This is a genomic window from Streptomyces sp. NPDC059785, from assembly GCF_042732375.1.
Classification (GTDB): domain Bacteria; phylum Actinomycetota; class Actinomycetes; order Streptomycetales; family Streptomycetaceae; genus Streptomyces.
In genome coordinates this window covers 1-57671 of record NZ_JBHWHV010000029.1, presented here as the reverse complement: position 1 = coordinate 57671, position 57671 = coordinate 1, and the positions used below count along the sequence as shown (strand labels likewise).

The 57671-nt window shown below is 70.3% G+C and carries 47 protein-coding genes and 3 pseudogenes (1 of these 50 running past the window's edge); 31 read left to right on the top strand and 19 right to left on the bottom strand.

Features of this window, described 5'->3' with window-relative positions; genetic code table 11:
* The 4 genes from ACFV6E_RS22390 to ACFV6E_RS22375 all read right to left on the bottom strand — a co-directional run.
* Nucleotides 1-93 carry the start of a hypothetical protein gene (locus ACFV6E_RS22390; RefSeq protein ID WP_385162239.1) on the bottom strand. It extends 663 nt beyond the left edge of the window, so only the first 93 of its 756 coding nucleotides appear in the window; its start codon is at nucleotides 91-93; its stop codon lies off the left edge, out of view.
* Between the two features lie 4 nt (nucleotides 94-97).
* A complete protein-coding gene (locus ACFV6E_RS22385) occupies nucleotides 98-1570 on the bottom strand; it encodes a coproporphyrinogen-III oxidase family protein (protein ID WP_385463938.1) in 1473 nt (490 codons plus the stop codon).
* 404 nt (nucleotides 1571-1974) lie between these two features.
* On the bottom strand, nucleotides 1975-2133 hold the full coding sequence (locus ACFV6E_RS22380) for a hypothetical protein (protein ID WP_385162235.1): 159 nt from the start codon (nucleotides 2131-2133) through the stop codon (nucleotides 1975-1977).
* Between the two features lie 58 nt (nucleotides 2134-2191).
* Nucleotides 2192-3625: a radical SAM/SPASM domain-containing protein gene (locus ACFV6E_RS22375; RefSeq protein ID WP_385463936.1), complete on the bottom strand. Its 1434-nt coding sequence runs from the start codon at nucleotides 3623-3625 to the stop codon at nucleotides 2192-2194.
* A gap of 273 nt (nucleotides 3626-3898) precedes the next feature.
* Here ACFV6E_RS22375 and ACFV6E_RS22370 point away from each other — a divergent pair, with 273 nt between their 5' ends.
* The 5 genes from ACFV6E_RS22370 (at nucleotide 3899) to ACFV6E_RS22350 (ending at nucleotide 7691) form a co-directional block, all read left to right on the top strand.
* The gene (locus tag ACFV6E_RS22370) at nucleotides 3899-4339 is read left to right on the top strand and encodes a DUF6278 family protein (protein ID WP_385463933.1); all 441 of its coding nucleotides are present in this window, start codon (nucleotides 3899-3901) and stop codon (nucleotides 4337-4339) included.
* A 156-nt stretch (nucleotides 4340-4495) separates the two neighbouring features.
* A complete protein-coding gene (locus ACFV6E_RS22365) occupies nucleotides 4496-5239 on the top strand; it encodes an amino acid ABC transporter ATP-binding protein (protein ID WP_385162313.1) in 744 nt (247 codons plus the stop codon).
* Nucleotides 5240-5257: 18 nt separating this feature from the next.
* Entirely contained in the window at nucleotides 5258-6169 is a 912-nt protein-coding gene (locus ACFV6E_RS22360; protein ID WP_385162229.1) for a glutamate ABC transporter substrate-binding protein, read from the top strand.
* A gap of 11 nt (nucleotides 6170-6180) precedes the next feature.
* Nucleotides 6181-6825, top strand: coding sequence for an amino acid ABC transporter permease (locus ACFV6E_RS22355; RefSeq protein WP_385162227.1), 645 nt, complete (start codon nucleotides 6181-6183; stop codon nucleotides 6823-6825).
* On the top strand, nucleotides 6822-7691 hold the full coding sequence (locus ACFV6E_RS22350; protein WP_385463931.1) for an amino acid ABC transporter permease: 870 nt from the start codon (nucleotides 6822-6824) through the stop codon (nucleotides 7689-7691). The genes ACFV6E_RS22355 and ACFV6E_RS22350 overlap by 4 nt, the downstream gene beginning before the upstream one ends.
* A 253-nt stretch (nucleotides 7692-7944) precedes the next feature.
* Here the strand turns inward: ACFV6E_RS22350 and ACFV6E_RS22345 are convergent, their stop codons facing one another.
* Entirely contained in the window at nucleotides 7945-8700 is a 756-nt protein-coding gene (locus ACFV6E_RS22345) for a hypothetical protein (protein ID WP_385463928.1), read from the bottom strand.
* A 106-nt stretch (nucleotides 8701-8806) separates the two neighbouring features.
* On the opposite strand from ACFV6E_RS22345, the gene ggt reads away from it, so the two are divergent.
* From ggt to ACFV6E_RS22310, 7 genes are all read left to right on the top strand, one after another.
* Nucleotides 8807-10600, top strand: a complete 1794-nt coding sequence (gene ggt, locus ACFV6E_RS22340) for a gamma-glutamyltransferase (protein ID WP_385162221.1) — start codon at nucleotides 8807-8809, stop codon at nucleotides 10598-10600.
* Nucleotides 10601-10932: 332 nt separating this feature from the next.
* Nucleotides 10933-12369, top strand: a complete 1437-nt coding sequence (locus ACFV6E_RS22335) for a hypothetical protein (RefSeq protein ID WP_385463926.1) — start codon at nucleotides 10933-10935, stop codon at nucleotides 12367-12369.
* A gap of 190 nt (nucleotides 12370-12559) precedes the next feature.
* Nucleotides 12560-13402 carry a nitrilase-related carbon-nitrogen hydrolase gene (locus ACFV6E_RS22330; protein WP_385463923.1) on the top strand — a complete coding sequence of 281 codons (843 nt, stop codon included), beginning with the start codon at nucleotides 12560-12562 and terminating at the stop codon, nucleotides 13400-13402.
* Nucleotides 13399-14676, top strand: coding sequence for an aspartate aminotransferase family protein (locus ACFV6E_RS22325; protein WP_385162215.1), 1278 nt, complete (start codon nucleotides 13399-13401; stop codon nucleotides 14674-14676). Before ACFV6E_RS22330 ends, ACFV6E_RS22325 begins: the two co-directional genes overlap by 4 nt.
* 30 nt (nucleotides 14677-14706) lie before the next feature.
* The gene (hydA, locus tag ACFV6E_RS22320; RefSeq protein WP_385162213.1) at nucleotides 14707-16107 is read left to right on the top strand and encodes a dihydropyrimidinase; all 1401 of its coding nucleotides are present in this window, start codon (nucleotides 14707-14709) and stop codon (nucleotides 16105-16107) included.
* A gap of 12 nt (nucleotides 16108-16119) precedes the next feature.
* Nucleotides 16120-17139, top strand: a complete 1020-nt coding sequence (locus tag ACFV6E_RS22315) for a TIGR03842 family LLM class F420-dependent oxidoreductase (RefSeq protein ID WP_385463920.1) — start codon at nucleotides 16120-16122, stop codon at nucleotides 17137-17139.
* 72 nt (nucleotides 17140-17211) lie between these two features.
* Nucleotides 17212-18750, top strand: coding sequence for an NCS1 family nucleobase:cation symporter-1 (locus ACFV6E_RS22310; RefSeq protein WP_385463917.1), 1539 nt, complete (start codon nucleotides 17212-17214; stop codon nucleotides 18748-18750).
* Between the two features lie 28 nt (nucleotides 18751-18778).
* Here the strand turns inward: ACFV6E_RS22310 and ACFV6E_RS22305 are convergent, their stop codons facing one another.
* Both ACFV6E_RS22305 and ACFV6E_RS22300 read right to left on the bottom strand, forming a co-directional pair.
* Complete coding sequence (locus ACFV6E_RS22305; protein ID WP_385176311.1) at nucleotides 18779-19450, bottom strand: hypothetical protein; 672 nt, start codon at nucleotides 19448-19450, stop codon at nucleotides 18779-18781.
* Nucleotides 19451-19571: 121 nt separating this feature from the next.
* Nucleotides 19572-20603, bottom strand: a complete 1032-nt coding sequence (locus tag ACFV6E_RS22300; protein ID WP_385463914.1) for a carboxymuconolactone decarboxylase family protein — start codon at nucleotides 20601-20603, stop codon at nucleotides 19572-19574.
* A 467-nt stretch (nucleotides 20604-21070) separates the two neighbouring features.
* Here ACFV6E_RS22300 and ACFV6E_RS22295 point away from each other — a divergent pair, with 467 nt between their 5' ends.
* From ACFV6E_RS22295 to ACFV6E_RS22285, 3 genes are read left to right on the top strand one after another with little or no spacing between them, the layout of a single operon-like run.
* A complete protein-coding gene (locus ACFV6E_RS22295) occupies nucleotides 21071-22180 on the top strand; it encodes a sensor histidine kinase (protein WP_385176317.1) in 1110 nt (369 codons plus the stop codon).
* Nucleotides 22177-22872: a response regulator gene (locus tag ACFV6E_RS22290; protein WP_385176320.1), complete on the top strand. Its 696-nt coding sequence runs from the start codon at nucleotides 22177-22179 to the stop codon at nucleotides 22870-22872. Before ACFV6E_RS22295 ends, ACFV6E_RS22290 begins: the two co-directional genes overlap by 4 nt.
* Nucleotides 22873-22908: 36 nt before the next feature.
* Nucleotides 22909-23565 (top strand): DUF4232 domain-containing protein, encoded by a 657-nt coding sequence (locus ACFV6E_RS22285; protein WP_385463911.1) that lies wholly within the window; start codon nucleotides 22909-22911, stop codon nucleotides 23563-23565.
* 70 nt (nucleotides 23566-23635) lie between these two features.
* Here ACFV6E_RS22285 and ACFV6E_RS22280 read toward each other — a convergent pair.
* The 4 genes and pseudogenes from ACFV6E_RS22280 to ACFV6E_RS22265 all read right to left on the bottom strand — a co-directional run.
* Nucleotides 23636-24166 (bottom strand): annotated as a pseudogene (locus ACFV6E_RS22280) (biotin/lipoate A/B protein ligase family protein); the annotation flags it as partial.
* Between the two features lie 95 nt (nucleotides 24167-24261).
* Entirely contained in the window at nucleotides 24262-25326 is a 1065-nt protein-coding gene (locus tag ACFV6E_RS22275) for a lipoate--protein ligase family protein (protein ID WP_385463908.1), read from the bottom strand.
* A gap of 101 nt (nucleotides 25327-25427) precedes the next feature.
* Nucleotides 25428-25844: a transposase gene (locus ACFV6E_RS22270; protein WP_385464005.1), complete on the bottom strand. Its 417-nt coding sequence runs from the start codon at nucleotides 25842-25844 to the stop codon at nucleotides 25428-25430.
* 315 nt (nucleotides 25845-26159) lie between these two features.
* Entirely contained in the window at nucleotides 26160-26555 is a 396-nt protein-coding gene (locus tag ACFV6E_RS22265; protein ID WP_385463905.1) for a helix-turn-helix domain-containing protein, read from the bottom strand.
* A 201-nt stretch (nucleotides 26556-26756) separates the two neighbouring features.
* Between ACFV6E_RS22265 and ACFV6E_RS22260 the strand changes: the two genes are divergently transcribed.
* The 7 genes from ACFV6E_RS22260 (at nucleotide 26757) to ACFV6E_RS22230 (ending at nucleotide 38301) form a co-directional block, all read left to right on the top strand.
* On the top strand, nucleotides 26757-27839 hold the full coding sequence (locus ACFV6E_RS22260; protein ID WP_385463902.1) for a PLAT/LH2 domain-containing protein: 1083 nt from the start codon (nucleotides 26757-26759) through the stop codon (nucleotides 27837-27839).
* Nucleotides 27840-28009: 170 nt separating this feature from the next.
* On the top strand, nucleotides 28010-30286 hold the full coding sequence (locus ACFV6E_RS22255; protein ID WP_385463900.1) for a hypothetical protein: 2277 nt from the start codon (nucleotides 28010-28012) through the stop codon (nucleotides 30284-30286).
* The gene (locus tag ACFV6E_RS22250; protein WP_385463897.1) at nucleotides 30283-31428 is read left to right on the top strand and encodes a hypothetical protein; all 1146 of its coding nucleotides are present in this window, start codon (nucleotides 30283-30285) and stop codon (nucleotides 31426-31428) included. Before ACFV6E_RS22255 ends, ACFV6E_RS22250 begins: the two co-directional genes overlap by 4 nt.
* Nucleotides 31429-31463: 35 nt before the next feature.
* Nucleotides 31464-32354: a hypothetical protein gene (locus ACFV6E_RS22245; protein ID WP_385463894.1), complete on the top strand. Its 891-nt coding sequence runs from the start codon at nucleotides 31464-31466 to the stop codon at nucleotides 32352-32354.
* Nucleotides 32355-32587: 233 nt separating this feature from the next.
* On the top strand, nucleotides 32588-32902 hold the full coding sequence (locus tag ACFV6E_RS22240; protein ID WP_385463891.1) for a hypothetical protein: 315 nt from the start codon (nucleotides 32588-32590) through the stop codon (nucleotides 32900-32902).
* Nucleotides 32903-32914: 12 nt separating this feature from the next.
* On the top strand, nucleotides 32915-36364 hold the full coding sequence (locus ACFV6E_RS22235; RefSeq protein WP_385463889.1) for a CHAT domain-containing protein: 3450 nt from the start codon (nucleotides 32915-32917) through the stop codon (nucleotides 36362-36364).
* A 32-nt stretch (nucleotides 36365-36396) separates the two neighbouring features.
* A complete protein-coding gene (locus ACFV6E_RS22230; protein ID WP_385463888.1) occupies nucleotides 36397-38301 on the top strand; it encodes a caspase family protein in 1905 nt (634 codons plus the stop codon).
* Between the two features lie 652 nt (nucleotides 38302-38953).
* Here ACFV6E_RS22230 and ACFV6E_RS22225 read toward each other — a convergent pair.
* A complete protein-coding gene (locus ACFV6E_RS22225) occupies nucleotides 38954-40105 on the bottom strand; it encodes an IS4 family transposase (RefSeq protein WP_385463885.1) in 1152 nt (383 codons plus the stop codon).
* Between the two features lie 108 nt (nucleotides 40106-40213).
* Here ACFV6E_RS22225 and ACFV6E_RS22220 point away from each other — a divergent pair, with 108 nt between their 5' ends.
* From ACFV6E_RS22220 to ACFV6E_RS22210, 3 genes are all read left to right on the top strand, one after another.
* The gene (locus ACFV6E_RS22220) at nucleotides 40214-40372 is read left to right on the top strand and encodes a hypothetical protein (RefSeq protein WP_385463882.1); all 159 of its coding nucleotides are present in this window, start codon (nucleotides 40214-40216) and stop codon (nucleotides 40370-40372) included.
* 503 nt (nucleotides 40373-40875) lie between these two features.
* Nucleotides 40876-42741, top strand: coding sequence for an ATP-dependent endonuclease (locus ACFV6E_RS22215; RefSeq protein ID WP_385463880.1), 1866 nt, complete (start codon nucleotides 40876-40878; stop codon nucleotides 42739-42741).
* Nucleotides 42742-42744: 3 nt separating this feature from the next.
* Nucleotides 42745-44652 (top strand): UvrD-helicase domain-containing protein, encoded by a 1908-nt coding sequence (locus tag ACFV6E_RS22210; protein WP_385463877.1) that lies wholly within the window; start codon nucleotides 42745-42747, stop codon nucleotides 44650-44652.
* A 136-nt stretch (nucleotides 44653-44788) separates the two neighbouring features.
* Here the strand turns inward: ACFV6E_RS22210 and ACFV6E_RS22205 are convergent, their stop codons facing one another.
* From ACFV6E_RS22205 to ACFV6E_RS22180, 6 genes are read right to left on the bottom strand one after another with little or no spacing between them, the layout of a single operon-like run.
* Nucleotides 44789-45748, bottom strand: coding sequence for a hypothetical protein (locus tag ACFV6E_RS22205; protein ID WP_385463875.1), 960 nt, complete (start codon nucleotides 45746-45748; stop codon nucleotides 44789-44791).
* A gap of 29 nt (nucleotides 45749-45777) precedes the next feature.
* On the bottom strand, nucleotides 45778-46800 hold the full coding sequence (locus tag ACFV6E_RS22200; protein WP_385463872.1) for a glycosyltransferase: 1023 nt from the start codon (nucleotides 46798-46800) through the stop codon (nucleotides 45778-45780).
* Complete coding sequence (serS, locus tag ACFV6E_RS22195; protein ID WP_385463870.1) at nucleotides 46800-48092, bottom strand: serine--tRNA ligase; 1293 nt, start codon at nucleotides 48090-48092, stop codon at nucleotides 46800-46802. Before serS ends, ACFV6E_RS22200 begins: the two co-directional genes overlap by 1 nt.
* On the bottom strand, nucleotides 48085-48801 hold the full coding sequence (locus tag ACFV6E_RS22190) for a histidine phosphatase family protein (RefSeq protein ID WP_385463867.1): 717 nt from the start codon (nucleotides 48799-48801) through the stop codon (nucleotides 48085-48087). The genes serS and ACFV6E_RS22190 overlap by 8 nt, the downstream gene beginning before the upstream one ends.
* Nucleotides 48798-49724, bottom strand: a complete 927-nt coding sequence (locus ACFV6E_RS22185; RefSeq protein WP_385463864.1) for an aminoglycoside phosphotransferase family protein — start codon at nucleotides 49722-49724, stop codon at nucleotides 48798-48800. The genes ACFV6E_RS22190 and ACFV6E_RS22185 overlap by 4 nt, the downstream gene beginning before the upstream one ends.
* A complete protein-coding gene (locus ACFV6E_RS22180) occupies nucleotides 49724-50974 on the bottom strand; it encodes a methionine adenosyltransferase (protein ID WP_385463861.1) in 1251 nt (416 codons plus the stop codon). Before ACFV6E_RS22180 ends, ACFV6E_RS22185 begins: the two co-directional genes overlap by 1 nt.
* A 291-nt stretch (nucleotides 50975-51265) precedes the next feature.
* Between ACFV6E_RS22180 and ACFV6E_RS22175 the strand changes: the two genes are divergently transcribed.
* The 5 genes and pseudogenes from ACFV6E_RS22175 to ACFV6E_RS22155 all read left to right on the top strand — a co-directional run bounded on the left by ACFV6E_RS22175 (nucleotide 51266) and on the right by ACFV6E_RS22155 (nucleotide 57175).
* Nucleotides 51266-52588, top strand: coding sequence for a transcriptional regulator (locus ACFV6E_RS22175; protein ID WP_385464002.1), 1323 nt, complete (start codon nucleotides 51266-51268; stop codon nucleotides 52586-52588).
* Between the two features lie 76 nt (nucleotides 52589-52664).
* The gene (locus ACFV6E_RS22170) at nucleotides 52665-53837 is read left to right on the top strand and encodes a serine hydrolase domain-containing protein (RefSeq protein ID WP_385463859.1); all 1173 of its coding nucleotides are present in this window, start codon (nucleotides 52665-52667) and stop codon (nucleotides 53835-53837) included.
* A gap of 52 nt (nucleotides 53838-53889) precedes the next feature.
* Nucleotides 53890-53991: pseudogene (gene cutA, locus ACFV6E_RS22165) on the top strand (divalent cation tolerance protein CutA); the annotation flags it as partial.
* Nucleotides 53992-54449: 458 nt separating this feature from the next.
* The gene (locus ACFV6E_RS22160; RefSeq protein WP_385463856.1) at nucleotides 54450-56612 is read left to right on the top strand and encodes a recombinase family protein; all 2163 of its coding nucleotides are present in this window, start codon (nucleotides 54450-54452) and stop codon (nucleotides 56610-56612) included.
* A 53-nt stretch (nucleotides 56613-56665) separates the two neighbouring features.
* Nucleotides 56666-57175, top strand: a complete 510-nt coding sequence (locus tag ACFV6E_RS22155; RefSeq protein WP_385463853.1) for a topology modulation protein — start codon at nucleotides 56666-56668, stop codon at nucleotides 57173-57175.
* A gap of 43 nt (nucleotides 57176-57218) precedes the next feature.
* On the opposite strand, the pseudogene ACFV6E_RS22150 reads toward ACFV6E_RS22155, so the two are convergent.
* Nucleotides 57219-57425: pseudogene (locus ACFV6E_RS22150) on the bottom strand (IS110 family transposase); the annotation flags it as partial.
* 72 nt (nucleotides 57426-57497) lie between these two features.
* Between ACFV6E_RS22150 and ACFV6E_RS22145 the strand changes: the two are divergent.
* A complete protein-coding gene (locus ACFV6E_RS22145) occupies nucleotides 57498-57620 on the top strand; it encodes a hypothetical protein (protein ID WP_385463850.1) in 123 nt (40 codons plus the stop codon).
* Nucleotides 57621-57671: the final 51 nt, after the last annotated feature.

The window sequence follows — 57671 nt, the reverse complement described above, 5'->3', positions numbered from 1 at the left end:
GCGGTAGCGCGCCCCCGACGGATCCGCGCGCCACTGGGTGCGCTGGTGGACACGCCGGCGGACGGGCCGGCGGACGCGCTGGTGGACGTTCACCGGGTCACCTGCGGCAGACGGCCTCGGCGAAACCGCCGACGCGCTGGTGGAAGTAGACACTGATGATCTCCTCGTGCAGCGCCTCGCCGTCCAGCGTGGGCACGACGCTCTCCGGGGTGCCGGGCACCGGCTCGACGAGGCCGCGCTCCATGAGGTCGGCGAAGGCCGAGGCGAACGGCTCGTCGCGGAAGAGCTCGACGCCGAACCGCCGCCGGAACCGGGCTGCGTCGATCGGCTGGTTGGCCTTGAAGGCGAAGCCGAGGACCAGCCCGGCCGCCTCGTAACCGGTGAGCCGGCGGCCGGAGGCGAGCGGCAGCCCGCGGCCGTCCCGCAGCACGCGCGCGTACCCGGAGATGTCGGCGGTGTTGTGGGTCTGCACCACGGTGTCGTCGTCCCCGGTGAGCCAGCCGTACGCGCCGGGGCCGTACGCGATCATCGTGTCGTGCCGCTGCCACTTGTTGCGGGAGACCCGGGGGATGTTGCCGTCCGGGTAGACGCCGGGGCGGTTCCACCAGCCGCACGGGCTCGGGTGGTAGCCGCCGTCGAGGAGCAGTTCCACGACGGCCTCGCGCATCGCGTAGGTCTCCCCGAGCGAGGGGAACAGGTGCTGTTCGCGCAGCCGGTCCCTGACGCTCTCCACGTTCCACAGGGCGCGGTTGCCGATGCCCATGCGGGCCCGGTCGGCGTTGCGCAGCCGGTAGATGGTGACGGTGGGGACGTCGAGGCCGATCAGCCGGCGGATGTCGTCGGCGACGGTCCCGGTGCTCTGGTGCGGCAGGCCGAACATCATGTCGACGTTGAACGGGCGGCTGGTGGCCCGGAGCTTTTCGACGGCCCGCAGCGACATGGCGGCGTCGTGGCCGCGCCCGGCGAAGGCGTTGACCTCGCTCTGGAGGGACTGGACGCCGACGCTGAAGCGGTTGAAGCCGATGGCGCGGGCCTCCGCGAGCTCGTCGTGCTGGAAGTTGTCGGGGTTGCCCTCGAGCGATATCTCGCAGTCGTCGGCGAGCGTGTAGCGCTCGCGTACGTGGTCCAGCAGACGGGCGAGCTGTTCGGTGCCGAGCAGGGAGGCGGTGCCGCCGCCCAGGTAGACGGACTCGATCCGGGCGTGCGCCAGCCAGGGGGAATGAGCCAGCCGCCGGGCGGACTCGTCGAGCAGCAGATCGGTCCAGACGCGGGGCGCCGCCGCCCCCTCGGGCCCGTCGCTGACCTTGCGCTTGACGTAGTTGCAGAAGTGACAGATGTACGCGCACAGCGGCACGTGGAAGTAGAGATGCGCGGGCCGGCCCGCGCCGGGGTGCTCCCGCAGCGCGTCGGCCACCCGCGAGACCGACAGCTCCTCGCCGTAGTTGGCCGTCACGTTGATGTTGTAGTCGTCCTGGCCGATCCGCAGCGCGGGGTTCTCCCGGAGCAGCCGCGCGAGACCCGTGCCCGGGCGCAGCGCGGTCGTGCCGGCCGAAGCAGCCGTCTTGCTCATCGCGACCTCGTCTCCTGAACGGGCTCCCTGCGGGAACCGGACCTCGCCTCTTGAACGGGCTCCCTCACGGGAACCGGACCTCGTGTCCCGGACGGGCTCCGCCTCCGGAGCCGGACGTCATGTCCCGGACGGGCTCCCTCACGGGAACCGGACCTCGTGTCCCGGACGGGCTCCGCCTCCGGAGCCGGACGTCATGTCCCGGACGGGCTTCCTCACGGGAACCGGACCTCGTGTCCCGGACGGGCTCCGCCTCCGGAGCCGGAAGTCATGTCCCGGACGGGCTTCCTCACGGGAGCCGCACCTCGTGTCCCGGACGGCCCCTCGCCGCCGGTGGGACCTTCCCGGCCCGCCCCTCAACGGGCCGGGAAGTGGTACACCGCTTCCGCGCCTGCCGGCCCCTCGGGTCAGATCTCGACCTCGATGACCGTGGCCTCGGTGATGTTGGTGCTCTCCACCAGCGTCTCGGCGGGAGCGGTGGCCGACGCGGCGCCGACGGCGCTCAGGGTCACGCCCTCCTGCCCCGGCTCCAGATGGATGCGGATGACCTTCTTCTCTTCGGGCATGGCTTCTTCCCTTCCATCGAGGCGGCTGCGGTCGCGCCGCCGTGGGACAGCAACCCGCTCACGTCGTCGGGAGCGGGAGTCGGACGGCCTCCGGCCCACCGGCCGGACCCGGCGGACCGGCCGGACCCGGCGCATCCGCCGGACCCGGAGGGCGCGGCGTCAGGGTCAGCCGTACGTTGCGCTCCTTGCGGGCCCGCCAGTAGCGGCCGGAGCGCAGGGTGAACTCCTGGAGGTACTCGGTGGCGCCGCAGCCGCGCGGATCGCCGGTGATGTTGCGGGCCAGCGGCGGGCACCGGAACTGGCACCAGATGTCCTCCCGGGCCACCGGGCACGAGCCGCACACCGAGTGATCGCTGAAGCGGATGTCACGGAACTCGTCGAAGCCGTGCTCCCAGATCTCGGCGAACGGCTTCGCGGTGATGTTCCCGGCCCGGTACAGCTGGCCCGACATGCAGTTGCTGCACGGGTAGACGTCCCCGCGGCTGTTGACGTAGACGACCGACCGGCCGCACTTCTCCTGGCCGACGGCGCGCTCGAGGCGCTGGCAGAACTGGATGGTGTCCACGCCGCGGATCTCGTCGGCGGCCCGCCGCGGGACCGGCCCCGCGACCGCCCCGGCGGACGCCCCGTCAGGCCCCACGGTCCCGGCCGCACCGGCGGACCCCTCGTCGGGCTCCGCGGAGTACCGCTCCATGCACCGCTGGTAGACCTCGAAGACCTCGTCCACGTCCTCGGGGCGCAGCAGCATGCCGGGGTGCAGCAGCGCCCTGCCGACCGGGTGCGTCTCCAGCCACTGGGGCCGCGGATAGCCCCGCTCGGCGCACCACTCGAAGATGGCCTCCGCGTCCTGGATGTTGTTGCGGTGCACGGAGATCGCGGTACGGAACACATGGCCGTGCCTGCGCATCGCCTCGAAGGCGCGCTGGAGCTTGGGGAAGTCCATCCGGCCGCGGACGGTGCGTTCGGGGTCGGCGGTGTCGAAGCTGATGAAGAAGGACTGGCCGGGCGGAATGGCCGCCAGCCGCTCCTCGGTGACCAGCAGCCCGTTGGTGAAGATCTGGGTGCTGAAGGGCTTGCTGCGGGCGTGGTTGATGATCTCGACCGCGTCCCGGTGGGAGAAGATCTCGCCGCCGGTGAGGAACACCTGGAGCACGCCCATGTCCGCGAAGTCGTCCAGGAGGGCCTTGATGCGGGGTGTGGAGATCTCGTCCGGCCGTTTGAGCGCGGAGTCCGCGTAGCAGTGCCGGCAGCGCAGGTTGCACAGGTTCGTGGTCTCCACGAAGGCGATGGCCGGGGCGGGCAGGTGGAACCGGTCCAGGGTCACCAGCGGGTCGGTGATCGCGTGCGTCATCAGTTCGGCGGAGGCCACCGCGCGGCCCGAGTTGTGCCGCTCGATCAGGGGCCGCGCGGAGGCGGCCAGGAACTCGACGTGGCCGTTCGGCAGCAGCGCGACGAGCCCGCCCTCGTTCACCTGGAAGGGGATCTTCTGCACGGGCCCTGCCTCTCCGGTCGTGGGACGTCGGATCGTGGGACGGCGGTACGCGGGGCAGCGGAACGCACAAGTCAACGTGTGTTGAACTCATGCTGCGATGAACTCTACGGAGGATGAATACCCTTGGCAAGGCATGTGCCGGCGGAGCGCGTGTTCGGCCGGACCCCGCCTCCGCGATTCACCCGATTCCGTGATCAAATGCCGCAAGATACATTCATGGCAATGCCGGAACGCGGAGCCGCCGGTGCGGCTCCCCCGTGGAGAGGCCGGTCGATGAACATCCCGTTCCTGGGCAAGTGGCGCAGGCGGCACTCGGGAGACGCGGACGACGGGCTCGCCGACGCCTTCGCGAGCGACCCGGAGGGTGTCTCCGAGTTACTCGGGGAGTGCGAGCTGCTGCGCTCGCACGCGGCGGCGGCCGGGCTCGAACTGGACGACTCCCCGGCGTCGTTGAACGCGCTCGACCAGCTCCCGCCGCGCTGGCGCGACGACCCCGAGGCGCTGCCCTGGATCGGCAACGACGCGGGCCTCTACCTCGGCACGGTCGTGGTCCGCACGGTCCCCGGCGCCGCCTGGCTCCTCAGGTCCGGCGGCAGCCCGGCCGTACGGCTCGCCTCGGGCCGCGAGATCCCGGTCGTCGAGGCCGGCCTCGACTGGGCCGCCCAGGGCGTCCCCGAACTCTCCCAGGTGTACGCGGAGGCGGCCGAATCCTGAGCCGCGCCCCGCGTCCGGCCCCGCCCGCGACCGTCGCCGAGTCCGTCCCCGGGCCGCAAATACGGTTAATGCCCACCCTGCGTGTCAGTCCGGTAAGTCCGGTTTTACGTGGATAGTTTGCGCTGACCGACACAGCTGAGAGTGGGCAGGTCCTCTATGGCCGTCGATCCGCTGATCGAACTGCGTGACGTGAACAAGTACTACGGCGAGCTGCATGTCCTGCGGGACATCGACCTCACCGTCGGAAAGGGGGAAGTGGTCGTGGTCGTGGGCCCGTCCGGGTCCGGCAAGTCCACGCTGTGCAGAGCGATCAACAGGCTGGAGACCATCCACTCGGGCTCGATCAGGCTCGACGGCCGGCCGCTTCCGGCGGAGGGCAAGGAGCTCGCCCGGCTCCGCGCCGAGGTCGGCATGGTCTTCCAGTCCTTCAACCTCTTCGCCCACAAGACGGTCCTCCAGAACGTCTCGCTCGCCCAGGTCAAGGTGCGCCGACGGGGGCGCGAGGAGGCCGACCGGCGCTCGCGCGAACTCCTCGACCGGGTCGGGCTCGCCGCGCACGCGGACAAGCTCCCGGCCCAGCTCTCCGGCGGCCAGCAGCAGCGCGTGGCCATCGCCCGTGCCCTCGCCATGGACCCCAAGGCGCTCCTCTTCGACGAGCCGACCTCCGCGCTCGACCCCGAGATGATCAACGAGGTGCTCGAAGTCATGCGGCAACTGGCCCGTGACGGCATGACCATGATCGTCGTCACCCATGAGATGGGCTTCGCACGGTCCGCCGCCAACCGTGTGGTGTTCATGGCCGACGGCCGCATCGTCGAGGACCGCGCCCCCGAGGAGTTCTTCACGAATCCGCGCAGCGAACGCGCCAAGGATTTCCTGTCCAAGATCCTCAAGCACTGAGCGGGGGGAGCACCGCAGATGATCCGCAGCACCCGTGCGTGCCTGGCCCTCGCGGTCCTGGCGGCTCTCGCCGCCACCGCCTGCGGCAAGGAGGGCAGTCCGCCGGTCAAGGGCCCCTCGGCCGACGAACTGCCGGACTACCGCGTGGCGCGGGACGTCCGGCTGCCCGGCTCGGGCACTTTCCAGCGCGCTCAGCGACGCGGCTACCTCACCGTCGGCGCGAAGGAGGACCAGCCCTACATGGGCGAGCGCGACCCGGCGACCGGCGTCTACTCCGGCTTCGACATCGAGATCGCCAAGATGCTCTCCGCGTCCCTCGGCCTCCCGCCGAAGACGATCCGCTTCCGGACGATCGCCTCAGCCAACCGCGAGACCGCCCTCCAGAACGGCCAGATCGACTACTACGTCGGCACCTACACCATCAACGACAACCGCAAGAAGCTCGTCGGCTTCGCCGGGCCCTACTACATGGCGGGACAGTCCCTGCTCGTGCGCACGGACGAGGACGACATCGAGGGCCCGCAGGACCTCGACGGCAAGCGTGTCTGCTCGGCGTCCGGCTCGACCCCGTACCAGCGGATCAGGGACGAGTATCCGAAGGCGACGCTCGTCGCGTACGACACCTACTCGGTGTGTGTCGACAACCTGCTGACCTACCAGGTCGACGCCGTCACCACCGACGACGCGATCCTGATCGGCTACGCGGCGAAGGCACCCGACGAGCTGAAGGTCGTCGGGGAGCCGTTCTCGAAGGAGCCGTACGGCATCGGCGTACCGCGCGGCGACAACACCCTGCGGTCCGCGCTCGATGACGCGCTCGAGGCCCGGCAGAGGAACGGCGACTGGAAGAAGGCGTACGACGCGACACTCGGCCTGTCCGGGGTGCCCGCGCCTGCCCCGCCCGCGATCGACCGCTATCCGGCGAGCTGAACGAGAACCACGTGAACGTACTGACAGACAACTTCTCCACGTTCGGTGAGGGCTTCCTCGGCACCGTCGAACTCAGCGTCTACGCCTCGCTCCTCGCGCTGGCGCTCGGCTTCGTCATGGCCTCCTTCCGGGTCGCCCCGGTCCGCGCCCTGCGGGCGGTCGGCACCGTCTGGGTGACGGTGCTCCGCAACACCCCGCTCACCCTGCTGTTCTTCGCGGTGCTGCTCGGGCTGCCGCGGTTCGGCGTCGTCCTGCCGTTCCAGCTCTTCGCGGTCCTGGCGCTCGGCTGCTACACCTCGGCCTTCATCTGCGAGGCGCTGCGCTCGGGCATCAACACCGTGCCCAAGGGCCAGGGCGAGGCGGCCCGCAGCCTCGGCATGACGTTCGGCCAGACGCTGAACCAGATCGTCCTGCCGCAGGCGTTCCGCTCCGTGATCCCGCCGGTCGGCTCCACGCTCATCGCGCTCGCCAAGAACTCCGCGATCGCCGGCGCCTTCAGCGTCACCGAACTGCTCGGCACGTACAAGACGCTCAACGAGCTCGGCTACGACGTCGTCTGGACCTTCTTCTGGATCGCCCTCGGCTACCTGATCATCACGCTCGCCATCAGCGCCGTCTTCCACGTCCTCGAGCAGCGCTGGGGGGTCGCCCGATGACCGCAGGGACCGCGGAGGCCAGTGCCCTCTACGACCTCCCGGGACCACGGGCGAGACGGCGGCACGCCGTGTACGGCGTCGCGTGCGCGCTCGTGATCCTGGCCCTGCTCGCCTGTCTCGTGTACCGGCTCTTCGCGACCGACCAGTTCACCCACACCAAGTGGCTCCCGTTCGCCTACAAGGGGATCCAGGAGCTGCTGTTGCGGGGCCTCGGCAACACCCTCAAGGCGTTCGCCGCCGCCGCCGTGCTGTCGCTGGCCCTGGGGGCGCTGCTCGCCGCCGGCCGGCTCTCCGACCACCGGGCCGTCCGGTGGCCGGCGACCGTGGTCGTCGAGTTCTTCCGCGCCATGCCCGTCCTGGTGATGATCTTCTTCATCTTCGTGGCGCTGAAGGTCCAGGCGCTGCCCGCGCTGGTCGCCGGTCTGACCCTCTACAACGGATCGGTGCTCGCCGAGGTCTTCCGCTCCGGTGTGCACTCCGTCGAACGCGGCCAGCGGGAGGCGGCGTTCGCGCTCGGCATGCGCAAGACCCAGGTCATGACGTACGTGCTCGCGCCGCAGGCGGTACGGGCCATGCTGCCCGCCATCATCAGCCAGCTGGTGGTGGCGCTGAAGGACACATCACTCGGGTTCCTGATCACCTATGAGGAGTTCCTCCATGCCGGGAAGCTGATCGCGTCCAACCTCGACTACGATTTGCCGTTCATCCCCGTGGTGATGGTGATCTCGCCGATCTACATCGGGATGTGCATGCTGCTCTCGTGGTTCGCCCGGTGGGTGTCCCGGCGGGAGCAGCGCAGTCCCAAGACCGAGGCCGTGGACGTGGCACCGGCGCAACCAGGGACGCTGCTGCGGGGAGCGCAGTAGCTGAGAGGGCGAGGCCCGGCCGGCAGCAGCCGGAGATCACTGCTCGCGCAGGGGTACCGACACGTACGTCGGTTCCCGGCGGACAGAAGGTCAGCTGCGCGCCGGACGGGTGATGCTCCGTACAGAGCGGGTCGAGGCCGGCCGGCTTGCCGAGGCCGAGCGGGCCCTCGTCGCCCAGGTACGCGACGGGGGCGCCGCTCTCCTTGGTACCGGGGACCCATGGCGGGCCGTGCCCCCGTGGCGTGCCGCCGCCTCACTGCGCGCGGTGCGAGGCGCGGGACGGTGCGGCGGGGGCCGGGCTCTGCGCGGCCCGTGTGACGTCCGAGACCAGCTCCACCACGTCGGGCCCGTACGCCTGGGAGTTGACCACCTTCAGCAGCAGGACGAAGGAGTTCGCCCCGTACTTGCGGGACAGCCGCTCGTGGTTGCGGGCGAGGTAGCGGGTCGCGGCCTGGTTGGTGATGGCGCGCTGCCCGCAGAAGAGGAAGACGGGTCTGGCGCCGCGGCCGAGGTCGGCGGTGAGCCGGGCGAGTACCACGTACTCGCCCCTGCCGGGCTCCAGGCGGTAGCGCTCGGTGCCTATCTGGAACGCGCCGCGGTCGGGTCCCGGTTCGGCGTCCGTGTTCACCCGGATCCCGGGCAGCAGCGAGTGCAGGTGGGCGGCCATCCGCCGGTTGGACGCGGGGCCGCCGACGCAGAACTCGGTGCGCTCGCCGAACCCCTGCTGCGCCGCGTCGTGCGCCACCACCTGGGCGTGCGCGCCGCAGTCCTTGATCAGCGCGGCGAGTTCGAGCAGCGCGAACACGTCGTGCCGCATCACCGTCAGCTCGGGGCCGCCCGCCTCGCGGTTGACCACGAGCAGCGACTCGGAGTTGTCGGGCAGCCCGAAGAACGCCTGTTTGCGGCGGAGCCTGCGCTTCCACAGATAGGTTCGGGCGAGCCAGCCCAGGGCGGCGCTGACGCCGGCCGCGACCACTCCCAGGACGATGTTGCGCACGTCGTCATTCATGGGCGCGCATGCTAGCGGTCCCGGCCGAACGCCGTCCGAGGCGGTCCTGACGTGACCGCGCCAGGGAAGTTACGCTGCGCGGACGGTCGTCGACTGGAGGTACGGGATGCGTCGCCCTGGCGTACGGAAGATGGCGGTCCTGGCGGCCGCCGCCGCACTGGTGTCGGTGGGCGCGACGGCGCCTCCCGCCTCCGCCGCCCCGGAGAAGACCCCGGTCGCCGTCGGCTACGGCGGCGCCGTGTCGAGCGTCGACGCCGACGCCTCGGCCGCCGGGATCGAGATCCTGAAGAAGGGCGGCAACGCGGTCGACGCGGCCGTGGCCACCGCCGCCGCGCTCGGCGTCACCGAGCCGTACTCCTCCGGGGTCGGAGGCGGCGGCTACTTCGTCTACTACGACGCCAAGTCCCGCACGGTGCACACCATCGACGGACGCGAGACCGCGCCGCTGACCGCCGACGAGAACCTCTTCGTGGAGAACGGGCAGGCGATCCCGTTCGCGGACGCCGTCACCAGCGGCCTGAGCGTGGGCACGCCGGGCACGCCCGCCACCTGGCAGACGGCCCTGGACGCCTGGGGCAGCAAGCGCCTCGGGCCGCTGCTGAAGCCGGCCGAGCGGCTGGCCCGGGACGGCTTCACGGTGGACGGCACCTTCCGCTCGCAGACCGAGGCCAACCAGGCCCGCTTCGCCGACTTCCCGGACACCGCGAAGCTGTTCCTGCCCGGCGGCGAACTCCCGGCCGTCGGCTCCACGTTCAAGAACCCCGACCTCGCCCGCACCTACGAGGAGCTGGCCCGCAAGGGCGTGGACGCGCTGTACCACGGCGACCTCGGACGGGAGGTCGTGGACACGGTGAACGACCCGCCCGTGGACCCCGCGTCGGGCCGCGACGCACGCCCGGGGAAGCTCTCCGCCAAGGACCTGGCGGCGTACGGGGCGAAGCGGCAGGCGCCGACCCGGACCTCGTACCGCGGGCTCGGCGTCTACTCGATCGCGCCCTCCTCCTCGGGCGGCACCACGGTCGGCGAGGCGCTGAACATCCTGGAGAACAGCGACCTGTCGAAGGCGAGCGAGACCCGGTACCTGCACCGCTACATCGAGGCGAGCCGGATCGCCTTCGCGGACCGCGGGCGCTGGGTCGGCGACCCCGCCTTCGAGGACGTGCCCACCAAGGACCTGCTCTCCCAGCGGTACGCGGACTCCCGCGCCTGCCTGATCAAGGACGACGCGGTGCTGACCAGCCCGCTCGCCCCGGGCGACCCCCGGCACCCGGCGGCCTGCTCCAGCACGGGTGAGACGGCCCCGACGACGTACGAGGGCGAGAACACCACGCACCTGACGGTCGCCGACAAGTGGGGCAACGTCGTCGCGTACACGCTCACCATCGAGCAGACCGGCGGCAGCGGGATCACCGTCCCCGGCCGCGGCTTCCTGCTCAACAACGAGCTGACGGACTTCTCCTTCACCCCGGCGAGCCCCGGCGTCCACGACCCGAACCTGCCCGGACCCGGCAAGCGCCCGCGCTCGTCCATCTCGCCGACCATCGTGCTCGACCAGCACCAGCGGCCGGTCGTCGCGCTCGGCTCGCCGGGCGGCGCGACCATCGTCACCACGGTGCTCCAGACCCTCACCAACTTCCTCGACCGGGGGATGCCGCTGGTCGACGCGATCGCCGCGCCGCGCGCCAGCCAGCGCAACCAGACCACGACGGAACTCGAACCCGGCCTGTACGACAGCCCGCTGCGGGCCCGGCTCGAAGCCCTCGGGCACGCCTTCAAGGAGAACCCGGAGATCGGCGCGGCGACGGGCGTCCAGCGGCTGCCGGACGGCCGGTGGCTCGCGGCGGCGGAGACGGTACGCAGGGGCGGCGGTTCGGCGCTGGTCGTCCGGCCGGCCCGCTGAGCGCCGCGCGGGGCGCCCGGCGCGCCGGGAGACGACCGTCGCACCGGCTGCGAGGTCGCGTCCGCGGGTTCGTCGTGGCCGGTCGCGCAGTTCCCCGCGCCCCCTTCGGCGCCCTTGCGCCGGCGCGCCGTGGACGCCGGGCTGCGCGGGCCGGCCCGGGTGTGCGGTTCGGCGCGGCAACGAAGGCGAGCCCGCGCGCGGGGGCGCGCGACCGCCCTGACGTGCTCTTGTCGGGCGCACCGCGTCCGGTCCGCAAACTTCCCGTAGCCGTCCCGTAACACAGCTGGTGTTCTCTACCGGATCGGAACACTCCAGTCAGGCGGGAGTCGAGGATGACCGTAGAACAACTCCCGGGGCGGGCAAGGGAGTTCGCCGCCTACCTCGACGCGCTGCTGGCCCGGCTCGACCGGCACGCCGGCTGGTGCGCGGTGTTCTGGCAGCGCGACCCCGAGAGCATGCGCGCCTGCCTGGACGGGCGGGAGGTGCCGCCCTGGGACGTCGTGGAGGCGCTGCTCCAGGACCTCGCCGAGGAGCACGGCGCCGCGGTCGCCGACCGGGAGACCGAGCGGGCCCGCGCCCTGCACGACGCCTCGCTCACCGCCTACGACGCCCGCCCCGGCGGCCGTGCCGTGCTCGGCGAACGGCTCGGCCTGATGCTCCGCGAGCAGCGCCACACCGCCGAGCGGCAGGCCGAACTGGGGCGGCGGCTGCGGTCCGCCGCCTCCGCAGAGGACGCCGAGGCGCTCCAGCTCGACCTGGACTGGGCCCGCGACGACCACGAACGCGCCACGGCCCGCTGCGCGGAGCTGCGCCGCCGGATGGCCCGCCTGGACCGCGACCGCCCGTCCGCCGCCGCCCCCGTACCGCGGATGCCCGCACAGGCCGGGGGCGAGCGGCGGCGGGGCACGCGTGACGGGGCCCCGCTCCCGGCCGCGCCCGGGGAAACCGCCGCCGCGCCTCAGGACACCGCCGACTCCGGACCGCGGGACGACCCGGCCCCCGGCGAAGGCACAGCCCCCGGCGAGGAGGCCGCCCCCGTCCCCAAGCGGCGGGCCAGACGCCGCTTCCGGGGCGGGGCGCGGTTCGCCGGGGCGGGCGAGGCCGGGGACGCCCCGGCGGCGCCCGCCGCGCCGGATCGAGACGCCACGGGCCGGGCGCCGCGCGGCGCCCGGTTCGCGGGCGCGGTGGGCGAGGCGTGGGAGGCGGACGGGGCGCCGCACGAGGCAGGGCCGGAGGAGGGCGCGGGGCGGTCGCAGACCCGGGAGACCGTCGAGACGCTGCTGCGGCTGCGCGCCGAGGGCCGCAGCGGCGAGGCCCACGTCGTCCTCGTCGAGGCCGCCTACTGGCCCGCCGACCGCCTGCCGGAGCTCGCCGCCGGACTGCACCGGGCGGGCCTGCACGCCGACTGGGCCACCCTGCTCTGGGAGGCGGCCTCCCTCCCCGTGGACCGGCTGGTCGCCGCCGCGGCCGCGCTCGGCGCCGCGGGCCGCACCGAGGACGGCCGCCAGATGCTGCGCCAGGGCGTCGTCCGGCCCGCCCCGGAGATCGGCGCCGCGGTCCTGGAACTCGCCGCCGGCGGCCGGCACCAGGAGGTGAGCGCGCTCCTCGACGCGTACGTACGCATGCGTACCCCCGAGGAGAGCGCCCGCAGCGTGGCGGCGGACCCGGCGCGGCTCGTGCCGCTGCTGCTGGAGGCCGCCCGGGGCGTCTCGCAGGAGCGCCACTGGGACGTGGTGCACGCGCTGCGGGTCGCCGGGTTCGCCACCTGAGCGCCCCCGGGAGCCACCGGAACGGGGGCGCGCGGGCGGGCGTTCACCCACCCGGGTGCGAAACATGATCGACTCCCGCTGTTGACGACGACGGTCTTGGCAAGCCCGGCCGGGAGGCTTACTTTCGAGCCTCTACAGCCTTTGTCTACGGGCGTAGAGGCTCTCTGACGTCACGTCGAAGGAGCAGCTCATGGCCACTGTCGTACGCGCCGCCCTGGTCCAGGCCACCTGGACCGGAGACACCGAATCCATGATCGCCAAGCATGAGGAGCACGCCCGCGAGGCGGCCCGGCAGGGCGCGCGGGTCATCGGGTTCCAGGAAGTCTTCAACGCGCCCTACTTCTGCCAGGTCCAGGAGCCGGAGCACTACCGCTGGGCCGAGCCCGTGCCGGACGGGCCGACCGTCCGGCGGATGCGGGACCTCGCCCGGGAGACCGGCATGGTGATCGTCGTCCCCGTCTTCGAGACCGAGCAGTCCGGCTTCTACTACAACACCGCGGCAGTGATCGACGCCGACGGCTCCTACCTCGGCAAGTACCGCAAGCACCACATCCCGCAGGTCAAGGGGTTCTGGGAGAAGTACTACTTCAAACCGGGCAACGCGGGCTGGCCCGTCTTCGACACCGCCGTCGGGAAGATCGGCGTATACATCTGCTACGACCGCCACTTCCCGGAGGGCTGGCGGCAACTGGGCCTGAACGGCGCCCAGCTCGTCTACAACCCGTCCGCCACCTCCCGCGGCCTCTCCGCCCACCTGTGGCAGCTCGAACAGCCGGCCGCCGCCGTCGCCAACGAGTACTTCGTCGCCGCGATCAACCGGGTGGGCCGGGAGGAGTACGGGGACAACGACTTCTACGGCACCTCGTACTTCGTGGACCCGCGCGGCCAGTTCGTGGGCGAGCCGGCGAACGACAAGACCGAGGAACTCGTCGTCCGCGACCTCGACTTCGGCCTCATCGAGGAGGTCCGGCAGCAGTGGGCGTTCTACCGCGACCGCCGCCCGGACGCGTACGAGGGGCTGGTGCGGCCGTGAGCGACCTGTACGCACGGCACCGGGCCGTCCTGCCGGACTGGCTGGCGCTCTACTACGCCGACCCGCTGGAGATCACCCACGGCGAGGGCCGTCACGTCTGGGACGCCGACGGCAACAAATACCTCGACTTCTTCGGCGGCATCCTCACCACCATGACCGCGCACGCGCTGCCCGAGGTCACCAAGGCCGTCGCCGAGCAGGCCGGACGCATCATCCACTCCTCCACGCTCTACCTCAACCGGCCCATGGTCGAACTCGCCGAGCGCATCGCCCAGTTGTCCGGCATCCCGGACGCCCGCGTCTTCTTCACCACCTCGGGCACCGAGGCCAACGACACCGCCCTGCTGCTCGCCACCGCCCACCGCCGCAGCAACCAGATCCTGGCGATGCGCAACAGCTACCACGGCCGCTCGTTCAGCGCCGTCGGCATCACCGGCAACCAGAGCTGGTCCCCGACCTCCCTGTCCCCCTTGCAGACGCTGTACGTGCACGGCGGCGTCCGCACCCGCGGCCCGTACGCCGGCCTCGACGACGCCGGCTTCATCGCGGCCTGCGTCGCCGACCTGAAGGACCTGCTCGGCCACGTCCGCGCGCCCGCCGCCCTGATCGCCGAACCGGTCCAGGGCGTCGGCGGCTTCACCGCACCCCCCGACGGCCTCTACGCCGCCTTCCGCGAGGTGCTCGCCGAGCGCGGCGTGCTGTGGATCGCCGACGAGGTGCAGACCGGCTGGGGCCGCACCGGCGACCACTTCTGGGGCTGGCAGGCGCACGCCGCCGCGGGCCCGCCCGACCTGCTCACCTTCGCCAAGGGCATCGGCAACGGCATGTCGATCGGCGGAGTCGTCGCCCGCGCCGAGATCATGAACTGCCTCGACGCCAACTCCATCTCCACCTTCGGCGGTTCGCCGGTCACCATGGCGGCCGGGCTCGCCAACCTCAACCACCTGATCGAACACGACCTCCAGGGCAACGCCCGCCGGGTCGGCGGCCTGCTCATCGAGCGGCTGCGGGCCATCGCCACCCAGGTGCCCGAGGTCCGCGAAGTGCGCGGCCGGGGGCTGATGATCGGCGTGGAGCTGGCCAAACCCGGCACCGGCGAGGCGCATCCGCAGGCCGCCGCGGCCGTCCTCGAACGGGCCCGCGCCGAGGGCCTGCTGCTCGGCAAGGGCGGCGGCCACGACACCAGCGTGCTGCGCATCGCCCCGCCGCTCTCGCTCACCGTCGCCGAGGCGGAGGAGGGCGCGGCGATCCTCGACCGCGCGCTCAGGGCCTGAACGGGTGAGCCGACCGGAAGGAACACCAGCATGAGCCGTACCGTCATCCGCGGGGGCCTCGTCCTGACCGCCTCCGACGAACTGCACGCCGACGTCCTGATCGAGGACGGCCGGATCGCCGCCCTCGCCGCGTCGGGCACCCCGGCCGCCGAGGCGTGGACGGCCGACCGCACCCTCGACGCCACCGGCAAGTACGTGATCCCGGGCGGCGTCGACGCGCACACCCACATGGAGCTGCCGTTCGGCGGCACCTTCGCCTCCGACACCTTCGAGACCGGCACCCGGGCCGCCGCCTGGGGCGGCACCACCACGATCGTCGACTTCGCGGTGCAGAGCGTCGGCGGCTCGCTGCGCGAGGGCCTGGACGCCTGGAACGCCAAGGCGGACGGCAAGTGCGCCGTCGACTACGGCTTCCACATGATCGTCTCCGATGTGAACGAGGACACCCTCAAGGAGATGGACCTGCTGGTGGAGGAGGGTGTCACCTCCTTCAAGCAGTTCATGGCGTACCCGGGCGTCTTCTACAGCGACGACGGGCAGATCCTGCGCGCCATGCAGCGCTCCGCCGGCAATGGCGGGCTGATCATGATGCACGCCGAGAACGGCATCGCCATCGACGTCCTGGTCGAACAGGCGCTGGCCCGCGGCGAGACCGACCCGCGTTTCCACGGCGAGGTCCGCAAGGCGCTCCTGGAGGCCGAGGCCACCCACCGCGCGATCCGGCTCGCGCAGGTGGCGGGGGCACCGCTGTACGTCGTGCACGTCTCCGCGACGGAGGCGGTCGCCGAGCTGGCGCGCGCCCGCGACGAGGGTCTGCCGGTCTTCGGCGAGACCTGTCCGCAGTACCTCTTCCTGTCCACCGACAACCTCGCCGAGCCGGACTTCGAGGGTGCCAAGTACGTGTGCAGCACGCCGCTCCGCCCGCGCGAGCACCAGGCGGCCCTGTGGCGGGGCCTGCGCACCAACGACCTCCAGGTGGTCTCCACCGACCACTGCCCCTTCTGCTTCACCGGCCAGAAGGAGCTGGGCCGCGGCGACTTCTCGAAGATCCCCAACGGTCTGCCGGGCGTGGAGAACCGGATGGACCTGCTGCACCAGGCCGTCGTCGACGGGCACATCTCGCGCCGCCGCTGGATCGAGATCGCCTGTGCCACCCCGGCCCGGATGTTCGGCCTGTACCCGAAGAAGGGCACGATCGCGCCCGGCGCCGACGCGGATGTGGTGATCTACGATCCGCACGCCGGGCAGACCCTGTCCGCGGACACGCACCACATGAACGTCGACTACTCCGCCTACGAGGGCAAGCGGGTCACCGGGCGGGTCGAGACCGTGCTCTCGCGCGGCGAATTCGTCATCACCGAGCGGGAGTTCACCGGCCGCGCCGGGCACGGTGTCTACACGCCCCGCTCCACCTGTCAGTACCTGGACTAGGAGGCGCGGCCCATGGACTTCGGACTCGTCCTGCAGACCGACCCGCCGGCCTCCCGGGTCGTCAGCCTGATGAAGCGCGCCGAACGCAACGGCTTCCGCTACGGCTGGACCTTCGACTCGGCGGTGCTCTGGCAGGAGCCCTTCGTCATCCACAGCCAGATCCTCGCCCAGACCCGGAGGCTCACCGTCGGCCCGATGGTGACCAACCCCTCCACCCGCACCTGGGAGGTCACCGCCTCCACCTTCGCCACCCTCAACGACATGTTCGGCAACCGCACGGTGTGCGGCATCGGCCGCGGCGACTCGGCGATGCGGGTCGCCGGGCGCAGGCCCGACACCCTGGCCCGGATCAGCGGGGCGATGAAGGTCATCCGGGCGCTCGCGCGCGGCGACGAGGCCGATCTCGGCGGCACCGTCGTCAGGTTCCCCTGGGTGCGCCCCGGCGCCGCACTCCCGGTCTGGATGGCCGCGTACGGGCCGAAGGCGCTGAAGCTGACCGGCGAGGAGGCCGACGGGTTCATCCTCCAGCTCGCCGACCTCTACCTCACCGAGTACATGGTCAAGGCGGTGAAGGACGCCGCCGTCGCCGTCGGGCGCGACCCGGCGGAGGTGACAATCTGCGTCGCGGCGCCCGCGTACGTCACCGAGGACGACTCGCCGGAAGCGCTCGCCCACGCGCGCGAGCAGTGCCGGTGGTTCGGCGGCATGGTCGGCAACCACGTCGCCGACCTCGTCGCGAGGTACGGCGACCACTCCGCAGTGGTGCCGCGGGAGCTGACCGACTACATCGAGGCCCGGCAGGGCTACGACTACGCGCACCACGGGCGCAGCGGCAACCCCGACACCGCGTTCGTGCCCGACGCGATCGTGGACCGGTTCTGTCTTATCGGCCCCGCCGAGCGGCACATCGAGAAACTGACCGCGCTGCGCGCCCTCGGCGTCGACCAGTTCGCCCTCTACGACATGCACGACGCGCAGGAGGCGGTCATCGAGGCGTACGGGACCACCGTCATCCCCGCCGTCAACGGCTGACCCCACCGCACCCGCCCCCCGACGGAACCACCCGCACGGCCTTTCCCGTCCCGTCCCCATGATTGGCCTGCCATGACAGACACCGTTCCCACGGGGCCGCCGGCCCCCGAGACCACCGACGCCGAAGGCCGGACGGAACTCACCCCCGGGGCCTATCCGGTGAGCAGCCGGTTCGCCAACGACGACCTGCGGCCCGTCCCGCTCGCCGACCGCCACTGGACGACGTACAACTTCGTCGCCCTGTGGATCGGCATGGCGCACTGCATCCCCTCCTGGACGCTCGCCTCCGGGCTCATCGCGCTCGGCATGGACTGGAAACAGGCCGTGTTCACCATCGCGCTCGCCAACCTGATCGTGCTCGTCCCGATGCTGCTCACCGGGCACGCCGGGCCCAAGTACGGCATACCGTTCCCGGTGTTCGCGCGGGCCTCGTTCGGGCTGCGCGGCGCCAATCTGCCCGCGCTGGTCCGGGCCGCCGTGGCCTGCTGCTGGTTCGGCATCCAGACCTGGATCGGCGGGCAGGGGATCTTCCTGCTGCTCGGCAACATCTTCGGCGGCTGGGCCGACGCCTCCCACGTGGCGGGCCGGCCGTGGACCCTGTGGGTGTGCTTCGGGCTCTTCTGGCTGCTCGAACTCGCCATCATCTACCGAGGGATGGAGACCCTGCGCCGCTTCGAGAACTGGGCGGCGCCCTTCGTACTCGTCGGCGCGGTCGTGCTGCTGATCTGGATCGCGGTCAAGGCGGGCGGCCTCGGCACCCTCCTGGACCAGCCCTCGGAGCTCGGCTGGGGCGCCGACTTCTGGTCCGTCTTCTTCCCCGGCCTGATGGGCATGATCGGCTTCTGGGCCACGCTGTCGCTGAACATCCCCGACTTCACCCGCTTCGGCAAGGGGCAGCGCGCCCAGGTCTGGGGCCAGACCCTCGGCCTGCCCACGACCATGACGGCCTTCGCCCTGCTCTCCGTCTTCGTCACCTCCGGCTCCGAGGCGGTCTACGGGACGCCGATCTGGGACCCGGTCGAGCTGACCGCCAAGGCCGACAGCGTCTTCGGGCTGCTCTTCGGCCTGGTCACGGTGCTGATCGCGACCATCTCCGTGAACCTCGCCGCCAACGTCGTCTCCCCGGCCTACGACCTGGCGAACCTCGCGCCCAAATTCATCAACTTCCGTACCGGCGCGCTGATCACGGGCGTCGTCGGCGTCCTGATCATGCCGTGGAAACTCACCTCGACACCCGAGCTGTACATCTTCACCTGGCTCGGCGTCGTCGGCGGTCTGCTCGGCACCGTCGCCGGCATCCTCATCGCCGACTACTGGATCGTCCGCCGCACCGTCCTGCACCTCGCCGACCTGTACACACCCGGCGGCCGGTACTGGTACTCGTCCGGCTGGAACTGGCGGGCGGTCCTCGCCTTCGCCGTCGGCGGCGTCCTCGCGGTCGGCGGCTCGTACTCCACCGTGGACGCGAAGGGCGCGAAACAGGGACCGTTCCCGGTCGACGGTCTGATCCCGCTCCTCAAACCGCTCGCGGACTACGGCTGGGCGGTCGGGCTCGGCTCCTCGCTCGTCCTGTACACCCTGCTGATGGCGTCCAGGCGGGAACGGGCCTGAAGGGCGGCGGGCCGCGCGGGAGCGGGCTCTAGCGAGCCTTCTCCAGCGCGGCCACCGCCTCCTTCGCGGCCTTGATCGCGCCCTTGTTGATCACATCCGTGGAGGGCGCCTTCTTCGTCTCGAAGTCGCTGCCGTTGTACGTGATCACGATCAGCGCGTTGGCCGCGCGGGCCAGCACCACGCCCTCGCGCGTCTGCTGCTTGTCCTCGGTGGTCAGATTCACCACCGAGTACGCAGCGTCGGCAAGGCCCGGCACAGAACCGCCGCCGCTCTTCTCCTCGGTGCGTTCCTTGTACGCCTTCTCCGCCGCGCTGTCCGACTCCTTGATCTCGTAGGAGACGTCGAGCCAGCGGTAGTCGTACTCCTTGAGGGCGTTCCAGGAGCAGGTGCGACGTACGGCCTCGTCCGTCGAGGCGATCTCCTGCCCGGCGGTCTTGGCGCCCGGCACCAGCGATTTGACCGTCGCCGAGCTCAGGCCCTCGCACGGCGCGGGGGAGGTGGTGTACGTCTTGGCCGCCGCCGAGCTCGCGGGCGCGGACGCCTCGCCGGTGGCGGTACCGGTCTTCTTCTCGGACGATTCGTGCTCGGCGGTCGCGGTCGTGGCGAACGGACCGGACGACAGCGCCCAGCCGGCCGCGGCGAGCACGGCGACGGGCAGCAGACGCGCGGTCAGAGCGAGCGGCAGAGGTAGGGAACGCACGGCGCACTTCTCGTGGGGGACGGTGCGGAAGGAGTCCGCACAGCGGACGGGACGCCAGTGTCACACGACTCCCTGTGGGGCGGAAGTGCGAACTCGCTCCGTACCTGTGCGGTCACTGTGCTCACTGTCGCCGGGCCGTGAACGGGCCCTCCGCGGCGGGCGCGACACCCGGCCCGAAAGCGGACGCGATGCGGTCGACCGCGGCGAACGCCCCGTATGCCACGAGACGCACCAGACAGCCGTCGGTGTACGCGGGCCGCCGCCAGGCCCACACGTCCTCGTCGGTGAGCCGGTAGGGGGCCAGCGCGGCCAGCACCGCGATCCGCGCGCCCGGCCGGGAACGGTCCGGCAGGCCGTCCCACGCCGGCGGCGGATGCGAACCGTCCCAGGCGGCCACCGCGTGCCCGACCAGCGCCCGGTCGGCCGCGTCCAGCAGCTCCGCGCCTCCGGCGGCGGCCCCGGCGAGCGCCGCGTAGGCCGGTCCGGCGGCCGTGCCCCGCGCCCACCCGGGCCCGGGTGCGGAGCCCGCCTCGCCGAGCAGCGCCAGGGACCGGCCGGGCACGGCCCGCCGCCGCACCGTCCTCGCCACCGAGCGGCCCAGGAGGCTCCGCACGGCCCGCAGCCGCTGGGCGTTGTACGGCAGCAGGGTCTCGGTCAGCAGCGCGGACACCACGCGGTTGATGAAGTGGAAGGCGAGCGCCGTGCCCAGGTACCCGGGAGCGTGCGCGTCGGGGAAGGGGAACGGCGTCAGCTCCGGGGACCCCGGAGTGCGGGTCGCCCTGCCCCACGCCAGCACGCGCGCGTGCCCCTCGTCGGCCGGGGTGCCGCCGCGCGCCAGGGTCTCCGCGAGGGCGTGATCGCCGGTGGCGTGCAGCAGCATCGTGTGCGCGTCCACGCAGAAGGGGCAGCGGTTGGCCTCGGACACGCCGTAGGCGGCGAGTTCCTTGCCCGTCCTGGTGCCGGGGCCCGCGATCAGCGACTCCCGCATCAGCGCCCAGGCGGGCGCCAGCACCTCGGGCGCCGAGGACAGCACGACGAAGGTGGTGGCCCGCTCGATGCCGAAGTCCTCGGCGAGCTGGGCGTAGACGTCGGCGACGACACCGGTGGCCCGCGTGGGCGGCGGCGGGGTGGTGTGACGGAAGGGACCGGGCACGGTGGACTCCTCATGACGGCGGTGCTGGCGGGTGCGGGCGGGGCGAGGCGGGCGGTACGGGCGGTACGGGCGGTACAGGCGGTACGGGCGGTACGGGCGGTACGGGCGGTACGGGCGGCACGGGCGGTACGGCGGTACGGGCGGTACGGCGGTAAGGGCGGTACGGCGGTACGGGCGGTACGGCGGCACGGGCGCTCCCCCGGGAGCGGGCGGGGAGCGTCCGGGAGCCGGACGGTGTCCTCCGCGCGACCGTGCCGCCGTACGGTGCCGGGCCGCCGTTTCCGTACCGGGGCGGCGGCCGGGGACCACTCTCGCCCGGGGCGGTGCCCGCCGTCGTCGTACCGGGGGAGACATCGCGGGCTGCGCCGCGCGGGCCGTGGGTGGCCGCGACTACTGCGCGGGGAGTAGTCCGGGAGCCGTCCACAGGGGTGACGCGGTTGTCGGTGCCGCCGTCTACCGTGCGGGACATGCAGGTGAAGCCAGAGGTCCGCCGGTGGTCGGCCGACGGTGCGCTCGCGCTCGTCGTCGGCGCCCTCGTCATGACGGCGGCCGCCTCCGAGGCCGCCGCCCCGGCCGACTACGCGCTGATCGCGGTGGGTTCGGCGGCCCTCGCCGGGTACCGGCGGGCGCCGCGCGCGGTGCTGGCCGTCGCCGCCGCGGCCACGACGGCGTACGTGCTGCACGCCCGGCCCGGCGCGCTCGCGGCGCTGCCGCTGATCGGCGCCGTCCACACGGCGTCCCGCGCGGGCCACCGCGCCCCGGCCGCCGTCGCGAGCGCGCTCTTCCTCGCCGCGTACGCCACGACGGGGGCGACGGCCGGGGACGGGCTCGCGGACACGCTGCTCCTCGCGGGCTGGTTCCTGTGCGCGCTGGTGACGGGCCTCGCGGACCGCAACTGGCAGGCGTACCTGCGCCAGACGGAGCAGCGCGCCCTGGAGGCGGAGCGCACCCGCGAGGAGGCGGCCCTGCGCCGGGCGGGCGAGGAACGGCTGCGCATAGCCCGGGAGCTGCACGACTCGCTCACCCACAGCATCTCGATCGTGAAGCTCCAGGCGGGCGTCGCCGTCCACCTGGCCCGCAAGAACGGCGAGGAGGTGCCGCCCGCGCTGCTCGCCATCCAGGAGGCGGGCGGCGAGGCGATGCGCGAACTGCGCGCCACCCTGGAGGTGCTGCGCACCGACGAGCCCACCGGGACGCCCGCCCTGCTGGTGGAGCGCGCCCGCACGGCGGGCCTCGCCGTCGGTCTGGCGGTCACCGGCGACGAACGCCCGCTCCCGGCGGCCGTGGACCGCGCGGCGTACCGCATCGTCCAGGAGGGTCTGACGAACGCCGCCCGGCACGCGGGCCCGGCCAAGGTGACGGTCCAACTTGACTACGGAAGCGACCTGTTGACGGTGCGGGTGGACGACGACGGCAGCGCGGTCCCGTCCCGCCCGCCGGTGCCCGGCATCGGCCTCACCGGTATGCGCGAACGCGTCACCGCCCTGGGCGGCACCCTGCACGCCGCCGCGCGCCCGGAGGGCGGCTTCGCCCTCCGCGCGGAACTGCCGCTCGGCGGGACAGGGGCGGGCACGTGAACGGCACGGGCGGTACGGGCGGGCCGGTCCGGGTGGTGCTCGTCGACGACCAGGCGCTGATGCGCGCCGGGTTCCGGGCCCTGCTGGACGCCGAGGACGGCATCGAGGTGGTCGGCGAGGCCGCCGACGGCCGGGCGGGGCTCGCCCTGGTGCGGGAGCTGGTGCCGGACGTCGCGCTCATCGACGTACAGATGCCGGTGATGACGGGCATCGAGACGACGCGGCACATCGCCGCCGACCCCAGGCTGTCCGGCGTCCGCGTCGTGATCCTCACCAACTACGGCTTCGACGCGTACGTCTTCGAGGCGCTGCGGGCCGGGGCCGGCGGGTTCCTGCTCAAGGACACCGAGCCCGCCGACCTGTTGCAGGCGATCGACGTCGTCGCGCGCGGCGAGGCGCTGCTCTCGCCGTCCGTCACCCGCACCCTGATCGGCGAGTTCGTCTCCCGGCCCCCGGACCGCACCGCCGCGCCCGGACTCGAGGCCCTCACCCGCCGTGAGCGCGAGGTCACCGCGCTCGCCGCGCGCGGACTGTCGAACGAGGAGATCGCCGCCCACATGGTCATCAGCCCCTACACGGCCAAGACGCACATCAGCCGCGCCATGACCAAGCTCGGCGCCCGCGACCGGGCCCAGCTGGTCGTGTTCGCCTACGAGTCGGGGCTGGTCACCGCCCGGCGGGACGCCCGGTGAGGCACCGGCCCGCAAGGAGCGTGCGATGATCGGCGCGTGATCGCGATACCCCGGGGGCCCGTGCGCGGCACCGCCCTCGTCTGTCTGCTGGCGCTCGGCGCGGCCGGCTGTGGGCTCTCCGCCGAACTGGACCGTGAGCGCAATCCGGAGCGCAGGCCCACTCCGTCGCCGACGCGCACCACTCCGTCGCCCGTGCCGACGTTCACGGCGGTCCCGTCGCCCTCCCCGTCGGCGTCCGTGCCGGTGCAGCGGGCGGAGGGCTGCCCGGCGTCCGGGGTGCGGTACTCGACCGGCGCGGTGGACGGCGCCATGGGACTGCGCGCGATGACGCTCACCCTGACCAACTGCGGTGAACGGTCCTACCGGCTGCGCGGCTACCCCTACCTGGAGGTCCTCGACGACACGGGCGAACCGATCCCGGCGGTGCGCAGCGTCCAGGGCACGGACCAGGTGCCGATGGCCCCGGAGGACCCCGGCCCGAAGACGGTGACGCTGGCCCCGGGCGAGAGCGCGCGGGCCGGGCTCTACTGGCGGATGGCGGCCGAGGACGGCGTCTATCTGCGGGTGGGCCCGGGCGACGGCAGCACCCCCACGAACGTACGCCTGCCGGAACCGCTGGACATCGGCCCGGAGAACGTCCTCGGGACGACGGCCTGGACGAGCGCGGAGGGGGCTCCCGGACAGTACCGCTGAGGTTCCCCCCGGTGAGACCCCCCTCCCGAGCGGCACGTCCGACCGTTACGGAACCCGTGCCGTCCGACCGTTACGGAACCCGTGCCGTCCACTCCGCCGAGCGGAACTTCGTCCGGGCCAGTTCCTCCGCGCGGGCCAGCTCCTCCGGCGTCACCTTGCCGTCCGTCAGCCCGTACCGCCCGCGGAACGACTCGACCATCCGCCCGATGACGGCCTCCCGCGCCAGCCCGGTCTGGCGGCGCAGCGGGTCCACCTGCTTCTTCGCGCTCTTCGTGCCCTTGTCGGCGAGCTTCTCCCGGCCGATGCGCAGCACCTCGACCATTTTGTCCGCGTCGATGTCGTACGACATGGTCACGTGGTGCAGGACGGCGCCGGGCCCGCCGCCCGGTCCGACCATGCGCTTCTGGGCGGCACCGGCGATCTTCCCCTGGTCCGTGGCGATGTCGTTCAGCGGCTGGTACCACGCCTTGATGCCCATGTCGCCGAGCGCGCCGAGCACCCAGTCGTCGAGGTAGGCGTAGCTGTCCTGGAAGGAGAGGCCCTGCACCAGCGCCTCCGGCACGGAGAGCGAGTACGTGATCGTGTTGCCCGGCTCCACGAAGGTCGGACGGGGAAGACACTACGAGCTGGCGTGACCATGGGCAAGGGCCTACTCGCCCTGCCAGGTGAGAGGCGGCACCCGGCAGGGCGCGGCGTTCACGGCACGCGCGCGGTCCACACCTCGGTTGCGAACTTCGTCCGCACCAGTTCCTCAGCGCGGGCCATCTCTTCCGCCGTGACTTCGCCAGCGGTCAGCCCGTAGCGATTGCGGAAGGAGGCGACCATGTTCTCGATGACCTGCTCCCGCGCGAGGCCCGTCTGCCGGCGCAGCGGGTCGACACGCTTCTTGGCGCTCTTGGTGCCCTTGTCGGACATCTTCTCCTTGCCGATGCGGAGCACCTCGAGCATCTTGTCGGCGTCGATGTCGTAGGACATCGTCACGTGATGGAGGACGGCTCCAGGGCCGCCATCAGGACCGACCACGCGCTTCTGGGCCGCACCGGCAATCTTGCCTGCCTCGGTGGCGATGTCGTTCAGCGGCTGGTACCAGGCCTTGATGCCCATGTCACCGAGTGCGCCGAGCACCCAGTCGTCGAGGTAGGCGTAGCTGTCCGCGAAGGAGAGGCCCGAGACCAGGGACTCCGGCACGGACAGGGAGTACGTGATCGTACTCATGGGCTCTACGAACATGGCCCCACCACCGGAAATACGGCGCACCACGGTCATCCCGTGCTTCGCGGCCCCTTCGGGGTCCACCTCGTTCCGCAGGGACTGGAAGCTGCCGATCACCACGGAAGGCGAGGCCCACTCCCATACCCGTAGGGTCGGGGCTCGCCGCCCGGCGGCCACCTCGGCGGTGATCACCTCGTCCAGCGCCATGTGCAGGGCCGGTGCCTGCGGCTCCGTGTGCACCAGCTGCCAGTCGTAGTCGCCCCACTCGGTCGCGTGGGCCAGAGCGCGCCGGACGGCGATGCCGACGCCCTCTGCTGTCAGCCCGAGCATCACGGTCGACTCCGGCAGCGCTGCCGTGATTCGGCCGGCCAGCCCTGCCGCGTCCGTCGATGAGGGTGAACCCTCAAGGGCTGCGTTGATCGAGAGGATCGCTTCGTCCGGCTCCAGGAAGAAGTCCCCGGCGACTCGCACGTTGCGCAGGACACCGTCCTCGACATCCAGATCTACGACGACCAGCTTGCCGCCGGGCACCTTGTACTCGCCATGCACGGCTTCGTTTCCTTCCAGCGCGACTGTACGTGTCCTGGGCCTGCTGCTTTGGCATTCGGACAGGTGGACATCGTATGGATTGCACCTTACTGCTGCGTTCCTCAAAGGCGGTACTCGAAGCGGCGTCTCATGGTGCGGGTCGGTGGCTTGGGCCGGCCCCATATCCGGGGGCGGGCAGAGGTGTTGAGTTGGGTGGTGGCGACGCGGGTGGCCTGGTCGATCTCGTCTGTGTCGGCGAAGGATTGGCCCGCGAGAGCGGCCTTGCGGAACAGGCGCCACCAGCCTTCCTGCAGGTTGAGCCAGCAGGCGCCGACCGGGATGAAGGTGTGCTGAATGCGTGGGTGGCCCGCCAGCCATTCGCGGGTTGACTTGCTGTTGTGGCTGGACGCGTTGTCCGTCACCACCACGAGGGTGCCGACCGGGTTGGCCCCTTCAAGCTGCTGCAGGAAGGCCTGGTAGTGGACGCTGCTACGGTACGGTGCCGTCATGGTGAGAGCCTGCCCGTCCGCGGGCCGCAGGGCCCCGTAGACCCAGGTCTTTCCGGCCCGCGGGCATAGTCGAGCACGGCCTTGATGCGGTGCCCGTCCGGCGACCAGCCCGGCGCGGCTGGGAACGTGCGCGGGATGACCGGACCCAGTTCATCGGCGCAGATCACCGTCGTGTCGGGTGGCGGATCGGTGTAGAGACCGATGACGTTCGTCCTTCTGGGACGAAGTCCGGACCGCGGCTGCTGGCCCAGGACCGGGTACAACGCCACCGCACCCCCTCGGCCAGCAGGATGCGCCGCACCTGAGAGCGGTGGACATCGATGCCTTGGCGTCGGGCAGCGGCGGTCAGCGTGTCCAGGGTCCATTCACCCGGTACCGTTTCTCGGCAGCCAGATCACCCCACGGCTCACGCACCAGCCGTCCGGGTGGGTCGCAGCCGACCAACTCGATGATGCGGGAACGCTCCGCTTCGGTGATGCGGCGCTTGCGTCCGCACCCGGGCCGGTCACCGAGCCCGTCGACGCCTTGTCCATTGAACCGGTGCAGCCACTTGCGGACCGTCTTCTCCCGACAGCCCAGCCGGTCCGCGATCGCTGGAACGCGCAGCCCGTCCCAACTCAACGCGACGATGGTGGCTCGCAGCATCCAGTCCGCCGGCACATGCCGCGCACCGGCCAGCTTCCGGATCTGCTTCTCCTCGGCCGCGTCCCTGGCCGGGCAGGCCGACAGCACCTTCGGCATGACACCTCCACACCGATCCAGGCCCTTCCCCTGACCTCAAAGTACTCCGCCAACGAGGAACGCAGCAGTAAGCATCCTGCATCCCTTTGCGCTGCACCGGTACATCGAGCGCGGTGAAGTGCGCTATCGCACGCCTCTGGGGGACGAAGTGGCGACAACCAGATCCTTGGCTTCAATTGTCGAGCGAGCAGGAGGGATGCCATGACCGTGACATACCGAGTAACTGTTGTGACCGGCACGGAAGACGGCTCTGGTACCGACGCCAACGTGTACATCACCTTGCTGGGTGAGAAGCCCGACGGAACCGCAACCTCGAGCGGGGAACGTGAACTCGCGAACTCCGCCGACAACTTCGAATGGGGCCAAGTCGATGTCTTCAACCTCGAAACTGACGACCTGGGCCCGCTGACCAGCCTGGTCATCCGGCACAACAATGCCAATGGGCGGCCTGGATGGTATCTCGACCGAATCATCGCGGAAGACGAGACACACCACAGCAGGTATGTCTTCCCCTGCAACCGGTGGCTCGCGAGGGACGAGGATGACGGCCAGATCGTGCGCACTCTGTACGAGCAAGGAGGAGAGCGGCGGCAGGTCCGTCAAGCGGCCTCGATACCGCCGAGCGGGCTCGGGCTGAGCAAAAGCTCGAATGCCTCACCAGGCAGGGAAGTGATCACCTCGGACGTGGACGGTGCTGCCTACCTGATCAAGGATGGGCAGCGGCACAGGATTGCCAGCCCTGTCAGTCTCATGGCAGCCGGACTCGACCCACGCGAGCCGGACAGCATCACGCACCGGACTCTCTCCGCCGCACAACTGGAACAGATACCCATGGCTGGTGTGTTGCCGGTCAGCGGCAGCCGGCAGTTCGACTCCGGGTTGGTGCACCTGGGCGCCAACCACTGGATGCGCACCTGGGGAAGCCTGGACCTCGGCAGTGGCCAGATAGCGGCCCAGACCCGCACGGCCACATTCACGTGGTTCGGGGGGTACCACGGTGCCACGTACGTCATCTTCAGCGACCGCAACGACGCCCCGGTGCACAAGACGGGCTTCTACCGCTACGGAGTCGACGGAACCTGGATCGGCCTTTCGGACCGCACTGACGCATGGTGGGAAACCGTGTCTGCGGCCGATGCCCGGCGTATCACCAACCACACCATCTTTTTGGTGTGGGCTCCGGACAGCTTCCAGACGATGCTCGACAGGTGGGTCGATTCAGGCCAGAAGGTCGCGGCCCTGGTTGCCCAGGCCGCTGCCATCGCCGCAGTGGTTTCCGGCTGACTCTGCTGCATCCAGGCATGATCGCCCCCCGTTGCATGGCGCGCGCGCCCGGCGCACAGCAAGTTGTCACGCAACAGATGGTTCGTCCCCCTGTTGTCCGTCGACTGCCGGGCCAGCACGCCGAGCCCTAGGCTGGCCACCCACTTCGTCACGCTTCGGGGGGAGCTTTCGTGGGAGACACCGCTATACGTCTGACCGCGCTGATTGCCGCTCGCAGGGAACGGCTGACACACATCGAATCTGCCACTCACCGATGGAGCGCGGTCAGTGCGGGGCTGACCGAACTGCAGAGCTCTCTGAAGAGGCTGGCGGCCCATCCCGACCTCTCCGACGAGGTGAGGGTCCAGCTGTCCGCGCCCTCCCTCCCACCGGCCCAGGCCGCCGTCGCCGAACTGCACGAGCTGTTGCGCGCCGCAGCGTCCCGCTTCGCCCGGGATACCGTGAACATCGGGGTCAGCGGTCGCGCCCGAGTAGGCAAGAGCACCCTGCTGCAGTCCATATCCGGGCTGTCGGACACCCAGATCCCGACCGGTTCGGGGTTGCCGGTCACCGCGGTCCGCAGCCGGATCTTCCACTCAAGCGGACCTGAGCGGGCCGTGCTCCGTTTCCACGACTCGGAATCCTTCTTGTCCGAGGTGGTACACCCGTACCACGCCCAGATCGGCCTGCCTGCCGCGCCGATGTCCTTGGAGGAGTTCCGCTGCTGGCGCTACCCGGAGCCGGAGGGCTCGGCAGACTCGGAACCCGTGGCTCTGCTGGTACGACTGCGGCAGATGCAGCAGGCACTGTGGTCGTACGAGACCGACCTCACCGGCGGCGAGCGCGTCCTGGACCTGGACGAACTCCGTCCTTATGTCGCCTACCCCACCGACGAACAAGTGGAATCGGGTGACGCCTGCCCCCGCCCGTATCTCGCTGTGCGCGACGCACGGATCGACTGCTCGTTCCCGCACGCCGATGTGGCGAGCCTGGGCATCGTGGACCTGCCGGGCCTCGGGGAGAACGACGTCCAGTCGGAGACGCATCACGTCGTCGGCCTGCGTCATGAAGTGGACCTGGTCGTGATGGTGAAACGGCCGGTGGAAGGCATGGGGTACTGGGGCAAGGAGGATGCCAAGGCGCTCAGCCTGCTGGACGAGGTACGCGGCTTCATCCAACAGCGTGGCAATTTCGTCGAACTGCTGCTGAACGTCGGCACCTCCGAGGACCACACCCGCGCTCCCGCCCTGCGGAACCACATCAAACGAGAGGTGAACGGTGGCCAGGACGGCCGCTGGTACACGGTCCGCGAGACGAACGCGAAGGACGCCGAGGCGGTGGGCACGCAACTGCTGGGTCCCCTGCTTGACCGGCTCGCCCGCACGCTGCCGGTCATGGACGACGACATCCTCAACGGGACGCGCCGAGCCGAGAAGGTGGCCGCGCTGCGGGTCGTCGCGGTGCTGGCCGAGGTGCGGCAGGCGCTGACCGGGGCCCGGTCGCGCAGCGCGGCACCGGCCGAGGACCTCGAGGTCCGGGTACAGGAGCTCCGTCGGTCCCTGGCCGTCGATCTGTCGGTGCTGCTGGAGGAGCTGCGCACGTACGCGTACGCGAAGGACCCGGACCCCGACTACGAGACCGCCGTGGAGGCCGCCCACCGGCAGCTGCGCTGCTGGCTGGCAGCCGGCCTAGGCACGGGGCCGCAGGACGACGACCCGGACACGGCACGGAGCACCTGGTGCGAGGAGGCACTGCGCGTCATGCGGGTGGCGCTCTCCAGCGGCGGGCTCGTGGCGGACGAGCTGCACCGGATCAGGGTGGGTACCGGCCGCCACTTCTCCAGGGTGGACACCTACTTCGACCGCCGGGTCGCCTGGCTCTGGACCGAGGTGACCACCCTGCTGGCCGGTCACACGGGGACACTGCTCACGGAGCGGCCGGGTCAGCAGGGGCTGCGCGCTCTGGCCGGGTTCGCCCGTGCCGCCGCGGAGCCCTGTCCCACCCTGGAGGAGGCCGTGGAGGGACTGTTGGAGCTGCGGCTGGACTACCGCAGTCAGCTCCACCCCAGGGTCCACCGCGAGCTGGAGCGGCTCCGTCCGCAGCAGCGTGATCCCCTGACCGGCATGCCGCAGCCGCAGATCGTGGTCGAGATCAGTCCGGCCGGCGCCGGGGAGTTGTACGAGTACCTCTCCGAGCGGGCCGAACAGACCGCCCACCGGACGCGGCAGGCCCTGCTGCGGGAGTCCATGACGCCGGCCACGGTGCTGCTGTCGGCGCTGGAGCACTTCGACGACCTGCTGATCCGGTCGGCCGACGCCGAGCGTGACCTGCGCCGCTTCGCCCGGAGTTACCGCAATGAGCTCTGGCCGGGAGTGTACGAGGGGTTGGACTCGGGCCACGCCCGGTTCGCCGCGGTGGAGTCGGCGTGCAGAACGGTCCAGGAGACGCTGGAAGGTGCGGCGGTATGAGCCCGACCGGCCTGTCGGCCCCGGAGTTCAAGATCGGTGTACTGGGCCCGAGCCGGGTCGGCAAGACCTCGCTCATCGCGTCCATCCTGGCCGACAGCTCGCGCATCCTCAGTGGGACAGGGGTGACGCTCAGGCCTCGGGGCAAGCCCACGGAGATCCGCATCATGAACCGGCGCACCGAACTGGACGGCGCCGTGCTGTCCGGGAGGTTCAACGCCGGCGCACTGGCCGGGAACAAGGACGCGGTCCGCTTCGACCTTGCGCTGGAGATCGGGGCGTCGAGTGCCGGCATCCGGCTGAGCCTGCTGGACTTCCCCGGTGGCTGGCTGAAGGCGACCACCCGCCCCGACGAGCAGGAGGAGGAGTGGCTGCGGTGCCGCACGTTCATGGCGGAGAGCAGTGTGCTGCTCATCCCGATCGACGCGACCGTGCTGATGGAAGCGTCTTCCTCCCGGCACCGGCGGGCCGTTCCCGCCATCCTCACCACCCCCGAGGTACAGGCTGTGGCCGAGGAGTGGGCGAAGGAACGGACGATGCGGCCGGAGGAGCCGGCGCTGGTGATCCTGACGCCGGTCAAGTGCGAGAGCTACTTCGCCGACAACGGCGGGACCGTGGCGGCCGGCCAGATACTCCTCGACACGGTGCAGCAGGTGTACGCGAACGTCCTGGACGACGTACGGGCCAACGCTCCCGAGGCACAGATCCTGTACTGCCCGGTGGACACCCTGGGCTGTGTGGAGCTGCTCAACGCGGAGTGGGAGGCATCCCCCGGGACGCCCGGTGGGTTCGACTTCAAGGCCAAGTTCGGCACCCGGAAGCCGACCAGGATCTCGGTGCACGGCGCGGAGGACGTGCTCATCGCGGTGTGCCGGCTGCTCACCTCCGCCCGCCGGGAGGCGGAGCGGGAGGAGCTGATCGACCTGCAGGGCAGGGCGCTGCGGGCGGAGGCGCTCGCCCGGCAGAAGGAGGGCTTCGTCCGCAGCGTCTGGCTGTGGGCCAACGGCACCGTGGCCGCCCGGCGGCTCGACGCGTCGGAGAAGTCGCGGGCGGCCGAGATCAGTCGGCAGCGGACCCTCCTCCTGGCCGAGGCCGTAGACACGCTGGCGAACCGCGGGTTCAGCGACCGGGTCAGGACGTTCTAGCCAGTGCGACGAGGCTCACCCGGAGAAGGGGATCGATGGACGGATACGTGATGTTCCGCGCGCGGCGCCGGGACAGGGACTACGACTACCTCGGCGCAGCGCCACCCGCCCAATGGTGGCGGTCCTACGCGGAGGTCGCCGACTTCGAGTATCCGACGCTCCTGGTCGAGTCGGACGCCTCGGGCTGGCGGGCCTACCTCAGCGGGATCCGCTCGGCACGGACCGACGCGGTGGGTACTCCCCTGCGCTTCACTCTGGTGCTGTCCGGCACCCCTGCGGACGAAGCGGCTCCGCGGGTCGCCCGGTTCGCCGTCCAATGGCTGGAGGACGTCGCCGCCTCGCAGCCGGCGGGAGCGGTGGCCGCGTGCCTCGACCGACACTTCCCGGCCAAGGCCGCGGACCGGCTGCTGGGGTCGCGGGGTCCCGCCGCGGTGGAAGAGGCACGGCTGCGTCTGGACGAGGCCCTGGCGGACCCGGACGGACCGGCGGCGCGCGATAAGCACGGCGACGGCGGGCAGGACGGCTCCGGACCGCCGTCCTGGATCAACGCGGTGCACGATCCCCCGTCCCGGGAGTGTTTCGCCGTGCGCGTCGCCGGACTGCTCGCCGGCGCACCGGGCCGCGCACTTCTGCTCAACCTGGCCACGGAGGCACAGGACGTAGCGATCACAGGCCCTGAGGACCGTGTGGCCGTGCTGGTCGTCCGTCCAGCGAAGGACTTCGGTGCGGGACCGGTGGCGATTCTGGGAAAAGTCCCGGGCCTGGTGGAGGCCGGGCCGGTACGCAGGACGCCTCTCGGTCTCTGGCGGAGCAGGAGCACCGGGCAGAAGGCACTCATCGCGCTGGGGATCATCGTGCTGGCGGCGGCGGCCGTGGGAGCCGCGGGCCACGCCGCGGGGGCCTGGAACGCGGGGAACCTGTTCTGACCGAGGGTCCGGGAGACGGCCCGGCCGGGTCGCGGCGCCTGGTGCTGTGGAGCCCCGAAGAGGGCGTCGCCCGTGTGTTCACCGTGGACTGGCACCGTCCGCCGCCGGAGGAAGGCTCCGGGCGGGCGGAGTTCACGGCGCATCCGGACTGTCCGGCCGCGGCCGGACAGTCCGGGACTCTGGAGGTCGAAGTCCATTCATGTCTGTCCGGCGCAGGCCGGATCATCGGCGGAGTGGGCAGCAAGTTGCTCTCAGCGGCCTGCAACCTCCCCGATCGCCCTGACAGGGCGATCGGGGAGGCGGTGCACGGCCTCGCCGAACTCGCGGAGCTCGCGGACCCGCGCAACAGAGTCGATCTGACGCTGCGCTTCCACGAGGCGAACGACCAACCGGCCGCCTCGTTCCGGCTGACGGGCCGGACGGTGACGGCGCCCTTGGCCGACACCGGCCGGTTGGTGGAGTGGGACGACTGCCACGTCCGATGGGGCGGGTCTCCCGGGAGCATGCGGTGTGTCGCGCCCCTCTCCCTGCCCCCGATACCCGGATGAGAGGGCTCCCGCGTGGTGGTGACCCGTGACCTGCTGCTGTCCCTTCTCCTCTGCGGGCACGGCACTCCCCCGCCAGGGGGCGTTCCGCCGGCGGAACGCCCCCTGGCCGAAGCGGCGGCCGCGCTCGCCGCGGGCGAACCGAAACGCGCGCTACGGGAACTGGCCCCCGGTACGACACCGGCCACCGCCGCCTCGCGCACGGCCGTCCACGACGTGGCGGACGCGCTCCGCATCGCCGCGCTTACCCAGGATCTCAACTGGTACCCGGGCGACGGCGGCGCGGTGATGTCCGAGGAGGACATCGTCCGCGCCGTCCGCCCGGTACCCCGCCCGGTGGCCGACTCCGACGCCACGCTCCTCATCCTGGTCGCCGCCCGCTTGATACCCGACGTCCAGAGCGCCCGGGCCGTCGCCGACAGCTCCCGGACCGCCCAGGACCCCCCGTCGGCCCACCGCGCGCTGGAGCAGCTCACCGCGCGGGACGCCCAGCTGGCCGCGCTCGCCCCGCCGTCGACACGTGCCCATCTGTGGACCGCGGCGGCGGACGTGGCCCACCGTGCCGGGCTCGTGGACGAGACAACGGCGGCCCTGACGACCGCCCGGTCCCTCGCGGGCACCGATCCGGCGGCCCTCGCCCGGCTGGACACCCTCGAAGGGGACATGGCGCTGGAGCCCCAGTCCTCGCCCGAACTCCTCGGCCTGCGCCTGGACATGGCCGTCCCGGACACCGTCCGTCCCGATGCGGAGTCGGCGCGCGCCCGCTACGCACGTGCCGATGCCCTGTTCACCCGGCTGGGCTTCGGCGGCGGGCGCGCCGCCATCGCACTACGGCGGGCCCATCTGGCCCGTCGTGACCACGACGTGACGGCGTGTGCAGCGTTTCTGGACGCGGCCGGGCGCACGGCACGGGAGTCAGGTGCCGGAGCGCTCGCGCGGCTCGTGGAGGCGCACCGGGCCGTCGATCGGATCGACGGCGGCGAGGACGTCCCGGCCGACGCGCTCGACGAGCTCTCCCGCTGGTCCTGGATCGATGGGAGCGACAGCTTCGCCCGCGGCCTGGTACGGCTGCTCGTCATGCGCTCCCGCACGTGGCGGGAGCGGGGCGCGACCCTGCCCGCGCTGCGCTGTCTGCGTCTGGCGCGTCGTCTGGCCGTGTCGCTGGACGCGTCGGTGGAGCGCGAACTCGTCAAACGGGCCCATGTCGAGCTCGCGGACCGGCTGAACGTCCGCCGGGCCTCGGCCGTGCTGCTGGCCGCCGACACCGCGGACGCGATCGCCCGGCTCGGCGGTGGACCCGTCGACGAACTGGCCTTCGGGCGCGCCGCGAGCCTGGCGATCTCCTTCAACAACACCGTCCAAGCTCTGGGAGACCCGGATCTGGCCGTCGTCGACGCGGCCCGTATCGATGAGTTGTGCCGACTGTCGACGCAGATCTCCGACGTCTCACCGATGACCGCGCAGATCATCCGAATGGTGCGTGCCGCCGCCCGTGAAGCGGCCCTGATGCTTCCCTACCACAAGGGACAGCGGGCGCTGTCCGCCGGCTACCGCGACGAGGCCCGTCGGCACTTCGCCCTGGCGCTCGCAGCGGCGGAGCGGGAGGGGAACGACTTGCTGCGGTGCCTCCTGCGCTACCTGCTCGACTGCCGGAAGGAGGCGCACGAGGTCGCCCTCGCCCTGTTCCTCCGTGGTGATCTGCATCCCGACCACGCGGTTTCGCTGTTCCTCCGGCTGGCCGACCCGGCCACCGCGGACCGGGCGCTGACCCTGCTCGACCAGGCGGGCTGGACCGGACCGCGGGATCGGCCCTGGGCGGACCCGGCCCGCCGGGCGGAACTGGCGATGGCACTGGGCCGGCACCGCGAAGCGGCCCGGCTCTCCGGCACAGCCCTCGGCCTGTTCGATCGGCACGTCTCCCAGCTCGTCCGGGACCCGTTGCGCAGCGCGGCCACCGACCATGTCGATGTGGCCGGCATGTTCCACACGGCCGTCCGCGCCCGTCTCGCACTCGTGTCGGAGGACCGTGCCGCGCTCGCCGCTTCCTTCGAACTGTCCGACCGCTGCCGCGGTGTCGCAGTCGACACCCTGCGCTCCCTGCATGAGCTGCCGTCCGGGCCTGCCCGGAACGCCGCGCGTGGCTGGCTGCGGGCGGGGTCCCGTTGGGCGGCGGCATACGAGGAGCTGACACGTGCGGTACTCACCACGGAGGCCGTGGCCGGCCGCTCCGGATCCGTCCTGCGCCCGGAGGTGCTCGGCGCGGAGGACGCGCTGGACGCGGCGGAGTCGGAGGTGGCGCGCCATGCGCCCGCGCTGCTCAAGGATCACCGGGAATGGGAGCGGGGCGCACTGATGGAGGAGGTGCGGGCGGCGCTCCCCGCCGACGCGGCGCTGCTCATGTACGAGTCGTTCGACCAGGAGCTGATCGTGTGGTCCGTCGAGCGGGACCGGGTGAATTACCGTCAGCTTCCCTGCCGCGCGCGGGACCTCGCTTGTGACGTACGCCGGTTCCACACCGCGTGCGCCACTGGCGGCGTGGACGGTGCGGGAGCGGCGGCTCTCGCGGAGGGGCTCCTCGGGCCCGTCGCCGCCGCGGTCGACGCCGGCCGGCGGCTGTACGTCATCCCCCATGGAGCCCTGTCCCTGCTGCCGTTCCACGTGTTGCCCCACCACGGCAGGCCACTCGGTCTGTCGCGGACGCTCTCGTACCTGCCGTCGGCCGCGCTGCTGACCCTGCCCGGGTCCGGAAAGCGGCCCCGGGCCGGCGCCCCGGCTCTGCTCGTCGGCGACCCCGCGTACGCTCCGGAACGGGGGCTGGCCCGGCTTCCGGGCACAGCGACGGAGGTGACCGCCGTCGCGCGCGTGCTCGGTGCGGGTCCTCCGTTGACGGGGGCGGCGGCGACGGCACGGAACGTGGGTGCCGGGGCGGCGGGTGCCTCGGTGCTCCACTTCGCGACACACGGTCTGGTCGACGAGCGCGGCCCCAACCTCGGCCGAGTGGCCCTGGCGGGTCACGACCGGCTGACCGTCGCAGACTTGATGGGGCTCGACCTGACCGAGGCCCTGGTGGTGCTGTCGGCGTGCCACACCGGTCGCGGCACCGCCACGGTCGGCGGTGATGTCGTGGGCCTGACCCGGGCCGCTGTGACGGCGGGCGCCCGGCACGTCGTCGTCTCGCTGTGGCCGGTGGACGACGAGGCGGGCTGCCTGACCATGGTCGCGCTGTACGAGCGACTGGCCGGAGGGGGCCGGGGAGTGGCCGAGGCCCTGGCCGCCGCCCAACGATGGGTGCGCGGTCTCGGCACGGCGGGCCGGCACGCCGCCTACGAGGCCCTGCGAGCACGGGAGGGCACCGCGGCGGCGGCGCCCTGGGCGAGGGACGGCCGAATGCCGCCCTTCGCGCGGAAGCAAGACATGGACGACCTGCCCTACCACTGGGCACCGTTCGTCCACGTCGGCGGCTGACGGGCGGAACGACCGCCCAGAAGGAGACAGATATGCGCAAAAGGGCGGTGTTGATCGGTTGTCAGACCGGGGGCCTCACGGGCGTGCACGCCGACGTGAAGCTCATGGACGAGGTGCTCGTTCCCTTCGGGTTCGAGACCACGCTGCTCACCGGTGAACGGGCGACGCGCCACGGCATCGAGGACGCGTACCGGAGGCTGATCGCCGACAGTCGACCGGGGGACGCCGCGCTGATCTACTACTCCGGGCACGGCGGGCGCGCCCGCAACCCGGCGCCGACCGACGACCCTTCCGTACCGGCCTGGCTCCCCTACCTGTGCCCCCATGACCTCGGCGGCGCGGGTTTCCATGGCGTGCTCGCCGCCTCGCTGAGCCGGTTCCAGGAGCGGCTGACCCGGCGGACGGCGAACGTCACGACCGTCCTCGACTGCTGCTTCGCGGGGCGCATGGCCCGCGGGCGGTCCCTGCCCAAGGCGCATCCCCGGCCGGGCGAGACGCCCTGGGAACAGGTGCGCGGTGCCTGGGAGGCTGAACGTGCCGTGTCCGGTGGGAACGGCGTCCCCGCCGTGGACGCCAATCCCCTGGCCGTCCGGCTCGTGGCCTGCGCCCCGGATCAGAGCGCGTACGAGACCGACGTGCCCGGCCTCGGACGCCACGGGGTGCTCACGGCCTCGCTGGCCCGGCTGCTCCGTCGCCCCGACAGCTCACGCCTGACCTGGCGTCAGCTGATCGAGCAGCTACGGCCGGCAGTCGCCCACCTGGAACCGTTCCAGCGCCCGGACGTGGAGGGCCCTGCGGACCGCTACCTGTTCGATGTGCGCGAGACGTCGAGCAGCGGCGTCCTGCCCGTACTGGCCACGGCGGGCGGAGTGTTCATCGACGCCGCGGAGCTCTTCACGGTCGAGGAGGGCGATGTCTACACCGTGGTGGGCCCCGCTGGTGAGGTTGGCGCGCCACTCGCGACAGCGGTGGTGGACGATGTCGCCGCCGGCCTGGCCCGGCTGCGGCCGGTGACCGGCACCCCTGCGTTCCCCCCGCTGCCCGACGGGACCGAAGCCCATCCCCTGCGGGTGTCCCTCGGGCGCAGGACGGTCGCCGTCGTACCGGCGGGGCACCCGGACCGCGAACGCACGGCCCGGGTCCTCACCAGTTCGGCGCCCGTACGGGTCGTGGGTGCGCAGGAGCCCGTGATGGCCACCGTGGTCCTCTCCGACGACGGCATCGGACTGCTGGACGAGTTGGGCGAGCCCCTGGTGGACTGTCCCCGGCCCTGTACCGCGGAGGCACTCGAACTGACCGGCGCCGACCTGCGGCGTCTCGCGAGGGCCGCGCAGGTGCGGGAGCTGGCCTCCGGCACGGGGCCGGCCTGCCTCGACGGCGGACTCGACTTCGGCTACACACGGCTCTTCCCCGACAGGTCCGAACGGCCGCTGGAACGCTCCGGCGAGCATCTCTTCTGCGGCGACCAGGTGGTCGTCCGGATGCGTAACCGGGGATCGGCCCGGAGGTTCGTCTCGGTCTTCGACATCGGTCTGCGCGGCACCATCTCGCCGCTGACCACCAGCGAACGGTCCGGCGTCGGCATCGGTCCCGGCGAGTGCTACGAGCTCTACCGGCATCCGCAGACGCACGAACTGGCCGGTGTCACCCTTTTCTGGCCGGACGGTCTCCCCGAAGGGTCTCCACGACCGAACACCTTCCTGGCTGTCGTCACCGACCGTCCCCAGGACCTCTCCCGGCTGGCGCAGGAAGGCGTCAAGCACACGTCCGAGGACCGGCAGTCGTCCCTGCAGCGCCTCGTGGACAACCTGCTGAACGGTGTGCGCGACGGTCACGGTCCCGTGTGGGCCGACGGGCGGGAGCATGTGGTCCGGTACCGAGTGGAGCGGTTCGAGGCGTACCTCCACCCGGAGCAGCGTGCGGATCCCCGTCTGTGACCCCCTGAGGGCAGGTACCCCCACCCGGGACGAAGCGCCGGACGTACGCCGGCCAGGGTGTGTCGACGGACTCGAAGCCGTGGTGTCGGCGCACGTATCGCACCGCTCCGCCAGCCGGGACGTCGCCGTCCTGGCCTGCGACTTCATCGAGATCATCACCCTGACCGGCCAGCGCCAGTACATCCTCGCGGTGGTCGAACACACCACCCGCCGCGTCCGAGTACTCGGCACCACCGCCCACCCCGCCGCGGCCTGGGTCACATCCGGGACCGGGACGCGAAGTACTCCGCCCTCTTCGACCAGATCCCAGGGAGCCGGTGGTGCTGGTATGGGACGGACTGTCGGCCCACTGGAGCCGGGCCATGCGGGCCTGGACGGCCGAGCAGGACTGGCTGACACTGGAGCGGCTGCCGGCCTACGCGCAATGCTGCTGACTTACGTGTCTTGTGGGAGTTTGCGTTTGGCCTTCGAGGTGGTCCGTGAGGCCGGTGTGATGGTGATCGTCTCGGGCATCGGGGACGACCGGTGCTGCCGGTGACGGTGCTCGGGCCGTTTCAGGCGCCAGTGGGACATCTTCCGCTTGACCACGCGGGGACAGGAATGCGGCCGACGCTGCGGCAGGAGCCTGCGGGTGATCTCGGCCAGTGTCCGGTCAAGGGCCCTGGTCAGTCGTCCGGGGGGAAAAGCCCGCCTGAGCGGGGACCTCGCGGCGGGCGGCGTGCAGGGTGCGGGTGAAGGAGATCCGGTCCGGATCGACGTCGCGTGACCGGGCGGCCAGGTGGGCGAGTTGTCGTAGTACGTGGTGTACCAGCAGCATCCCGTGGACCTCCTGGGCGACACCGTCAGGGCTCTTGGAGCGCAGGGCCGAGCTCGCGCCCTGGTGGACCTTCAGCTCGTCCAGCAGCGACTCGATCTCCCACCGCTGGTGGTATAGGACAGCCAGTTCCCGGGCGGGAGCCTGCTCCGGGTCGAGGATGGTGGTGATCAGCCGGTAGACCTCGCTCCCGCCGTCCAGGGTGTACTTGACGACCCGGACGTGTTCGGGATCGGAGCACTGGTAGTAGTCCTTCGCCGCGAAGATCTGCGACAGGTAGGAGCCGTCTTCCAGCTGGCGGCACAACGGCAGAACCGCGTTGCTCTTCACCCGCCACAGCAGATCGGCGCCGCGGGCCTTGGCGGCCCGCCAGCGCGGGAACGCGGGAAAGTTCCGGTCGGCCAGCACCAGCATCCCCGGCTCCAGCCGGCCCCACAGTCGCTCTGCCAGCGCGACCTCACTGACCGTGAAGGGGCCCAGGGCGGCGCCGAAGACGGCATGGGTGCCGCACTCCGCCAGAAGCACCGCCCGCACCTGAGGAAACGCCCCGGCACCACGGTCGGAGCGCGCCCGCCCGAAGTACTCGGCATTCGCCTCAGTGTCCGGCACCTCCAGCGCGGTGCCGTCCAGGGCCACCAGCCGCCACCGCCGGTACCACGCGCCGGCCGTCTCGGCGGTGGCAACCGGGTGGCACATCCGGTCGAACAGCTCGCGCAGCGGCTCCGGTCCCAGCCGCACCCGAGCCCGGCTGATGGCCGCCGTGCACGGCACGTCCCACTCCCCTCGGCGCAGTCCCGCGGAGAGCACCCGCAGCACCTCCTCGTAACCGGCCGACCGGAACAGGCACATGGCCAGCACGAAGTAGACCACCACTCGTGCCGGCAGCCGTCGCCGCCGGACCTCGCGCCGTCCCGTCGCCTCGACCGCCTCGTCGATCAACTCCGGTGGAAACACCTTGGTCAACACGCCCAGCGCGATCTGGTCCACCAACAGCCCACGCGATCCTGACTGCTTCCCGCCCACACCAGTTCAACGAGCCGACCACCGCAAAGTCAGCAGCATTGCGCCTACGCGCCCGACCTCAACCCGGCCGAAGGCATGTGGGCGAACCTGAAGAACTACCTGGGCAACCTCGCCGCCTGCACCGTCGACACCCTTGCCGAACTCACCCGCACCCGGCTGAAGAAGATGCAGTACCGCCCCGACCTCCTTGACGGCTTCATCACCGAGACCGGCCTCACCTGGACACCGCCATGACGTCACCCCGAAACGAAAACCTCAGTTGTGGGCAACAGAGCCCGACGTACAACCCGACTCGTCTGCCGCCGCCTGCGGCTTTGCCTTGGAAAGTGCCTCTCACCTGCGTCGGAGGTCCTTTTCGATCTTTCAGGGACTTGCCGCGTTAGGCGGCGGAAAGCGCCTCGGAAGTCCCTCAGGCAGCGCTGAAAGTTCCTGAGCAGGGGTGAACGCTACGGAGCTGAGAGGCGTGCGACCGTGCGTGCCGTCGGAGTTCGTAGTCCGTGGGCAGCCTGGACTTGCAAGGTCAAGCGGCTTCGGCATCAATGATCGTATCCGTCCGCGTGGTCCACACGGCAGGGCCGCCGCAGCCGCGTGGGCTTTCAGGGGTGCGTGAAGCCAACTACTCGTATGATGTGCCGGAATCGCACACACGGGTGGGGCTGTGGTGGCGGTTGCGAGCGTCTGTGCCAACGGGGGCCAGGCCTTGAACGAACGTGGGGGCGTCGTTGTACCTGGCCTGTTTGTACGCGGAAAACTTCAGGATTTTCGGTGCGGCACCACAGGATGACGGTGACGAGGATGCCAGCCTGAGCCTGGACTTCGGTCCTGCCACGACCGTCCTCGTCGGTGAGAACGACAGCGGCAAGACGGCCATCATTGATGCGATCCGCCTGAGCCTTCTGACGACGGCGACGGACTTCTACCGCATCACGCGCGACGACTTTCATGTCGGTCCAGACGGCCGTGCAGACACTTTCAAGATCACCTGTGGTTTCAAGGACTTGACGACGGAAGAACAAGCGGTCTTCTTGGAACTGCTCACCGCGGACGGCGACGGCAATGTCGCCTTCTACGTCACCGTCAAGGCGGAGTTGATGGATCCGCTGCGTCCCCACCGCGTCGCGGTCACGACACGTACCGGCCGCGACGGGCAGGGTCCGGCCCTGGATGGCGCCGCGCGTGAACTGCTGAAAGCCACCTACCTGCGCCCGTTGCGGGATGCCGAGGCGGAGCTGCGCTCGGGCCGTGGATCACGGCTGTCACAAATTCTCGCGGGTTACCCGGCCATGCGCGCACAAGGTGAGGACGACTTCGACGAGAAGACGGGCAGCGCGAGCACCTTGGTGGGCATCCTGCGCCGTGCGGAACGCCAGATCGGCGACAACGACGCAGTGGCCTCGGCCCGGGACGACATCAACACTGGTTACCTTGAGAAGTTCTCTATCGGCTCCGACGTCCTGCGCGGCGAGATCGGCGTTGCAGGCGACGCCACGCTGGCCCGTGCGCTGGAACGCCTGGAGCTCACCTTGTTCGCGGGCACGGGGGAATGGACAAGGCGCGGTCTGGGCTACAACAACGCCCTGTTCATGGCGGCCGAGCTGCTCCTACTGAACAACAGTGCCTTCGCACCCCTGCTGCTGATCGAGGAACCCGAAGCCCATCTTCACCCGCAGCTTCAGACCCGCATCATGGACCTCCTGCGGGATCGCGCCGACGCCGCCAAGACGGCCGGGACACCACCGGTCCAGGTCATCCTCACCACCCACAGCCCCAACCTCGCATCGGCCATCCCGGTCGAACACCTCACCCTTGTCGCTCGCGGATCCACCTTCCGGCTGGCCCCTGGACTGACCCGCCTCAACGAGGGCGACTACGCCTTCCTCACCCGCTTCCTTGACGTGACCAAGGCCAACCTGTTCTTCGCCCGCGGCGTCGCCATCGTCGAAGGCGACGCCGAAGCCATCGTCCTGCCCGCGCTCGCACAGGCCCTCGGCAAGTCGTTCAACGAATGCGGTGTAAGCGTCGTCGGCGTCGGCGGCGTCGGCCTCTTCCGTTACAGCCGGATCTTCCAGCGCGAAGGAGAACAGATCCCGGTCGCAGTGGCCTGCATCCGAGACCGGGACCTGGTTCCCGCCGGCACCTCCGCCGAGATGCGCAAGAAGCTGAAGTGTTCGGCAGAGATGACCAAGGAAGAGATCGACAAACATGTCGCAGGGCTGAAAGAGAAGGACGACGGACACGTACGCACCTTCGTTTCCGACCACTGGACCTTGGAATACGATCTGGCCGCCGCCTCCTGGACGATGGCGACCCTGATGCATCAGGCCGTCCGCGCCGCCGTCGCTTCAAACACCACCTGGCCCACCGCGGACAAACTCGCTGGCCTCGACCGCTCCGCGCGTGATGAGGTCACCAAGTGGCGTGAGAACAACGTGCCGCTGGAAAAGGCGGCCCTGGACATTTACGAGCCGCTGCGCATGGGCCGGGGCAGGAAGCCGATCGCTGCTCATCACGCGGCCCGGCTTCTGCAGACCACCTCCGTGACCGAGGACGATCTTCCGCCCTACCTCGTGGCCGCTTTCACGTACCTGTGCAGCGAGGTCTGAGCCATGACACCCCTCTATGCCCCCGACGCCTTCCTCAAGGACAAGGTCGAAGCCCTCGCCCAACACCTCGGCCTGGACCTGCCCTACCAGGAACAGTGGGATTTCATCCAGAGCGCGGAATCCCTGGACCTCCAAGCCGCTCCCGGCTCCGGCAAGACCAGCCTGATCGGCCTTAAGCTCGCCCTGCTCGCCCAGGCTTGGACGTCGCCCACGCGCGGCATCTGCGTGCTGTCCCACACCAATACAGCCAAGGACGAGATCACCCACCGCCTCACCACCACACCAGCAGGACGCCGCCTCCTGCAGTACCCGCACTTCATCGGCACGATTCAGGCCTTCACCAACACCTTCCTCGCCCTTCCAGCCCTACGGGCCCGAAGCATCGAAGTGCAGACCGTTGACGACCAGGCCTACGCCGACGAAGCTCTACGCCTTCTCGAACGCCACCCCAAGTTCCGGAAACTGAACAACGCACTCGGATACCGCACGAACGGACCTGCACTTGTCGCCGAGGCTCGCTACGTGTGCGACGCCGGGCAGTTGATCGCGACAGGACCTGATGGCATCCCTCCCTACAAAGCGTCCAGCGACAGTGGTCAACAATTTGCCGCCCTCAAAGAAACGCTCACCGAACGAGGCATCTTCCGCTACCACGACATGTTCGCCATCGCTGAACATCACCTCGCTCGCCACCCCCAACTCGCGATAGCCGCCGCTCACCGTTTCCCCTTCGTCCTCCTGGACGAGATGCAGGACACCAGCCATCTTCAGCAACACCTGCTGGACAAGGTCTTCGGCCCGCCGGGCACGATCGTCCAGCGAGTGGGCGACGTCAACCAGCGCATCTTCGCCGACGCACCGAATACCGCCCAGCCCTCGTCGTTCCCTCTGCCGCACGCCGCCCAACTCCCCGTCAGCCGCAGATTCGGCAGCGCAATCGCAGCACTCGCAAGCGACCTCACAGTTCACCGTCGCCAACAAATCAACGGCGTCGGCCACGACGGGACCGTCGCCCTCCTGCTCTTCGACGACGACACCGTCGCTGAAGTCGTACCCGCCTTCGAACGGATGGCAGCGGCTGCGGTACCACGCCACCTGCTGCTGAGCAATCCGCCGCGGGTGCTGGGCGCCCGCCTCGCACCGAAAGGCACCAAAGCCTTTCCTCAGTCCGTTTCCTGCTACATACCCGGCTTCACTACCGTGCCCGCCGAGGCAACCGGCAGCCTCATCACGGCTACGCGTACCGCTCAGACGCTCCGGCGATCCGGCGACAATCACGCAGCCGTCACACTTTTGTGGAACGCACTCCGTGACGCGGCCCGACTTACCACTTCTGGCGGACTGCCTCCGCTGAGGCGACTGGACCGAGACCCGGCCACCGCCGGAGGCCGGGCGCGCCTGCTCCTGCACGACCTGCTGACGTGCCCACTCGACAGTCCCGCGGAATGGGCTGTCCTCACCGCCAGGCTTCCGCGGCTGCTACAAGACCTGACGCAGAACTCCCTGAAGGGTGTCGCACGCCTCACAGAGCCCCTTGCTCACATCCCGTCTGTAGCCCAGCCAGTCCCCAAGCCCGAGGCGCCGGCAGATGCGGACCACGATGTGGTGCCGTCGGTCGCGGGATCCATCCAGAGCGCCAAGGGCGAAACTCACGCGGCCACCCTCATCCTCGAATGCCTGGAACGCAGCGGCAGGAAGTACGACGTTCATGAGGTCCTCGGACTCCTGAGTGGACAGCGGGACGCCTCCAAGGCTCTGGTCACGATTAAGCGCGCGGCGCAACTCGTCTTCGTCGGCGCCACCCGTCCCACTCACCTGCTCGCCTTCGCCGCGCACCGCACAAGAGCCGCACCTCACATCGAGGCGATGACGGCCCGTGGCTGGTCCATTCACGACGTGCACGCCCTTTGAACGATCGCGCGCCGCACTTGGCTCCCGGCATGCCGTCGCTGGGAAATTTCGAACAGCGGGTAGCCGTCTTGGAGGCGGAGAAGGCGCGCCTACGCTCTTCGCTGTCATCGGGCTGACAGGGCGCTGGAGCCCGGCCCTACAGGTGCAGCTCCTCCTCGATGATGCGCGCGACCTCCGACCACGGTACGCGCAAGTCGCCGACCAGCGACCAGAAGCCGTACATCTCCCGTACCAGGGCCCCGACCCCAAGGCGCGCGGCGTCTCGGTCGATGGAGCCTATGACCCGCCGGGTGATTCCTCCCGCGCCTCGGGCAGCTGGAGTGATCCCATGACCGACCAGGAGGGTTGCCGTGCGGATGGCATCCAGAGTGGCAGGCGGCGCAGACCCGGCGAAGCTCCCGTGGATCAGTTCAGGCCAGTGTTCCTGGGTGCGAGCCCAGGCCAGGCGTTCCAGTCCGCTGCCGAGGTCTACGGCCATACGATCCGGGTGCTCGTTATTCCACAGGAGAATGATGTCACCAAAAGTGTGCTCCAAGTGGCGGAAGTGCAGCGTGATGCCCTCCACCTGCCGCCGGCGCCACGAGCACAGCTCGCCTTCGATGCGCAGGTGCCGTGCGTGAAGGCCGAGTTGGGAAAGCACCGTCAACCAACCGTCGAGGATGGCGCCGTACTCGTCGAGAGTACCTATCCGCTGGACCCGGGAGATGTTGACGAAGGAGGTCAGGAAGCCGTCCTTGAGCTGGCCGGTGGCGTCGCGTTGGCCCGTGAAGCGGACGACCGGCTGGGGAAGGAACCCGCTCCGGTACGTGCGTGGATGGCCGCCCTTGAGGAACGGGTCGAGTGCCTGAACCGCGGAGATGGTCAGTTCGGTCTCCCGGCCCCAACGAAGAGGGAGGCAGGCTGCACGCGGCACTCCGTCCTGCGCGAAGCCTGTCTCCAGAGAGTCGAGCAGCTCCCTCCACGAGGGTGGTCTACGCGGTGGCCTGTAGGGGGTGCCGCGGTCCGGATGACGAACCTTGATGTGATATTCGTCGACCGTGAACTCCCAGTGTGCGCCTAGTGCGGCACGCAGTACGGTGAGTAGCTGCTGGGGCAAGACAGCCCCGACTGTACTGTCTATACGGGTCAGCACGGCCGTGCGGCCATCGTCTGGAAGTGGCGGGCCGGATCGAAACGGTGCAGTCCAATTTCCTGGACCCGGTGGTGGTCGAGGTCCTCTGCCTGCTTGATCGTGTCGGCGAGTCTGCACGCCGCAGTCTCGTCGTCCTCTCGCGGGTCGACGACGGTGACCGCACCGGTCTCGTCGCACAGGGCTGCCTGCGCGCATGTCCCTTCCCGCCAGGTCAGCGCGGCCATGGGGGTGCCGGCGCGAAGGGATTCGCCGAAGACGGCGGCACCGGCCTCCACGTACGTACGGGCGTACGTGTAAACGAAGACGGACGCCTCGGTGATCGCAGCCGTCTTGGCGGTACCGCCGAGCTCTCCCACCCACTCCACGTGGTCGGCGGCGAGGATGCGCTCGTGGCGTCGTACGTACTCCTTGTCGAAGACCGGACCAACAATTCGGATCCGGCGGCCAAGGAGCTGCGCCGCGCGTACCGCGATGTGCGGGGCCTTGTCCTCGTCGATCCGGCCGAGCCAGACGAGGTCGGTGCCGGCTGTGGCCGGAGGCTCCTCCTCACGGAGGCCCAGGTGAACAGCGAGGTCGGGAAGCGGCCGGTGGGCGGCGTAGATCTCCATCATCTCGGGCGAGTAGCAGTAGAGCCGCGACCGTAGGCCGTCGAACGCGCCAGGAGTATGCCGGAAGACTGGCGAGTGCTGGAACGTGGCGACGTCGCAGTCCAGCTCGCTCCACGTGCGGGTCCAGGCCGGAAGCGACGGGTACTCGTGGCCCACGACCAGGAGGTCGTAGCCGCTGTCGCGCAGCTCGCGCACGGCGAGCGCTTCGGGGGCGATGTCCTCTAGGCGGACCGGCTTGCGGACCCAGTCTTCTTCCAGGCTCTTGAGCCAGCCCGGCCCGAGGAGGTGTACGTCGGCGCCTGCGGCTCGGGCGCCTGTGGCGACCGCCCACAGCCATCGTTCGATCCCGCCGTATCCGGCGGGTGGAAAAGCGTAGCTACCGGGAAAGTCGCAGACGCCGACGAGCACTATGCCTCCGTTGTTCCATCCGCCGAGATACGGCGGAAGCCGAGGTACGGGACGAGGGATTCGGGCAGGACGATGGAACCGTCCTGCTGCTGGCACTGCTCGAGGAGAGCGGCCAGGGTGCGGCCGACGGGCAGTCCGGAGCCGTTCAGGGTGGTGACGAGCTTGGGCTTGCCGTCCGCGCCACGGGTCCGGATGTTCGCCCGGCGGGCCTGGAAGGTGCCGAAGTCCGAGACTGAGGAGATCTCGCGGTACGTGCTCTGGCTCGGGATCCAGACCTCGATCTCGTAGGTGAGCTGGGCGGAGAAGCCCGTGTCACCCGCGGCCAGTTTGACGACGCGGTAGGCGAGGCCGAGTTCCTTCAGGCACGCCTCGGCGTGTCCGACCATTTTTTCGAGCTCGGTGTCCGCGTCGGCGGGGTCGACGATGCGAACCATCTCGACCTTGGCGAACTGGTGCTGGCGGATCAGGCCGCGGGTGTCGCGGCCGTACGAGCCGGCCTCGGATCGGAAGCACGGGGTGTGCGCGGTGAGTGCGAGCGGGAGCTCGGCCGGAGAAATGATCTCGTCGGCGTAGAGGTTGGTCAGCGGCACCTCGGCCGTCGGGATGAGGAACAGCTCACGGTCGGCGACGCCGGTCTTGAACAGGTCCTCCTCGAACTTCGGGAGTTGGCCGGTGCCGGTCATGGTCTTGCGGCTGACCAGGTAGGGGACCGAGTGCTCGACGTAACCGTGTCGACGGGTGTGAAGGTCGAGGAAAAGCGTGGCCAGGGCACGCTCCAGGGCGGCGCCGGCACCGCGGGAGACCGCGAAGCGCGGCCCGGACAGCTTCGTCGCCCTGCCGAAGTCGAGGATGCCGGTGGCCTCGCCGAGGTCCACGTGGTCTTTCGGCTCGAACGGGAACGTGGGAGGCGTGCCGACGCGCCGGATCTCCACGGCGAACTCCTCGGAGTCGCCGTCGGGAGCCGAGTCGTCCGGCAGGTTGGGGATGCTGAGGAGCAGATCACGGAGCTGGGCCTCGATCTGCTCCTGGCCGGCCTCGATCCCGCGGATCTGGTCCTTCAGCTCGCGGGCACGCTCCTTGAGCTTGGTGATGTCGCCGCCCTGCCTGGCCGTCTGCTGGACCTCGCTAGCCACTCGCTTGGACTCTGCCCGCAGCTCGTCGGCCGAGCGGATGTTCTGGTTGCGCCGGGACTGGAGGGACTCCAGCTCGGACAGGTCCAGGGTGTAGCCGCGACGAGCGAGCCGACGAACCGCTTCGGTACCCATGTCGATCAGGGCGCGGGCATCATGCATGAGGGAGATCCTTCTGATCCTGCGAGTGGGATGGGGATGCGAGATCGACGGTAGCAACCGCCAAGCCGTCCCCGTTCCGGAATATCCTCCCGTCAGTGGCGTCGGCGGCACGGCGCTCAGCGCCCGCTTTCAGATCGTTCATCAACGTCCTGATACGTTCCGGCAGCTCCTCGTCGGAGATGGCGACTGGCTCGACGTACGGTGCCTCCGGGAAGAACAGGGGCATGGGCTGGTCCGGCGTCCGGGCGCTGTGCCACAGGAGTACGGAGACCAGCAGACCGTGGGTCACGAGGACGCGGGGACCGGGATACTGCAGAGCCGCAAGAATGCCCGTGAGCATTCGGTGAATTCCCTCGGTCTGCGACTCGGCGCTGCCGGGCGGCCGCTCGCCGGCGCCGTGCTCATCGAGCCATGCGGCGTACTCGAGGAACGGGCCTCCTTCGAATGCTCCGTAGTCGAGTTCGTTCAGCCGCGGCTCGGTGATCAACCCCGGTCCGGGGACTCCCATCAGCAGGTTCGCGGTCTGCTGGGCGCGAGGGAACTCGCTGGCCATCCACGTCATGACCTTGTGCAGCGGAACGCTGCTCCACCCTTTGGCGAGAGCCCGTCGACCGTCCTCGTTCAGGTGGACGGACTCGGTCGGATCGCCGTTGACGAGGTAGCGCTGGCTGTAGTCGGTCGGTCCGTGGCGGAGGACGTAAGTCGTCATGGTCGGTTCCCTGAGGTCGGCGCCGACAACCACGCGAGGACGTCGGCCATTCGCGAGGCGCGTGGATCGGCGGTTTCGAGGTAGTAGAGGAGGCCGTCCACCGCAAGCGCCCGGCACCACGGCGCCAGCACGGGGACAGGGATACGGGTGATGCGGGCGGCTGTGACCAGGCGAGCACCAGTGCCGCGACCGAGGTCGTAGTACACGGTCCAGAAGGCCCAGTCGAAGGCGGCGTCTCCGACCATCGGAAGGGGATCGATGAACCGTGGGTGTCCCAGCCGGTCGAAGAGCACGTTCTCGCGGTAGAGGTCCGCGTGCAGGAGAGTCGCGCGGCCGTCGTCCTCCTGCAAGGACACCAGCTCGGGGAGGAGCATGTCGACGAGACCGTGCCACGGCCCGAGGTCGACTGCCCCGAGTCTGCGCGACACCCGCGGGCGTACTTCCTGATTCAGGTACTCGGCCAGAGACGGGAGGTCACGCGGTCGCTCACGGTGACGTCCGAGGACGTGGAGGTTCTGAAGGGCGGCGGCCACCGTCCGCAGCTCTCGTGGCGGCCGCCCGCCGCCGCCCGGTCGGCCGCTGATCATCTCCATGGCCGCCACGGCCAGGTCGTCCGCCACCTCGACGACGCCCGCCGTGGGACCGCCTGCCCATAGGCGCAGGGCGGTCACCTCGTCGTGGAACCGGGCGGGATCGGCCCATGCCTTGAGGAGCAGTGGACGCCCGTCGAAGGAGTTGGCCGTGGCGATCACGGAGGCGTGTCCGGCGTCGTGGTACGTGCCGAGTTCAAGCTTCCAAAGATCCGCCGCCTGATCCATCAGGGCCGGCACGGTGTCGAGCCACCCGGAGACCTGGGGGCCGTAGTGCGTGGTCAGGCGCTCCCGGCACTCCGGGGAGACCTCTCCGAGCGTCCGCTTCGGCATCAGCTCAGCACGATCCCGTCGGAGACCAGCTCGTCGGTGAGGGCGGGGAACTCTCCCAGCGTCTCCTCCACCAGCGCCTGCACCTTGTCCGTCTCGGCGTCCGGGGACGACAGGCGGACGAGCACGCGCCACGGCTGGTCGAGTCGCTGTCCGGTAGCGCTCACGAGGTGGACCTCGGCGTGTTCCCCGGTCGCCTCGTGCAGCCGCTCGGCGAGCCGTCGTGCGGCGATGTTGTAGAGCTTGCCCACGTGGTACACGGGGTTCTTGCCGTTGGCGCCTTCCAGGTTCATCGGCCGCAGCGGCGTGATGAGCCCGTTCACCCGGTTACCGCGGCCGACGACGCCTTCGTCGCCGGACTCGATCGAGCTGCCGGTGTACGTGAGGTAGAGCTCGTCCTTCTCCGGGACGTCGCGCGCGTTGAGCCGGAACCGCGCCTCCGCACCGGGAAGCCGGAGGCCAGCGAGTCTGTGGCACTCGGCGAGCACGCTCTCCGCGTTCCGTACGTACTCGGCCCGGCCGGCGACGAACCGCGACTTCTGCGGGACGCAGAGCACGACGTCGGCCTTCCCCCCGTCCCAGTAGCCCATGAGCTTGACGTCCGACCCGCACCAGGCATGGGTGCGGGTGAACTCGCTGTCCCCGGAGAAGTGGTCCGCCAGCTCGCGGACGAACGACTCGAAGACGTTCTCCGGCGCCCAACCGGTGCCGAGCGAGGTGTCGTTGGAGAGGCGCACCCGACGCTCCCGCAGGTCCTCGACCGACCGGGGGCTGAACCAACGCGTCCGGTCAGGCACCTCACCGTCCGTGAGGACGGCGCCCGGACTCGAGTTGCTGGTGATGTTGAAGACGATGTCGAGATGGTCGGAGACCTCGGGGAGCCGCTCGTCGAAGAACGCCCGCACCTCGGCCTCCACGATCCCCTCGACGGGGATCCGCTCCCCACCGCATGTGGGCGCGGCGCGTCCGTTGACGAGCACTCTGACGGGGGCGGTCATCCGGCCGGCGCCGTACCGGACCTCGCTTGCGCCGCCGAGGAGGGCGAGCTTGTCGAAGTTGTGGTGCAGGACCGCACCGAAGCGCGCGATGGTGTGGCGGCTGTACGCACGGGACAGACGCTCGGCGAGGTGGTCGGCCAGGGTGTCCGGATGGCCCAGCCCCTTCCGCTCGACGATGGTCGTCGAGGCAGGTGCGGCCACGGCGGTGTCGATGACGAGGTGGCTGTTGCCGATGGTCGTGCTGGTACGAGGCATGGCGAACTCCTGTTTGAAGGATGGATCGGTGCAGTCGTCTACGCACTTGGTCGAGCAGTGCGGAACCGAGCTCTCTGGCTGGGCGCCTGCGACTTGCAAAGGTCCTGGTCGTCGAGGTCGCCAGCTGATCGGCTGGTGATGATGAGTGAAGCCGTCCGCAGGCGGCGCGGGAACGTTTCTAGGGGGTTTCTCTCGACGCTGAGGGCCTTCCAGTGCACGTCAGCGCGGGTAATCTCCCAACCGTCGATCAGGGTTGACGGGAGGCACGTCGTGACCGGTGAGTCGTTAGCAATGCACCCGCTGACCTTCGTCCGCCAGTCGAGCGGATGGGGGAAGGCCGAACTCGCTCGGCTCATGCAGGCACGAGGGAAGCAGCTGGGTATCCCCCTGGCGACCAATCGCACAACCGTGTGGAAGTGGGAGCAGGGCCAGGAGCCGGACGCCGACGCTCAGCGCGTACTCGCTGACCTGCTGCGGGTTTCGTACGAACAGGTTCAGGCGGAAGGCTGGCCGCGATGGCTCCCCGTCTGGGAGGTCACGGGGCTCACCGCGCCCTGGACCGAGGACGGTACCGTCGAGGCACTGGCCGATCTGGTGGGGAGTGGCCGCATGGACCGTCGGGGGTTCCTCACCATCACCGGCGTCTCCCTGACGGGGCTTGCGGCGAGCTGGGCCGAGGCGCCCTCCGCCTTCGCTTCGGCGCTCGACGGTGATCGAGTCACGGACACGATGGTCTCGACGATCGAGCAGCGCATCAGCACGCTCCGCACGCTCGACGACCAACTCGGGGGCGCACGGCTCCTGGAGCAGGCACGCGGTGACCTCGGCCTGATCACCGGCCTCCTGAGGGCCGGCCGGTACACGGACAAGGTCCGCGTACGCCTGTACGCACTGGCGGCCCGGGTGTCCCACCTGACCGGCTGGATGGCCTACGACGCGGGGCTGCGGTCCGCAGGACAGCGGTACTACGTCGGGGCCCTGCGCAGCGCCCGTACCGCTGCGGACGACGCCTTCGGTGCCTTCGTCCTGGCGGAGATGGGAGTTCACGTCTCCGAGGCAGGGCGGACCGCAGAACGGGTCGACCTCATCTCGACCGCCATCGACAACGCTCCGCGTCGTCTGTCGCCCTACACACAGTCCTTCCTCTACCTGCACAAGGCCGAAGCTCTGTCTTGCGACGGCGATCATGAAAGGGCCGGTACGGCACTGAACCGCGCTGCCTCCCTCTGGGAGCGCCACACGGTGGAGGATAATCCGGACTGGCTCGACTGGTTCGGTGAGGCGCAACTGAGGTCGACCGAGGGCAAGGTCCTTCTACGCGCGGGTCAGGTGGAGCGCGCGACGAGCTCGCTCGAGACATCCGTCCAGAAGGCAGCCCCACGGGACAAGGCGGTGCGGTCCAGCCGTCTGGCCGAGGCCCGGCTTGCGGGCGCTGACCTGGACGGGGCGCTCGACGCCGCGAACTACGGAGCCGAGCTCCTTGAGGACAAGGTCAGCTCCGTCCGGGCCCTGGACCGTCTGAAGGAGTTTTCGGAGCGGCTTCAACCGCACAAGTCCGTCCCGGCCGTCCGCGAGTTCCGCGAGCGTCTCCAAGCTCTGCCGGTATCAGCGTGATCGGTACCAACTTGAGTAGCAGAGGCGTGACCGGCAGCCTCTGGCAACAGGTGATCAAAGTGCCAGGATGGGCGGCATGACGACGATCAACGGTGAGGTCGCGGCCGGCTTCGAACCGGTACGCGAGGCATTCGCGGCGAACTTCGAACGGCACGGAGACATCGGCGCGGCGGTGTGCGTGTACCAGGACGGTCGACCGGTGGTGGACCTGTGGGGTGGGGTAGCCGATCCTGACACCGGTCGTCCGTGGACGCGGGACACGCTGCAGTTGGTCTACTCGGCGACCAAGGGGGCGACCGCGACGGCGGTGCACCTGCTGGCTCAGCGCGGCGAGCTGGACTTGAACGCGCCGGTGGCCAAGTACTGGCCGGAGTTCGCCACGAACGGGAAAGCGGACATCCCGGTGCGCTGGCTGTTGTCCCATCAGGCTGGGTTGGTCACGCTCGACCAGCCGGTACCGCTGGCCGAGGCGCTGGCCTGGCAGCCGATGGTGGCCGCGCTGGCCGCGCAGTCTCCACAGTGGATCCCAGGCACCGCCCACGGTTATCACGGCCGAACCTGGGGTTGGTTGGTCGGCGAGGTGATCCGTCGGGTTTCCGGGCGTACGCCGGGCCGCTTCTTCGCGGACGAGATCGCCGGTCCGCTGGGGCTGGACTTCTTCATCGGACTGCCAAGGAGGGAACGCGACCGGGTCAGCCGGATGGTGTACCAGCAGCCAGAAGTCGACCTCACCACCGCACCTCCCGAGTCGATCCCCGACGAACTCCGTGAATTGGTCGCCGCTTGGCGTGACCCGAACTCGCTCAGCAACAGGGCGTACTCGGTCACCGACCCGGCCCAGATCGACTTCAATTCCCCCGAGGTGCAGGCCGCGGAGCTCCCGGCCTCCAACGGTGTCGGCACCGCGCGCGGGCTCGCGCGGATGTACGCCTCTCTGATCGGCGAGGTGGACGGCGTACGTCTGCTCACCTCGGAGACCCTCGCGTCGGCGACCGAGGAGCAGGCCAGTGGGCCGGACCAAGTGATAGTGGAGCCGAGCCGGTTCAGCTCCGGATACATGTTGCCCACCGACTCCAACCCCATGACCGGACCAAGCGCCTTCGGCCACACTGGTCGAGGCGGCTCGCTCGGCTTCGCGGACCCTGAGCAGGGCATCGCGTTCGGCTATGTGATGAACCACATCATCGGGGGCCCCAGCGATGTGCGTGCATCGTCGCTGGGTGACGCAGTGCGGAGGTCGGGTGCGTGAGCAGCTACCGCCGCCAGCAGAAGCAGGTCCGCTACATACCTGACACCGGGTTGATCGCCTCCCCGCGCTGGAGGCGTGGCTGCACGAGAGGCACCCGTACGACGTCCCTCAGTGGGTCACACTGCCCGTGACGGGAGGCTCTGAGTGCCCGTGAACAAACTAGTCATTTCCTGTGCTGTTGACGGGTGTGAGGGCGGGAGAGGCGGCGGCTCATGAGCATGATCATCGACCACTTGACCATCGCTTCGTGGTGCTCGGGTAAGCGTTCGTAGTCGCGTACGCAGCGGCGCCGCTAGAAGATCCACGACAGACTTCGCTCTATCGCCCAAGCACACTGCGCCTATGGATGGTCAGAGGAGCGAGCGGGGGCCGATAATCGGCCGTGAGGGGCTGCGGCGGTTGGCCGCGGTGGCCGGGCAGCTTCAGGCCCGTGAGGGGGGCGAGTCCTCATGCGCGAGGGACGTGACGTCGGCCCCAGAGGAGTACGCGGACGACGCTGAGCGCACGGGTGTGGACGCGTCTGCCGGAGGCGAATCGGCGGGCGGTGGTGCGGCAGCTGACGAGGCTGGCCGGCCGAGTGGTGACCGTGGCCGCGGGTGAACGGGTCCGGTCATGACCGCGGTGTTGCCCTGGGAGCGGGCCGACAGCAAGGTGTGCGACCGGCATCTGCAGCGCCTGGCGGCGGTTTACGTCCGCCAGTCCACGCGTCGGCAGCTGCTGAATCACCAGGAGTCGACGCGGCTGCAGTACGCGCTGAAGGACCGGGCCGACGCGCTGGGCTGGGAGGCGGACCGGGTCCTGGTCATCGACGACGACCAGGGGATGTCCGCGACCACCGCGGTGGCCCGCACCGGGTTCCAGCGGCTGGTCACCGAGATCGGCCTGGACCACGTCGGACTCGTGCTGGGCATCGAGATGTCCCGTCTGGCCCGCTCGGGCAAGGACTGGTACCAGCTCATCGAGCTGTGTGCCCTGTCCGGGGCGGTGCTGGCCGATCTCGACGGCGTGTACGACCCGGCAGACTACAACGACCGTCTCGTCCTCGGTCTCAAGGGCACGATCAGCGAGGCCGAGCTGCATCTGATCAAGCAGCGGATGTGGAACGGCAGGATCAACAAGGCCCGCCGCGGTGAACTCGCCTTCCCGTTGCCGTCCGGCTATGTCCGCCGGCTCTCGGGAGAGGTCGTCCTCGATCCGGACGAGCAGGTCCAGACCGTCATCCGTCTGCTCTTCGCGCAGTTCGAGCGGCTCGGGACGCTGCACGGAGTGCTGCGCTACTTCGTCGGCCACGACATCCGGTTGGGCATCCGGCTGCGGGAGGGTCCGGACAAGGGCACGCTGGAGTGGCGGAGGCCGAACCGGATGACGCTGCAGACGCTGCTGCACAATCCCGCCTACGCGGGCATTAACGCCTACGGCCGGCGCCGCGTCGACCCGCGCCGCAAGGACCCCGCCCGGCCGAGCACCGGCCGGGTCGTCCGGGCCCGGGACGAGTGGCTGGTCATGATCCCCGACGTGCTGCCCGCCTACATCTCGGTGGCCCAGTTCGAGGCGAACGAGGCGAAACTGGCCGCCAACCGCGCCCGCGCCGAGACCATGGGCGCCGTGCGAGGCGGACCCGCGCTCGCCGCCGGCCTGGTCTTCTGCGGCCGCTGCCACCGGCGCATGATCGTGCGTTATCACACCCAGCACAGCCGTGCCCTGCCCGAGTACGTGTGCTCCCGCGAGGTCACCAACTACGGAGCCGCGAGGACCTGCCAGCTGATCAACGCCGCCTGTGTGGACGCCTTCGTCGAGCAGCATGTTCTGGCTGCCCTCACGCCCGCCGCGGTCGAGGTCTCCCTCCGGGCGGCCGACCAGGTCCTGGCCGAGCGGGCCGAACTCGAGACGCTGTGGTCGCAGAAGCTGGAGCGGGCCGAGTACGAAGCCGACCGCGCCCGGCGCTGCTACCACCTCGCCGAACTCGAGAACCGCCTGGTCGTGCGCCAGCTGGAGAAGGAATGGGAGACCGCGCTGGCCGCCCAGCAGAAACTCCACGAGGACCACGAACGCTTCACCCGCACCAGCCCGCGCGCTCTCACCCCGGCCGAGCGGCAGACCATCACCGCTCTGGCCGGCGACATCAACGGGCTATGGCAGGCGAGGACGACCACGGTCACGGACCGCAAAGAGATCGTCCGCGCGATCGTCGACAAGGTCGTCGTCACCGTGGCCGGCACGAGCGAACGCGTCCGTGCGACCGTCGTCTGGGCCGGAGGCGCCTGCACCTCCGGCGATCTCGTCCGCCCCGTGCAGCGGCTCGACCAGCTGTCCTACTACCCGCAGCTGACCGCCCGGATCCGGGAGCTGGCCGGCCAGGGCATCGGAGCCAGCGGGATCGCCGACCGCCTCGAGACCGAGGGCTACCGGCCGGCCAAGGGCCGCAAGCGGATCACTGCCCCCACCATCCGCACCCTCATGCACCGTCTCGGCTGCCCAGCAGGCCGCGTCCACCGGCACCGCCCCGCACCCGACGGCGAGGAACCCGGCCCGGACGAATGGTGGCTCAAACACCTGGCCGCCGAACTGGACATGACCACCGCCACCCTCTACGCATGGAACAACCGGGGCTGGATCACCACACGGCGGGAGAGCTGCTGGCCACACCGGCTCATCGCCCACGCTGACCAGCAAGAACTCGCCGAACTACGCAAACGGCGCACTCGTCCGCCCGGCTGGTACAGCCGCCGCCTCTGGCACAAGATCGACGACGCCCCAACCGATCCGACTCCATGAGTGCACTGCGCTTGACACGTCCGGACACCCCAACTTCTCTACGCTGGAGCACCATGAAGAAGGTCGCCATCGTCGGCTGCGGAGGCAGCGGCAAATCTCACGTAGCCCGCGAGCTGGGCAGGATCCTCGACGCACCGGTGACACACCTGGACGCCGCGTTCTACGACGACGAGTGGAACGCGTTGCCCATGGACAAGTTCACCGAAGTGCAGCGCGAGCTGGTCGCGCAGCCGCGGTGGGTGATCGACGGCAACTACAACTCGACGCTGCAGGTACGGCTCGAAGCCTGCGACACGGTGGTCCTGATGGACGTGTCGACCGTGGCGGCGCTGTACGGGATCTTCTCCCGGCAGATCCGGCACGGGGCCGGGCACAAGGGCAACGGGGTGCACAACCGCATCCACTGGGGTGTGATCAAGTACGTCGCCACGTACCGGCGCAAGATGCGGCCCCGCGTGATGGCGAAGATCGAGGAGTTCGGCTCCGGCGCCGATGTGGTGCTGTTGGCCAACCGGCGCCAGACGCGCCGCTGGCTGCGGAAGGTCGCCGCCGAGCAGTCCTGACCGGTCCGCGCCCCCGGTCAGGGGGTGCTGCCTAATGCTGTTGTCAAGCCACGAGGCGAAGGGGCGGCCGGGCCCGGTAGGGCCGGCGGTCGCGCAGGATCGCGTAGAGGACGTTCACCTTGCGTCGGGCGAGGGCGATCAGTGCCTGGTGATGTCGTTTGCCCTCGGCCCGTTTGCGGTCGTAGAAGGTCCGCGAGGCGGGGTCGCGCTGGATCGAGCAGAAGGTGGCTCGGTAGAAGACCCGCTTGAGAACCATCCCCGCCCCACCCGCGCAGTCCCAGCGTCGCGACCTACTGGGACGCACTCAAGAAGGTAGGGCGGCATGAACGAGCCCAACCCGTTCCTGGACCCCGCCCGACAGCCGGAGCTGTACGGACACGCCTCGCGGCTGGCCGGGCGCATGGAGCTTCCCCGTGATCGCGGACACCTGGAGACTGGGATCTGAGTGATCCCAGAGGAAGTAGCACCAGGTGGGAAGTAAGTACACGAAGCGGTA

Bases quoted from the DNA above. Each gene is read 5' to 3' on its own strand.
- ACFV6E_RS22180 (WP_385463861.1), bottom strand. From the start codon at position 50,974: ATGCCTCGTACCAGCACGACCATCGGCAACAGCCACCTCGTCATCGAC.
- serS (WP_385463870.1), bottom strand. From the start codon at position 48,092: ATGCATGATGCCCGCGCCCTGATCGACATGGGTACCGAAGCGGTTCGT.
- ACFV6E_RS22175 (WP_385464002.1), top strand. From the start codon at position 51,266: ATGCACCCGCTGACCTTCGTCCGCCAGTCGAGCGGATGGGGGAAGGCC.
- ACFV6E_RS22160 (WP_385463856.1), top strand. From the start codon at position 54,450: ATGACCGCGGTGTTGCCCTGGGAGCGGGCCGACAGCAAGGTGTGCGAC.
- ACFV6E_RS22350 (WP_385463931.1), top strand. From the start codon at position 6,822: ATGACCGCAGGGACCGCGGAGGCCAGTGCCCTCTACGACCTCCCGGGA.
- ACFV6E_RS22245 (WP_385463894.1), top strand. From the start codon at position 31,464: ATGGACGGATACGTGATGTTCCGCGCGCGGCGCCGGGACAGGGACTAC.
- ACFV6E_RS22295 (WP_385176317.1), top strand. From the start codon at position 21,071: ATGCAGGTGAAGCCAGAGGTCCGCCGGTGGTCGGCCGACGGTGCGCTC.
- ACFV6E_RS22145 (WP_385463850.1), top strand. From the start codon at position 57,498: ATGAACGAGCCCAACCCGTTCCTGGACCCCGCCCGACAGCCGGAGCTG.
- ACFV6E_RS22220 (WP_385463882.1), top strand. From the start codon at position 40,214: ATGTGGGCGAACCTGAAGAACTACCTGGGCAACCTCGCCGCCTGCACC.
- ACFV6E_RS22345 (WP_385463928.1), bottom strand. From the start codon at position 8,700: ATGAATGACGACGTGCGCAACATCGTCCTGGGAGTGGTCGCGGCCGGC.
- ACFV6E_RS22185 (WP_385463864.1), bottom strand. From the start codon at position 49,724: ATGCCGAAGCGGACGCTCGGAGAGGTCTCCCCGGAGTGCCGGGAGCGC.
- ACFV6E_RS22265 (WP_385463905.1), bottom strand. From the start codon at position 26,555: ATGCCGAAGGTGCTGTCGGCCTGCCCGGCCAGGGACGCGGCCGAGGAG.
- ACFV6E_RS22260 (WP_385463902.1), top strand. From the start codon at position 26,757: ATGACCGTGACATACCGAGTAACTGTTGTGACCGGCACGGAAGACGGC.
- ACFV6E_RS22170 (WP_385463859.1), top strand. From the start codon at position 52,665: ATGACGACGATCAACGGTGAGGTCGCGGCCGGCTTCGAACCGGTACGC.
- ACFV6E_RS22250 (WP_385463897.1), top strand. From the start codon at position 30,283: ATGAGCCCGACCGGCCTGTCGGCCCCGGAGTTCAAGATCGGTGTACTG.
- ACFV6E_RS22190 (WP_385463867.1), bottom strand. From the start codon at position 48,801: ATGACGACTTACGTCCTCCGCCACGGACCGACCGACTACAGCCAGCGC.
- ACFV6E_RS22210 (WP_385463877.1), top strand. From the start codon at position 42,745: ATGACACCCCTCTATGCCCCCGACGCCTTCCTCAAGGACAAGGTCGAA.
- ACFV6E_RS22380 (WP_385162235.1), bottom strand. From the start codon at position 2,133: ATGCCCGAAGAGAAGAAGGTCATCCGCATCCATCTGGAGCCGGGGCAG.
- hydA (WP_385162213.1), top strand. From the start codon at position 14,707: ATGAGCCGTACCGTCATCCGCGGGGGCCTCGTCCTGACCGCCTCCGAC.
- ACFV6E_RS22310 (WP_385463917.1), top strand. From the start codon at position 17,212: ATGACAGACACCGTTCCCACGGGGCCGCCGGCCCCCGAGACCACCGAC.
- ACFV6E_RS22155 (WP_385463853.1), top strand. From the start codon at position 56,666: ATGAAGAAGGTCGCCATCGTCGGCTGCGGAGGCAGCGGCAAATCTCAC.
- ggt (WP_385162221.1), top strand. From the start codon at position 8,807: ATGCGTCGCCCTGGCGTACGGAAGATGGCGGTCCTGGCGGCCGCCGCC.
- ACFV6E_RS22370 (WP_385463933.1), top strand. From the start codon at position 3,899: ATGAACATCCCGTTCCTGGGCAAGTGGCGCAGGCGGCACTCGGGAGAC.
- ACFV6E_RS22230 (WP_385463888.1), top strand. From the start codon at position 36,397: ATGCGCAAAAGGGCGGTGTTGATCGGTTGTCAGACCGGGGGCCTCACG.
- ACFV6E_RS22315 (WP_385463920.1), top strand. From the start codon at position 16,120: ATGGACTTCGGACTCGTCCTGCAGACCGACCCGCCGGCCTCCCGGGTC.
- ACFV6E_RS22330 (WP_385463923.1), top strand. From the start codon at position 12,560: ATGGCCACTGTCGTACGCGCCGCCCTGGTCCAGGCCACCTGGACCGGA.
- ACFV6E_RS22365 (WP_385162313.1), top strand. From the start codon at position 4,496: ATGGCCGTCGATCCGCTGATCGAACTGCGTGACGTGAACAAGTACTAC.
- ACFV6E_RS22360 (WP_385162229.1), top strand. From the start codon at position 5,258: ATGATCCGCAGCACCCGTGCGTGCCTGGCCCTCGCGGTCCTGGCGGCT.
- ACFV6E_RS22385 (WP_385463938.1), bottom strand. From the start codon at position 1,570: ATGAGCAAGACGGCTGCTTCGGCCGGCACGACCGCGCTGCGCCCGGGC.
- ACFV6E_RS22335 (WP_385463926.1), top strand. From the start codon at position 10,933: ATGACCGTAGAACAACTCCCGGGGCGGGCAAGGGAGTTCGCCGCCTAC.